Raw genomic sequence first — 41,726 nt, forward strand, 5'->3', positions numbered from 1 at the left:
CGTTGCCAGGCACGGAAAAGGACAGCTAAATGTAGCTGCCCTTTTTTGTCTTTTAAAAAAGCTTTAAAAGGGGTCTATACCATTCTTTTTTATAATGCTCGAGGGCTTGAGCTACATCTTTTCTTTTTGAGGAAAATTCCAACAAACTCATGTTTCTTTATTACGATTTCCAGAAGGATTGTTTGATTGAAAAATAAACCTTTGCCCATGAACCGTTGATATACATACGATTTTTGATCATTATCACGACGAAAGACAGTCAGATGATTGTCTACTTTTTTCCTAGGGAAAATCTGGAGAGTAATCTGCTCCATTGTTTCTAATTTAAATAAGAGCACCTTGTTAGATTTATATTCCTCACGGGTGCAGAGCTTTTCTCAGTCGACGCGCTCCAGTCCTGTCGTGCGCTAAACGGACGCTTCCGCTTTGGAAAAATAAAATAGTAAAGGACGTTAACTTTAGTAACCGTCTAGCTCCAGCGTCCAGCGGCTAGTGGACTTCGCACTTCTCCCTACGATAAGTCAACATCGGATCGCTGGCGCTCTCCGTGTTTCCTTTATCTCAGTCGACGCGCTCCAGTCCATACGCCGCTAAACGGACGCTTCCGCTTTTGTGTGAAATTCATATCCATTTTCAATATATTTCTTATAATACTTTTCTCCATTGCGGTAAAACATAAGATCTTTTAGGGTAAAGCCTGCCATGAGGGTGAGCTTCTCAATCCCACTTGATTTCTTTTCATGGGCACAGCCGACCTTCCATTGCATCCCAAGATCTTTGTCCATGGCAAATCGCAGAAATTGGCTGTTAAAATCGCCAAAGTAATACTTTTCTTCATAACGGTTCGTTTGGGTGTAGTTGAACACTTCAATATGGATGGACGAACTTTCGTCCAATCGACGATATAACTTTTGAAACAATTCCTCTTTAGAGAGAATCTCCCTGTTCTCATAATCAGTTATCACATTAGCTCTTTCTAGCAGTTCATCTTCAAAGGTGCGGTGGAATTCTTCATGGGTTAGGATCTCCCGGTCGCAGACAACCAACAGCCGCTCCAAAAGGATTTCAGGTTGATCGTCTTCTAGATAACCATAAAGGTTTTTAAAAAACCGTTCATTCAAAAAGAAATGAGGCCCTCGTTTTTCCTTTAGCTTTATGCTAATCAAATCATTCACTCTTGAATAATATTGGGCAATATTCTTGTCTAAATCATCATCGGAATCAAACAAACTATCCGCCGCGGTCTTTTTCAGGAAGGTATCTACCTTGTTCATCAGTCTAATCTTAGGCTGCAATGTGCGGTGCAGTCCTTTGAGGACCGTTCGGTATTGATTTAAAATCTCCAATTTCACGTCAAGCCTTAACAGTTCGTATTTGGTCCCATAGATTTCCTCGAAAAAGTATTCCAGGAAACTGGTCAGGTTTTTCTTGCTTGAAAATGGCAGAAGGCTTTTTTTAAACTCACAATGATCCACAATTTGCTGATAAGTAAGTTCCAAATGTTCTTTAAGTCTAAGCTGTTCTTCTTTTGTTTCTTCTAAAATATGGCTAATCGCAGCCATAACATTTGACTCAGAGTGAACATTGTCCGCTGTCCAACTATAGGCGCAATAAATTCCGTACTGTTCATGATTAATGATATTTTCATAAAAGCACCATTCAATTTGCTCCCTTAGGTCCAAAACCTGTAAAAACTCATGTACGGGTTCTTCGAAGTTCTGGTAAAAGAACGTCTCCGTGCCACCTTCGTAAAGGAATTCTTCTGTTTCGTTCAGTGACAGTTTACGTACGGCCCGATAGGAATTGCAGACCCTCATTAATTCATGCATATCATAAAGCCGGTCTGCTGGAGGAAGGAAGTGCTCATAATATTTTTGAAAAGAAGACTCAGATAAATCGAAGAGCTGTAGGACTTTCTCTCTAGGTTGTTTGCTTTGTTTTTTTAGGGTCTTTAAAAACTCTTGGAAAAATTGACTCGCAACGTGCAGTAAAATGGCTTTATTGGGCCTTGTTACCTTCGCAAATCCGGCAGATGCATAAACAGGATCGCCTGCATTCCCCTTCATTGCCCGCTTAAAGGATTGGTGGGAATAACTATTCATTTTTTCATGATGCTCGGTCCATATTTTGCGATTCTTTAACAGGTTCAGATGACTGATTAGTTCATAGTTTTGTTGAAGGGTTTCATCCCCTATTAAGCCATTCTCATTTTTATCACTTAATAAATAGACCATGTCAAAGAGCGGGGAGGGGGGATGGCAAACAGGCAATCTTAAATGATCCTCTGTCAGCTGAAGGTCCTTTTCGAAATGATAATCATTCTTTTGGTAATCATCTACCTCTTTTAGGAGGCTGATTCCAAGCGAAGTGGTTAGGGCAAAGTTTTCGCCGTCCTGTTTTTCCATTAACAGCCCATATAAATCCACCTCCACGATTCGAAACGATTCTTGCAGAATGCTTTTTAGAAGAAGGGTGAATTCTTGGATTAGGATATTTGCCGGGTCATGAATGGCTGTTACCACGCAAAGGTTTACTTTCTGGAGCGAAGAAAAGGCCCTTCCATAGTCAGCTAGCTTTGATGTAAGCTTCCGAAAGGTTTTATTCAATTCGATCAGCATCGTTTCATCCTGGTAAAAAGTCTCTGCCAGCTCTTTCCGTTGTGATTGGCGATCGAACCCATTAGTGGCCAGCTGGATTGAAAAAAGATTATCAGCGAGGATGGTTTCGGTTTGATAGGCATGAAAATATAAGATTCCATTACTGTTATGCCATTTTTCCTTATTCATCTTTTTGATCGCTAATAAGGCATCCTTAACGAGGTCGCCCAAAAATAAAAAGACAATCGGATAATTAACACTGCGCTGTACATTTTCGGATTGACTGATTCTCTCGAGTTTGATAGAGAAGGAATCGGCATATTTTTGTAATAGATCTCGCACAGGTGTATCCCTCCTTGAAAACATGAAATGAGGCGGGGCCACATACATCGAAATGCGTGCGGCCTTCTAAAATTACTTTGAGAATTGTCTAGCTCCGCGCCTAGGGGCTCTTAGGTCTAAGCCAATCCGTCAAGAAGGCTAAAGGGCAGCCTTCTCGCCGGCTCGTCTGTAGCCTCGCGCCCCTGGTCAAGGCGCTTCCGCTTTTCTTACGACTTAAGCTGTCTAAGCATTTCCTGCACCTTTATCATCATCTCTTTATAGAAGCTGTACACTTCCTCGCCATTGACCAAATCCTTGTATTCATAATCAAGATCTTCTTTTTCTCTTTGAAAGGTGTCTGCCATTTGTTCGAAGGCAAAGATTAACTGTGCCGCGCTTTCTTGTTCGATTAACTCATGGCTCCGCTGATCCGATCTTTTTTCAAGCTGGGCTATTTCTTTTGGGGTTAATGCCTTGAATACCTGAAAGATCTCATAGTCGACGAATTTTGTGGTCTTCATTAGATTCACCAGCGGCTCCCACGCATCTTCTTCCAATCCATGATCGTAAACGTAAAGGGCCCCGCGTTTTTTAATCGTATGGGTGTAAATGGCCTGAATATACAAGTTTTTAAGCTTTTCATTCTCTTTTTGTAAGGAGATGAATTTTTCAATTTCCGTGATCATGTCTTGTATAAATTGGTATTTTCGAACCTCTAGTTTTATTTTTTCAATCAACTTAGGGGAACGAATAAAGTTTTCTTTTGCCATTTCTAAGTTTGTGCTTCCAAAAATGTCGCAGCTGCCATCAGGATCCATGCCGCCTGCAGACCATTCTTTTAGCTTTCTTAACACTTGATTTAAGTTTCCAAGACTGGCTCTATCCAGCTTGTTTAGGTCAATCTCATACTTGGTAAAAAATGCTCTTCTGTTTAACTCCTTTGTAAAATGGCAACGGTATTTGGCGCTGGTATTCCGTTTGTCTTCTTTTACCGTGATACAGCCGAATACCAATGCTTGATCGAATAAAGCCCGTATCCCGGCATTGTATTCTTCCACACGAAGGTTTTGATACGTATCTCCCCAGGATTTTTCCGGGATGGGTGAGGGAAGGTAGAGCCAGTTTTCTTTCTCTGTCTGCACCAGGTGCCGGCCCACTCCCTCTTTTTCTAATATCGTCTTTTCATAGGATGCCTCGTAAATTTTTAAAGGCGAGTAGGCAAATAGGGGAATCCCATTTTTTGTATTTAACCAGAAAATTCGATTTCTTAGCTCGCTTTCTTTAATAGTGAAGCGGGAATGGCTTAACGAGTGTTTTTCAAAATTTTTAATCCCGTTATAAATATTTGGAGCTTTTACTGGCACGCTCACAAACCCCCATTGCGGGAAGTGGAGCTGGCCATTGCTATTAGCAAGGTGGAAGACTGGCAGGGCATCGCGGTCCAAGCGGGCAGCGATTTTTTCTTCAATAATTTTATCAATTGGTTTATCCTCGCCGTACTTCAGACGCAGAAAGTCTTCCATCGATTTCGTGATTAAATCTCCGAACTGGTCGGTGAGAAACTCAGACACAGTGCCGACCACATCAACATCTTGTTCTTTAATCCAGTAGGCTGATTTTTCAAGGAGCATTTCTGACCATTTCTGAAGCAGTAATTCGCCATCCTTCGAATCAAACATTCGCTGAATCTCTGGGGAGGTATCAGGAATACTGACCAAATGCCAATAATAGGTGAGGGGGGCATCCTGATTGATTTCCTCTTTTTCTATTAATATACCGGCATTTTTTTCAAAGATATTTTTCAAGGTTAATAAGATTTCTTGATAGACTTCATATATTTTGTTGTTCTGGTTGTAAAGTAGCTGGTACAGCTCCTCATAAAATTCCATCATTTCTTCGAGTCTTGCTTTTTCTGCCCTAGCAGCGAATTCGTTTAATTTTGCTTCGATATAGGCATTCTTCTTGCGGTCTTTGGAGAGGAATGCACTCCTTGCCTCCTCGAGCTTGCTATAGGCGTAATCTTGTTCCGATTGAATGGCACGCGGGAGGTGTTCCAACCGATCCCGCAATCGCACGATATAGGTCTTTAAGGTTTTTAACAAACTGGTACTGTCATTGGCGTAGATTAACCTCGATGCATAGATCGGACCCTTTTCAGGACTCAGAAAGATTCGCTCCATATGGCGCCGGAATTCCTCAAGGCTCTCATTTGGCAGCTGCTTTTTACATTTCCGGTATTGTTCTTTCGCCTTTCCTAAATAGTCTCTCTCTAGCTCTTCATCAAGATTAATCACGGCTGATTTAATAACGTTGTTATAGGAAAAACGTTCACTGTGCTCGTGCCCTGAGAGGGGCTCCGGTACACGTTCATTGAACCGCTGATGGATGGAGTCAGGGTCAATCCGCAGCTTTTCCGCAAACCTTTCCACATCATTTTGGTCCGGTTCCGCCTCAAACATCTTTTTCATTTTTTCAAATAGTTTAAAGCCGATATACGTGGTCATTTCTTCAACTGGTATTTCAGCCATTGAGGCACCGATAATATTGTATTGGTAGTTGGCAGCATAGGGCTTTGGCATTTGGGCGATATTGGTGCGGATATTGCTGATATAGTCATGGATTGCAAATTCTTCACTTGATTTCTTATCTTCGTTGGCCATGAAGTTGGTAATATTTTCAGCGGTGACATTCATGCAGTAATCATAGGCATTTTCCAGCCATTTCCCCTCCAGATTCGTTCCTGAGATGAAATGGCAAAGATTAAACGGCGGCATAGGGGAGTTGACGTCTAAAATGCTGCCATATTTCATTTTGAAACGTTCATTTCGTTCATCACAATTCATCCAGTAATCAAGTTCTTTTAGGGCTGCATAGCCATTTTTCTCGATATATTCGACTGTGTGGGAACTAAGGCCGCGTTTGGACAGATTTACATCCGGCATGAATAGATAGCCAAGCATGCTGACTTTATCGATACCGGTCGGACCAAACTTTCGCTCCATGATCCCGCGCGTGATGTAGGCAATATCAAGAAAACATCCGCTGCCAGTGCCTCCTGAGACACCGGTCAAAATGAACACATATAGCCGTTTATTGGTTCCTTCGAGGACCGACTCGATTTTTCGTTCCATCGTTTGGACCACTTGGTTGATCTTTGTAAATAGAAGCAGCCGGCCGGCCTGGCGGACACCAGAGGCTCCGCTGATTCCATCGGTGATCGATAATTCCGGTGACAGCCACTCCTTAATGCAGGGCTCGAGTGTGCTGCGGTTTTGGAGCAGGCCGCCAATCTCAGGGTTAGAGAGTAGGACGAACTCCTTATTGGGATCAAGACCAATCCCTTTGTATGTTTTGTAGCGGTCGTATTCATTGGTTTCAAAGGCCAGGAACTCAATATTGTTGGGTTTTTCCTTCTTCTTCTTCGATAAAGGATCCTGAGGCAGCTTAAAGCGGCGGTTCACCTGATATTTGAGCCTGAGTAAGGCATCAATCCCTGTTCCCCCAAGACCGATGACAAGCATGGGATTCTCGATCGTAGCGACACGGATCTTCTCCGAAATAATCCCTCCGCCTAACGAAACATCCAACTGCTGAATATGCTCTCTTACACTAGCTTTCATCATTATTCCTCCCTCGGTGTTAGAAACGGTGCCTGTCACCTTATGAAATATACTCAATGTAGATAGATTTATTGACTTTCTTTGGTATGATGCGCAGGCGGTCGTTTCGTTTGATCGTGAGGCCTTTTTGGGCATTGATCGCCCGGCCGTTTTTTTCTATGGTGCAATTAGAGTGATTGATCAGTAATAAAGAGTCATTGGCGAGTGGTTTAAAGCTGATTTTTTCCGTTTCCGCAAACTCCGGTGTTAGGGATAAGAGTTGATGGAGACGGAACTTCCCCTTAAAGAATTTCAATTTTTTATATTGCGGGCTGATCCGTTCCCCGGTTTCTTCGTCCTTGACTTCAATGACCATCTGCCCGCTGAACCTGCGGTTTCTGCTCTTTAATTTTGACCAAAGGAGGGAAGCGAGTCCAGCAAGCACGAGGACACCCGCGGCAACTCCGCCGATTGGAAGCCAGGGGAAGGATTTGCCATCATCGCCCGAAACGCTGCTCGGTTTCTCATTTACAGGGGCCTCGGGTGCTGTTTTCAACGTAATTTTCTGCGGGATCGTCTGCCGGAAGAAGCTGTTATCTTCAGCTTTCACGGTCACTTCATAGGCAGAAGCACTGCCAAGCTTAAACGCACCCGAAAATCCGCTAGTTCCAGGTTCTAACGAAAACTCCTCTGTTTTTCCTTTATCGAGATCCCTGACTAACAATGTACCTTTCATCGAGTGATAAAAAGCTTGATCCTTAAGGACTTCACTGTCGTCCTCAAAGAAGGCCTGAACTTGAACGGTGTCACCAGCTTTGTAGCTCTCCTTGGCAAGGGCCGCCAATTTCAACTGTAAATCATAGTTGAAGATAAGATTGATATCGATTTTATCGTGTGGGACGCCCTTGACCTTCAAGATCCAATCCCCCTGAACGGGTTTCAGCAGCTTGACCATCGAATAGGTTCTTGATTTCGTTAGCACGACCTGATCAGATGGAATCTCCACTACTTTTCCCGAAGGATTCATCAGTTGAATCTCCACAGTCTGATCAGACATAAGGGAGATATTGGCTTCCCGGACATTTTCATTTGGCACGGTAATCTTGATATCCTGATAGGCGCCAGTACCAATTAGTTGTGAAACCGGAACAATCTTTAATTTAAAATGCCGGGCAAAGATTTCACTTAAGATCTTAGGAAGCTGCTCCGCTGATGTGGCCTCAAAGAATTTCCCATTTGTACTGACCGCCACGTTCGTCAGGACTTCCTTATTGAGCTTCCCATCCGCGTTCAAGCCAATCGTATAAATGGGGAAGCCTTTGGCTTTAGCCTGACTGACCGCTGATTGGAGGTCTTGATCCGCCTGCGAAATCGTTTTGGACTTTCTCGGATTCAGTTCGTTATTTCCGTCCGCCAGCAGGACAATCAATGGGGTAAAATCCTTTTCATAGCTGGATTCCAGCATCTTAATCGCCTCAGAAACCCCAGTGGATAAGTCAGTGTAGGAGTATTTCTCAAGTGAATCGATGAACGACTTCAATTCTTTTTTATCTTGTTCCGAGCCGATTTTTACGAGCGACTTTTCTCGCATTACCTCGTCCGAGTAGGCAACGACCCCGATGTTATCTCCTTCGAGCGATGACATATCGATAAACATCTTCATCGCTTCCTTACTGATATTATTCGGATCGCTGTCTCTCATGGAATTACTTACGTCCACAACTAGCATTCCTTCCATTCGTGAGGTGGAATGTAACGGACTTGCCGCGCGTACATTAAGATAACTAATGCTGCAGACAATAACCGCCAGTATGATGAAACTACTAATTGTCTTTCTAAACATGTGGTAGCACCTCCATTAGCAGTATCGATCTCTAAAATGGAACAACCTCCAAGCCCATCCCAATTGTTGTCATTATATTCCCAAGCTGTACTCCCTAGAATGATAAAGTTGGACGTTTAGAAAGAAGTCTACAAGAGAGAAGTGCCCAGGGTTACGATTGGTAAATAAGGGGGAAATCCATGTATAGGCTGAAGTTACCACTATGCCAGTTCTCATCCTGATTTATTAAACCCAAAAATATGGGGAAGGGGTATGTATTAAGAAGAAGAGGCAAGAGGCAATGAAGGTGCTTGAATCATAAAACAATAGGATAACGAATGTAAGCTTGAACTACATCCAACTAAGACAGGAATTGTATATTGTAAAGATGAGCTAGGAAAGATAACCACGAAAATAAGCTGTGGGAGTTGATGGGTCGAGAAGTTCACGTTCGCTTCTGAGAGGGACTACTAGGAAGGTTCTAGTGGTCTATTTGCCATAAGATCTATGCCAAATTAAACTAAAATTAATTACTGTAGATAAGCAATTATTGGTAGGCTAAAAATGTAAGTTTCTCCCTAATGTTATATTTTTTCTGGTACAATTGAACTAAGCGTACTTAAATGTTAATGACTTTATATAATCTTTTGGGAGTGGGACAGCATAATGAAAAAACCTTTTTTGCCTATTTTAATGTATTTACCAGCTCTATTGTTATTTATTTATTATGTAAGTGGAGGGGTTTCAAAACTTGGCTCTAATGAATTTATAGTTCTGGCAGTCTATATTATACTTGGAACGATTGCTACCTTCTCCATCAACAGCAATAATTTCATATATGCCTATTTAAGAAATCAGGATCAATATTTAACTAAAGATCCAGAGTCAAATCAGTTAGCGTCAACGATTTGGAATACCTATATTGCTAAGAAAGATAAAACGAAAGCACAGCTAAGTATATCTTCTTTTATTGAAATGTTTATGTCCGAGCATCAAATAGGTGAAAATATTAATATAGTAAAAAGAATGAAATTAATCCATACGTATGCCTCTATCTCTATACTCGTAGGGGTTCTTGGAACATTTGTAGGTCTTGTTTTCTCTTTATCTGGTTTAAAACCGGATAACATTGACAGTTCTATCTTAGAAATATTAGCAGGGGTTCATACCGCCTTTTTCACTAGTATCGGAGGTATTCTATTCTCTATTGTAATAAATCTGCATTCAAAATATAGAAATTCAGAACAATTGTTTTTACAAGTCATCCTCAAAATAGAAAACTATATGCAGCAAAAGGACCAAAAGACGTCTGATTACTATGTTGTAGAAGCCCTTGGGGAAGTTAAAAATGCGGTCCATAACACAGGAAGGGCCTTTTTGGATGTGGCTCATTTTTCGAAAGATTTTAAAACAGCCACCGATAATTTAATTCAATTTAACAAAGATTTTCATGAAAATACGCTTGCTGTCAGCAGCATGTTTAAAGATATGAAAGCCATTACTGAAATGTTTAATCAAAAGGCAGCCCTTATACATGATGATTTTACTAATTTATTTACCTATTTTAATAATCAAACAGATTTATATAATGGAATGAAAGAGTCCTTTGAACAAACAGCTAATGAGATTCGAACCTTTGCAGGGTACCAATCAAGAAATATGGACGGTATTGTCAAAAACAATGAAAAGGTACAAAAGTCTTTTGAAACCTTATTTGCTAATGTTCAAAAAGAAGTTCAAAAGGGCTTTAATGATATGAATGATTTCCTCGAGACTACTTCAGCACAGATCTCTCTTATCGTAAGTCAGGGTGATTTACAAGTCGATGTAAACAAGGAACTTGCAGAATCCATTGATAAGCAAGTGAAAAAAAGCCATTCCAGCTTTTTAAAACAGCTGAAAGAGCTAAACGGACAAACTAATGAGGTTAAAGATTCTTTTGGTGCTATTTTAAAACAGATGGAAACCTATTTTACTACTAATCAAAAGCTCACTGAAATCACAGAGAAAATTGAAAAACTAATCGGTGCGAATGGCGAGACATACAAAAACCAAACGAAAGTACTAACTCAAGCCATCCAGCAATATGCCAAGGGTTCAGATAATGCATTACAAAAAAGTCTGGGGGAACTTACAGATCTGCTTAGAGGTACAAATGAATTGATCGGTAAATTAAATCCATCTGATTTTCCAACGGCTCAAAAGGACCTTCTCGTTAAAAGTTAATGGTTAAGACCTTCCCAATACACTATAAGACGATTAAACTATTAGGAAAAGGATTTGAAGGTTATGAAGGACAATTATAAAAGACTCATAAATGGCCGTGACGAGGAATCAAATTTCTGGCCTACTTTTACCGATTTGCTTTCAACCATCCTGTTGGTAATCTTAATTATATTTGTGGCTGTTATTATAAGTATTAATAAAGATACGAAGGCTATGCAGGAAAAGGTAAAGGAAAGTCAGTTGGAAATTAACAAGCAGGCTGAACAAATTGCTGAAAAAGAAAAGCAGATTGAGATGTTATCGTATATTCAAAAAGATATTGTAGATGACCTTGAAACAAAGTTTAAAGAAAAAAATCTTGGGATCTCGATTGATAAGGATACAGGTGCAATTAAATTTAAGGATGACTTGTTATTTGAAGAGGGAAAAGACGTTATAAAGCCTGAATTTCAGCAAAGACTACATGCGTTTATTCCTATCTATTTTAGTACTCTGTACGGTAAATACAAGGATAATATTGCAGAGGTTGTTGTTGAGGGTCATACAGACGATAAAGGCGATTATATGTATAATTTGGATTTATCTCAGCGTAGAGCATTTAGCGTGGTGAAATACATTTTAAGCGATGAATTCGGCGACTTTCCTTATAAATCACAGGTGACAAAGGATATAACCGCAAATGGCCGTTCAGAAAGCCAGCTTAAGTACGTTAATGGTAAGGTTGATCGTGAGCAGTCTAGACGGGTTGAATTTAAATTTAGATTGAAAAATAGTCAGACTGGGAAGTAATGCCCTTTTAAGTAAATAGGGAGCAGTGAAGATGGCTAATATTAAACAATATGAAATTATAAAAGATATTCAAACTGGCGGGGATTTAACTGTCCATTTTGTTGAAAATAAGGAAACAACAGAGACTGGAATCCTACGATTAATGAATTATGTCGAGTATCGAGATTCATGGAATGAGTTATATCGTAAGTATGGTACAACTATTACGAATTACAAGTATCTTCCTGCTTTAAAGCAGATAGATATTCTGGATGATAAACCCTTTGTCGTCATGGAAGGAATCGAAGGAAGTTTATTAGAAAAAGGACAAATTCTAATTGGCAGACAAATTGATCAGTTAATCGAGGCGATTGTTCATCTGCATCATCATAAGATTTATTTCGGGAAAATTACAAGGTTTAATATCTGGATAAAGGAAAGTGGAGATATTAGGCTTTATGGTGCGGGAGAGAGGTCAGTTTTTCATCCAGAAAAAAAGATGACCATTCAGGAAGAAATAAAGAGTGTTTTAACCATTTTAAAAAACCACTCGGAGATTCCTGCCGATTATTTTGACGGCTTAAGCTTTGATAGTATCGAAGAACTTAAGGAGTGGGTACTCTCTAGACTGGCCATACCTAAGCCGGGATTAGTTGATAATGGTGAATCCTCCAAGACTGTTTTTGGGGAACAGGTTAAAGAAAGTCAAGAGGAAGAAAATGTGGCTGCACCGATACCTGCCTCCGGAATTACTAAAGTTGTTCAAAACAGTGGCACTTTGAAGAAATGGTTTGTAGGAACTGCAATTCTGATGATCATTTTAACCCTAGGATGGATGTGGGGAGGATCTAAAGAATCTTCAAAAGAAATTAGCAAGACCGATAAGAAAGCTGTTGCTGTGGTAACTGATAAGGCAGCAGATAAAAAAGATCCTTTAAATAAAAAAGCTCACTTAAGCCAATTCGCACCTTTATTTTCTGGATGGGTGATAATTAAACAAGCTCCAATTAAGCTGTCAGGTACTGAATATACACTCATTGCTACAGCACAAAAACGAGACGAGTCTTCTGGCGCCGTAAAAATTGAAGTTATGTCCAAAGGCAAAACTGGTGAATGGACAAATGTTTGGGAATCTCCAGAATATAAAAGTAGTTTAACAGAAATAGACTCATATATTGATTCATTCTTTACGATTACATCGAATGATGGGCTACTCGCTCTGCTTGTTTTTAATTTGCCCGATGATGGAGCTCTAGGTATCTCAGAGGTTAAAGCGATATCCATCCAGCCAAATGGAAGTGCTAAAGAAGAATGGAGCGGCTATGGCAAAGGTGTCGAACAAAAAAATAATGTCATCAATGTGAAGGGTGTCCCTGAAACAAAACTTTCGATTATCAATGGAAAATTTACTCAGGAAGAACTACCGGCAAGTTAAGGGACTTCTAAAAATAAGGTGCTCCATCAAATAGCTGTATAGAAAAAAAAGCAACAATTAGCTGCTTTTTTTTTGCCTAGATGATATAAAAGCCCGTTAGGAGAGGAAAAAAACTGCCATCGTGAGTACCAAAGAATGCCGCCAAGGGCAAATAAAAGCATACCGCGCTAATTGCGGAAGTCTAAAGTAATCGTTACTAGGATAACAAAACGTAAAAAAGAGCATCCATATGGAATGCTCTCTTTCTTCTTATTATCTTCCTTAGAAGTGGTCTTACCAGCAGTATCTTTTCTATCGGTGCTGTTAACCACCTTAAACTTCCCATCCTTACTTAAAAAAGAAATCAATCCCGAACCAGGTTCCTCCGCCGGCTCCGCCAAGAATTACCACAGCAATCATTAGTTTCAAACCATTTTTCCTTAGGAATTTGACAACCGGACTAGCTGTTTCCATCTCAATTTCCTTTAGGAAATTTTTAAAACCGCTGTGTCGGATTCCTTCCAATTCTTTTCGATAGGCTTTATTTTTCCATGTGTTTTTTTGATTTGATATAATATAATCTTTTAGTGTATCTCGATAGCAGCTTTTCGTTCCTATTAAGTTCGGATTCAACTTAATATAGGACAATACCGTTTTGTCATCACTGTAGCGAATAAGATGTTTCAATATCTCATCATACTCAACATCACCATTATCAACTCCAAATGCAATGGACAGAAGGGGAAAATATACAGTTGAAAGGTCACTTTGCATTTTCTTCTGAAGGATATCCTTTACCAGATTACGACTAGACTTTGATAATGAATTCATATTAAAGAGTTCAGCCTGAGACGGATTGCTGAGTAATTGGTAAAGGGCATCTGAAATCAGATAATTCTCTTTTGCCTTACCGTCTTTCATATCTTTCACGTTTATAGGCTTAATAAAAATCTTACCAAAGTTCTTGATATCTTGGGTAGTAAGTTCATTCGGACGAATCGTATTTAACAAAGCTATAACAGACCGGTTAAACATCTTTTGTTTGAAATCAATATATCCCTGGCTGCCCAAATCCATCTTAAATTCCCTAACCGCGAGAACTTCCTTGAAAGAATTACTTTCACGTTTTATAGAATCTTCCACTTTTTTGAGTACAACAGATCTAAACTTTTCCATTTCTAATAAGTATTGTGACCCAAGCAGGACTTTTAGTTCTCGTAGGATATCTTCCGTGCGAACCACTTGTCTGAATCTTTCATCTAGATAAAGCTCTAGGAGTCTGTCATAAACGGCATGCTGATTAATAAAGTTTAAAATATCTTCATGGCAGCGCTTGTCCTGCTCAATATTTTTCCAAAGTTGATGAAAAAGCGGTTTGTTACTATGATACTCAAGCGTCCTTAGGATAAAAGAAAGCGCCTCTTCGCGTTTTACCATTTTGTTGATGGACAAGACTGCAAGAATATAATCCAGTGCAGAAGCCGAATCAGAAGCCACTTTTTCTTCGTTTAAAAGCTTTAGAAAAAGTTCAACCATCGTAGGTTTCTCATCTGTATTTACCTGCAAAAACTTTACCAATCCAGACAAAAATCCGATTTTGTTTTTACTGTAAATAGAAGTATCAATGCATTTCAGCGTTAAATAAAGATCGGTTAATTGATAGTAGCTAGTTATTTCCAGCTTCTGCTCTTCGGGTAATCCCGATAATGCCGCTTCCGCGAACTCAAAGAAATCATCGATTCTCTTAGATTGTGAAAAGTTGCTTACAGCAAAATCCAAATACTCATGCTTCTGACCTGTGATATCAACGCCTGAAATTCTGCTGTTTGTAAAATCGAAAATAAATTGCTTTTCAATCGAACGATCATCGGTATTTAAGGTACCTGGCTCATAAAATATTACATTGATGTAATTTTTGCTCTCTGGCTCGCTGGTAAATGTCAAAGCGCCTATTTTCCGTCGATGGGCGTATGGCAAGTAAAGTAATAGCATTTCTAACAGTTGAAGAGCATATTTTGTATAATCCTTTACTGGTACATTAAGAGAAATAAAGACCTTTTTCTTTCCTGCAATCGATGACATGACAGCAAATAACAACTGTATGAAAGATTCCTCGGAGAGTCCTAATTTTTCAAGGAGCTCATCTTTAATTGAAAGAATGTCCTTTTTATCATGAGTTACTGTATCCTTGTCGGGAAGAACCTTACCAAGTTCCGTATTATAGGAAGTAGAGAAGTCTGAAATTTGAAAAAGCTGCGACGGGGCTTTTATCCACTCTTCCTTCCGGCTCGGCGGAACGATATAGTTATGCATAAAATAGGCACTGCGCTGCCCGGTAAAATCAGCGGGTACAAATATGGCTTGACCAATGACCAGGTCGCCGGTTTCCGGTTGAAAGAGTGTCACAGCCTCTGGATAAAGGGACGCGTCTTTTTCCCCGCGAGTGGCTAAAGCTTTGGGTGAATGATAAATACAAAAGGGATGTAAGTACTTTTTCACATAGTCTTTTTCGACACCTTTTGAAATCGCAACAGTATCATACCCATCGGTAGAAAGAAAAATCCCACCACGTTCACGTGTATATATTTGTTGCTGTATGGCCTTTCCGCTCACTACTCATGTCTCCCTTCAATAACTCCCAATTTGTAAAGAAGCCAAATGAACGGTTCATCTACGCGAATCGGACTAATAATACCGCTAACCTGTTGTTCAATAGGATTGCTTCCAAGAGCCGAAACGGCAAAATAGGAAGTTTCTCTAAAATAGACATCAATTGCATTAACGAAAGGAATGTCAACTTTTGATAGAAATCTCTTCATTTCCCCGTTGATATTTTCAAATTCATCGAGGTTAAGGAATTCGCGGTGAACCACGTTATTGAACACATTACTATTGGTGCGGATGTATTCACCATCGTCAGACTTTAGCGCATTTAAAAGGTCACTCTTTGTCAAAACAATAGCAGTTGGTATATCAGTTTTGCTGTTTTCCTGATGAGCAATGAATTCATCATATAACGCTAGAACAATTTCGCGTGGCTCATCTGCTGTGTTCGTAATATCACCTGGATTATCACCTAGTTGATGAAGGAGCTTTTCGCGAATCGTACGGATTTGCATAGGATCTACTAAAAATAAAATACCAGCTGAATTTTTAATATGGCCTGCTTGCTTCTTAATATATTCTTTACTAGTCATGCCATCTCCAGCTACATCAAAAAAGACTAAGGTAAGTGGAGAGCGATTTTCGTCTTTAAATACAAATTGAAATATTAACGGCTCTTGACGTTTCGTAATTGCCGTAGCTTGTAGTAAATGATTGTTTTCAAACAATGGTGCTTCGTATTCCTGCCTGAATCTCCTGCTAATTCCATTATCAAGTGGAATACAGGCTGCATCAAAATTGTTCGCTGTTACATGCTGAAGAATATGAATGAGAGATGTTATATATACAGATTTACCAACAGCTGTAGCCCCAACTATAGAGATAATGTTACTTGGATACTTTCCTGCCGTTATTGGAAGATCATTGTGACATTCAGGGCAAAGTCGATTTTTGGTCACCTCTGAGTATTTATCAGATAGTCCGACGATTACACGGCCTGAGTATATTTTATTTTCTTCAGGAATTGAAGAAAGATCAATAACCGCTTCAAGTTCATCGATTGGGGCAAGGTCAAATTTCCCTCGGTATATATTCAATTTTTCATCTTCTTGGAGGGCGTAGGCCTCATCATCATCGCGATGGTGTGTCGCACGGAAAACAACATCCTCATGATGAAATTTTGCAAAACAATAAGGACAGACAATATCGTAATAAGGCAATTTTTCATTTTCTGGCGGTGCTTTTTCAAATATTTTTTTTAGTATTCCGAACATGTCAAGGTCTCTCCTTATTCTGGAATCAGCTCATAGATTTCTGCTGAATGTTTTCCTTTGCTAAAAAAAATTCGAATATATTCATCTTTCCCTATTTCCTGTTCCAGCAGCTCCGTCCTCCCAGCTGGGAAGTCGCGAATAAAAGGATACTTGATTCCATCTTCTATGGAACTGGGGACTCCACCATGTTTCCTGACATAAACCAAAAGGTCCTTATCAAGTGGAAGTTCAGTTTGTATTGACATTTTCAGTATCTTTTTTGCTTTTAAGAACTTATTTTTATAGTTTATCGAAAAATAGATCTTGGCTTTTGTTCCTGTGATGGTAATAAGGTTTTTATCGTTTTCCTGATTGAAGACGATAATTTTACCCTTACGTTTCTGGCAGGGGAATATCCGAAATAAATATCGGCCAACCCCATTCACGATCGTTTTATAGCCTTGGTTTGCTTTATATTCTTCACGAGTGTAGAACCGTAGTTCGTTCTCTTTTATTTCACTAACAGCATCAAGTGTGTCAGCCGATGTCTGATAAATGTAGACAAAATCGATTGCATTTGGCCAAAACCATGATAAATGAAGCTCCGAGTCCCTTATTGTACTTCTCATATCCCTTATTTCGTGATTAGGGGAAGGTATGGTCTCCCAGTTCACCAGTGTCACCCTCAATCTTATTATTGACTTTGATTACTTACCAAATTTGAAGCAGGTTAGTTCTGATATACTTGCAAGTTGTTATTCTTATACTAGTTTGTTTGTACTAATTTCGCATGAAACTCATAGCCATTTTGAATAAACGTATTGTAGTATTTCTCACCATTACGATAGTACATTAAATCTTTTAGGTGAAAACCACCCATAAGGGAAAGTTTTTCAATGCCACTTGATTTCTTTTCATGGGCACAGCCAACCTTAAAGAGCCTGGTCTCATTTTCCTTTTCTAGGGCAAAATTCATGAATTTGCTGTAAAAGTCGCCAAAGAAATATTTCTCATCATGGCGATGCTCCTGTGTATAGTTAAATACTTCAATGTGTATGGCAGAGTTTTGATGCAGGCGATTATATAATTGCTTGAACATATCCTCTTTGGTTAGAATGGCTTGATCTTCGTATCTTGTACGGATATTGGCCCTTTTTAAGAGTTCGTCTTCAAAGCTATGATGGAATTCTTCTTGGGTTAGAACCTCACGATTGCATATTTCGAGGAACCGCTCAATTAAGGGTTTGGGACCGTTTTCTAGCAAGGAAAGTAGGTTTCCGAAAAACCGCTCGCTTGATAAAAAATATAGTCCGTGTTTCTCTTTTAGTTTTTCTGTAATTGTACGGATGATTTCTCCATAGAATTCAGAAATATTTTTATCTAAATAATCATCGGAATCGTACAAACTCTCAGCTGCAGTTTGAGTAAACATCGACATTGCTTGTTCAATGTATTCCATTTTTGTTTGGAGAAACTGGTGATTTTCCTTAAGAACTTTTTGATATTCCTTCAAAACCGCTTCTCTTACTTCAAGTTTAAGTAATTCATACTTTGTTCCATAGATAGCTTCGAAAAAGTATTTTAAAAAACTTGTTAGGTTTTTCTTATCAGTAAAAGGGAGGAAAATTTTTTTGAAATCGCAATTATCAACCGTAATCTGATAATATTGTTCAAGTTTCGCCTCGGCCTCTAATCGTTCATTTTTCGTTTCACGGAGCATATTATGAATTTCATCCATCATACTTATTTCCGAATCAGTGGAATCCTTGGTCCATAAATAGGCACAGTGTAACCCATACTTTTCATTATTGATAATATTTTCATAGAGACAGTTTTCAATATGGTCTTTCATATTTAATTGCTGTAAATGTTCTTGAATGGGTTCTTCAAAGTTGCTAGCAAAGAAACGGGTCGCAGCACCTTCAAATAAATGCTCTTCAGCTTCTCGAACAGTCATTTTTTTCACCTGTTGATAGGAATTGGCTGCAACCATTATTCCGTTCATATCTTGAAGTTTATCAGGGGATGGTAGACTTTTATAAAAATATTTTTGAAATGCAGCCTCAGACAGATCGAATAAATGAAGGATTTTTTCACGTGAATGGGTACGTGAGGTTTCCTTTAAATTAGTTAACAGACCATTGAAAAAATGACTGGCAGCATGCAAGGCAATCGCCTTATTTGGACGGTTAACTTTTGCAAATCCGGCGGAAGCATAAAAGGGTACATTTGAGTTTCCTCTGATCGCCCGTTTAAAATCCTGATGATTGTAACTATCCATCCTTTCATGGTAATCCGTAATCATTTTTCGGTTTTTTAGTAAATTGAGATTACTGATAATTTCGTAGTTTTTCTGGTCTACATCATTTGAAATGATTCCATATTCATTTTTATCACTTAATAAATACACCAAATCAAATAGCGGGGAAGAGATATGTCTGACTGGCAAACTCATACCCTCTTCTATAAGATGGAGATTCTTTTCAAAAGTGTAATCATCCTGTTGAAATGAATCTAGTTCATTCAAAAAACTAATACCAAGTGAGGTGGATAGGGAATGAGTGTCTTCGTCCGGTTTTTCCTTTAACAATCCGTATAAATCCACTTCAATTGTTTTGCAGGACTCCTGCAGAATGCTCTTCAATAATAAGGTAAACTCTTGAATGAGGATATTTGCCGGGTCATGGGCGGCAGTGACTACACAAAGGTTTATTCTCTGCAGGGAGGAATAAACTTTCCCGTATTCTGCAATTTTCGTTAACAGCCTGCGGTAGGTTTTATTTAACCCAATTAGTATCCTTTCATCCCGATAAAAGGCCTCATAAATACCTCGTCGAATGTTCTTCCGGTCAAGACCATGTCCTGGAATCTGAATGGATAATACGTTTTCATTCGTAATAGTGTCTGTTTGATAAGCGTGAAAATAGAGGACTCCTGAACTGTTATGCCATTTTTCCTCATTTATATTAATAATGGACTTCAATGCATTTTTAACAGAGTCACCTAAGAATAAAAAGACTATTGGATGATTGACACTTCGCTGCTCGTTTTCTTCAAGCGTCATTTTTTCCAGCTGATTTGCAAATGTATTGGCGAACTTTTGTAAAAGTTCTTTCAAGCTGTTTCCCTCCCAAAAAGCATTGCTCAGGATGATAAGAGGCGGCCACAGGCATAGCTGCTTGTGGCCATCTTAGAAAGCATTAGTTGGACCTTTTAGTCCTGAGAAAAAACTTTTTCTTATGATTTTAATTGTCGCAGCATAGCTTGAACCTTAATCATGATTTCTTTATAGAAACCGTACAATTCTTCACCATTGACGAAATCCTTGTAGTCATAATCAAGGCTCTCCTTTTCCTTTTGATAGGTAGCAGCCATTTCCTCAAGTGCAGCAATTAACTCTGTGGCATTTTCCTGGCTGATTAGGTTATTGTTGCGAAGTTCGGATTTTCGTAGAAGCTGATCCTTGTGTTTTGAGCCTAGAGACTGAAAGGCTAGATAGATTTCATAATCTACAAACATGGTTGTGCGCATTAAATTGACAAATGGCTCCCAGGCATCCTCTTCAATCTCTTTATCGTAAACATAAAGAGCACCACGCTTACGAATTGTTTTCGTATACATCGCTTGAATGAAGGCATTCAAGGATTCTTCTTTATCTTTTTGCCCTGCTAAATAATTTTCAACTTCCTCAATTTTTTCTTTAATTAAGCTATATTTTTTAACCTCTTCCTTCACTTTGTCAATCAGCTTAGGTGAGCGAATAAAGTTTTCTTTAGCATGCTCAAGGTCTGTGCTGCTAAAAATATCGCTAGACTCAACCACTTCCATGCCACCGTTGAATAATTCCTTTAGCTCCCGAACAAGTGGTTTTAAATTACCTGGTGCTGCTTTATCTAAATTCTTGGTATCCACCTCGTAACGGGCAAAAAGCTCGGAAATATTGATTTCCTTTGTAAAATGGCAATTAAAATTTGAGTTAGTATTTTTGTCAGATTCTTTTTCTGTAATAATACTGAATTCCCGCGCTTGATCAAATAATGCTCGGATTTGATCGTTATATTTTTTGACACGATCATTAAAGTACGTTTGTCCCCATGATTTTTCTGGAATTGGAGATGGGAGATAGGTCCAGTTTACTTTATCCGTTTGGACAAGGTGGCGTCCAACCCCTTCTTTTTCAGAAATCGTTTTTTCATAGGATTTTTCGTAGTTCTTTAGCTGTCCATAGGCATATAACGGAATACCGTTTTTCGTGTTTAACCAGAAAATCCGGTTTTTCAATTCGCTTCGTTTAATTGTGAAATTCTCATGATGCAGGGCATGTTTTCTAAAATTGTCAATTCCGTTATAAATATGCGGAGCCTGAACCGGTACAGACACAAAACCCCAATTCGGGAAATTCAGTTGTCCTGCTGGGTTTTTCAAATCAAATACCGGGAGGGCATCTTTGTCCAACTTTCCAGCAATCTTTTGTTCAATAATCTGGTCGATGGCCATGTCCTCACCATGTTTCAACCTTAAGAAGTCTTCCATGGATTTTGTAATAAGGTCGCCAAACTGATCTGTCAAAAATTCAGAAATATTGCCAACAATATCTACATCGGTTTCATTAATCCAATTAACTGATTTATCAACTAGCATATTTGCCCATTGCTGAATTAATAAGTCACCATCTTTTGAGTCAAATATTTTTTGAATTTCTTTTTTTACATCTGGTACACTTACAAGATTCCAGTAATAAGAGGTATTGTTTCCTTTTTTAACTTCCTCGCCTTTGATGAGGATATCCCCATTCTTTTGGAAAATTCCTTTAAGTGTTTCTAAAATCTCCCGATAAACCTCATACATTTTAGAATTCTCATTGTTTAAGAGGTTTTTCAATTCCTCGTAGAAGTCGATCATTTCTTCTATTCTAGCCTTTTCGGCTTTTGCATAGTATTCATTTAACTTTGCTTCGATGTAGGCATTTTTTTTGCGGTCCTTTGAAAGGATTGCGCTTTTCGCTTCCGCATGCTTGCTGTAGGCATGCTCATTTTCCGATTTAATCTGTCTAGGTAATCGTTCTAGCTTAGCGTTGAGAGAATTAATATAAGAATCCAACGTTTTTAATAGGCAGAATCCATCCTTCGAAAAAATCAATCGAGAAGTATAAATGGGGCCTTTCTGCGGGTGAAGGAAAAGATGTTTCACTTGTTTTTTAAATTCTTCAAGCATTTCCTCAGGCAGCTTTATTTTGGCCCTGCGGTATTGCTCCTTTGCTTTTGCTAAATATTCGCGCTCTAATTCATCTTCGATGTTAATAATTGAATTTTTTATGACGTTGTTATAAGATAAACGGTCACTATTTTCATAGCCAGGTAAGGCATCTGGGACGCGTTCATTGAAGCGAAGGTGAATGGAATCTGGGTCCATTCCCAGTTTTTCAGTAAATCTTTCTACATCATTATGATCCGGAGCAGAATTAAACATCTTGTTCATTTTATCAAATAGTTTATAACCCACATACATGGTTATCTCTTCAATTGGAATTTCTGCCATTGAAGCCCCAATAATATTGTATTGGTAGTTGGCTGGGAATGGCTTATCCATTTGCGCAATATTAGTGTGGATATTGCTAATATAATCGTGGATGGCAAACTCTTCACCGGAACCTCTTTCTTCATTCGCCATAAAATTCGTTATATTTTCAGCTGTTACATTCATGCAATAATCATAGGCGTTTTCCAGCAGCTTTCCTTCTGTATTGGTAGAAGAAATTAAATGACATAAATTAAATGGCGGTGCAGGTGAGTTTACTGTGAGATGGCTGCCATATTGCATTTGGAACCTCTCTTTTCTTTCATCACAGTTCATCCAGTAATCGAGTTCTTTTAAGGCAGCAAAACCATTTTTTTGGATGTATTCCTCCGTGTGGGTGCTAAGTCCTCTTCTTGATAGATTCACATCAGGTGTGAAAAGATAGCCAAGCATGTTGACTCTATCGACCCCGTCTGGACCGAACCTGCGTTCAAGAATTCCTCTTGTGATATAGGCAATATCAAGGAAACAGCCGCTTCCGGTTCCGCCAGAAAGACCTGTCAAAATAAATACATTCAACTTTTTATTGGTTCCTTCAAGCAAACCGCCGATTTTTCTCTCAATGGTGCGAACTACATCAGTGATTTTCGTGAACAGCAATAATCTTCCTGCCTGGCGCACACCGGATGCTCCGTTGATTCCATCGGTAATTGAAAGCTCTGGTGATAACCAATCTGTAATATATGGCTCTAGTTTACTTCGATCTGACAATAATCCGCCAATTTCAGCATTTGAAAGAAGGACGAATTCTTTAAAAGGATCAAGTCCAATTCCATTCTCGGCTGGGTATTTTTTATTTTGTTCCGCCTCATTGGTTTCGAAAGCTAAAAATTCGATGTTCTTCGGCTTTTCTGCTTTTCTTTTCGTAACCGGATCCTCAGAAAGCTTAAACCGGCGGTTTACTTGGTACTTTAGCCTTAAAAGGGCATCGATACCAGTACCACCTAAACCAATGACCAGCATCGGATTATCTATTGTGTCAACACGGATTTTCTCTGAAACAATCCCTCCGCCTAAGGATACATCTAGTTGTTGAATATGCTCTCTTACACTTGCTCTCATGCAACATTTCCTCCCAGTATTTGAGTGTCAAACACACTGAACTTTAACTGATATATTCAATATAAATAGACTTACTTACCTGTTTTAAAACGATGCGCAGTCGGTCATTTCGTTTAACCTGGTGGCCTTTTTTTGCATCTATGGCCCTACCGCCTTTTTCAATGGTGCAGTTTGAATTATTGATGATAAGGAGTGAATCTCCTGCAATCGGCTTAATGATGATTTGATTTGTCTCTGCTAGTTCTTGCTGGAGACCTAATAGCTGATGAAGCTGAAATTTTCCTTTAAATACATTTAATTTTTTGAATTGCGGATTTGTCCGCTCACCTGTATCTTCATTTTTAATTTCAACAACGAATTGTCCGCTAAAGCGTTGTTTTGGTCTTTTCTTAATTAGGAAGAAAACAAGTGCTGCAAGAGCAGCAACAACAGCGGCGATTAAAACATAAAGCCATGTTGATGACTTTTCATCGGCTCTTTTATCCGGTTTAGAAGGTACAGGAGCCTTTTCTTCTTTTTGAATGGTTATTTTTTGCGGCTGCGTCTCACGGAAAAAGCTGTTGTCCTCTGCTTTTACCACTACTTCATAACCGCTGTCCTTTCCGACCTTGAACTGACCTATGAAGCTTTTATTACCAGTAGTTAAGGGGATGTTCTCTGTTTTTCCATTATCAAGGTCTTTAACAGAAAGAGTCGCCTTCATGGATTTATAAATCGATGTGTCGGTAATCGCTTTGCCATCATCCTCAAAATAGGAATTAATCTTAACCGTATCCCCGGACTTGTAGGTCTGTTTAGAAAATGGAGCCATCTTCAACTGCAGGTCATAGTTGAAAACAAGATTGATATCAATCTTATCTTGCGGAACCCCTTTTACTTTCAATGTCCAATCACCCTGAACAGGTTTAATCAGCTTTACCATCGAATAGGTCCTGGACTTGGAAAGTGTGACTTGGTCTGATGGGATGGCCAGTTCTTTACCAGAAGGGTCGACAAGCTTAACCTCGACTGGCTTACTTGAAATTAAGGAAATATTAGCTTCAAGGACATTTTCATTTGGTACATTTATTTTTATGTCTTGAAATTGACCGTTAGCAACTACTTGGCTGACAGGAACAATTTTTAATTTTAAATGGTTGGCAAAAATTTGACTTAGGATCCCTGGCAATTGATCGGCTGAACTTGCTTCAAAGAATTTTCCGTTCGTGCTTTTGGCAACATTTGATAGAACAGTCTTGTTCAGCTTGCCATTTGCATTTAAGCCAATCGTATAGATTGGATATCCTTTTTCCTTTGCAGCTGACACAGCCTTATTAAGGTCATCGTCTGCTTGTTTTACGGTTTTAGTACCTTTTGGATCCAGTTCGTTATTCCCATCGGCCAAAAGTACTATTAATGGGAAGTAACCTTGCTCATGACTACTGTCTAACACTTTAACAGCTTCCTGAACACCGGCAGATAAATCAGTATATGTGTATTTTTCAACTGAGTCGATGAAGTCCTTGAGATCCTTTTTATCCTGTTCCGACTGGATCTTAACAAGAGCTTTTTCTCGCATGACTTTATCGGCGTAGGCAATCGCACCGATTTTATCTCCTTTAAGGGATGCCATATCGATAAACATCTTCATCGCTTCATTACTGATATTATTGGGATCGCTGCTCTTCATGGAATTGCTAACGTCTTCTACCAGCATTCCTTCAATACGGGACGTGGTATTTAATGAACTTGCGGCATATGCATGATACAAGTTCATGCTGCTGCAGAAAAGAAAAGTGAAGACTATAAAACTACTAATACATTTTTTTAACATCTGTGAACCTCCACTGGCAGTATCCTATTTTCGAGAAATAACTACAAATTGCGCCATACAACTATTTTACCACCGCTGCCATTATATTCCCAAACAAATATGTCCTAGATATATTATAATGGTACTATTATAATACAAGGTAATGTATTTTCTGGTAAAAATTCGGCTTTTTTGTCTGAATATGTTATTGGGAGATTTTTTAAAAGGGGAAATAGTATGTATATCATTGGGTTTACTAGTCTACTAATCTTAATCTTCATAGGGAAGATTTATATACTACTTAAAAATAAAAGGAATAGTGGCGATTTTGAAAGTATCGATGATGAATTAGTCACTATGTTAAATGAAGGTGATTCCATTGGGTAAACATGCCGTCCAATTTTCTAAAAAGAAACGAACAAAATATCGTTTTCAAAAACTAAAAATGTGTAAAAAATGCAATCGTTATTCGATTCTTAAAGATGAGAACTGTCCAACATGCGGTGCTGCTTTTGTGGGGATAGAAAGCCTCGTTAAATCGATTTTCAAAAACCGTTTATTCACGGAGGCGATCTGGATTTTAATCATTGTCAGTATTGGCATAGTTTTTGCTCCAACTGTCAATACACTCTATTATTCGTTGATTGCTGGTGTTATTTTTTGCATTAGTTATGTGATACTGACATTTATCTTTATGAAAAGTGAATATTTCAACCAGTTAAAAAAGATGCTGCGGGTGGATTTGAAAAAAATCTCTGCCGGACTCCAGTTTGATAGTGAGCTTGCTAATGAAGATGTGAGGGAAGGGCGCCTAGGACAGGCGTATGAAAAGCTCCGAGAAATTGGTGACTTGATTTCTAAGGATAAGATGAAATTGCGCCAAGTCAAGGTACTGAACGATATTATGCTGCGGAGTGATATGGAACTCGAGCTTGAACAGCTTATTCCTACAGTTTATGATAAGGACTTTGTGAAATATGCGCTTGAGGTTTTGAAGATAAATCGTTCCATGATTACGAAAAAGTGTCTTGCCTACTTTATTCAGAATCGGGAATCTATTGTCATGGATTTTGGATTGGACTCACTCATTTCTGTTGCTGGAACAGCTCTCCGAATGAAGCTTTATATCCAAGAATTTCACGAGTTTATTGAAGAATTCCTTGATTATTTTCCTAAAGAACGTGTACTCAGATTGTGCAGTATTCTCCAATCAAATCCGGAAGTTGATTGGGGAAGCCTCGGTGAAAAAACAAAACATTTGGTTGCAATGAAATATCATTATGATCCTGATTTTAAACAGTTTGTTTCGTAGAAAGGGTACTATTCATGTTTAAATTTACTGTATACCGAAAAGTGAATATGTCACGGAATTTTTTCTTGATCATCTTATTGGTTTGCTTCATTGCAGTTGGAGGCAAAATGGTCCTGGCAAATGAAAAAATTACAACCTATGAAGAGGCAATGAGATTATTTCAAAAAGGTGATTTAGTTGCGGCGGAAAAAAAGTTCCAAGCAGCCAGACTCAATGTGTCTGTCTCAGACCATAATCAAGACATTGATCTCAAGCTATCGATTTTATCCCCGATTAAAGAAGTGATGGAAGATTTGGATGAAAAATCCTCCAATTATTACGACGGAAATAAACTCCAAAGTCTTGTGAATATGTATGACCGCTGGCAGGACAGTCAAAATAAGTGGGGGTTAGGCACAGCGGTTCAAAAAGATATGTATGGAGAGATGCTCGCTATAACCAAGCTAGATAAAGATATGGAGGGTTACTTTTCCAACATAAAGAATACACAGTTAGCTAAGTTAGCTAATAATACAGCTAACGACAGTACGAAAGAAGAGGGAATTTATAAAAGTTTACAACTGATTCCTGTTTCCTATTACGGGGGCGACTCATCAAAAATAGATGAAATAAAATCAGCATTCCTAAACTATTACAACAATAAACTAAATAAATTAACAGAGGCTAATGCCGATGTCTCCACCATTGTTACAGAAGGAAATAGACAGTTTGGCATGAGTTCCCAATTTTCGATTCCGACGGACTGGCTCGAAGAAACCCTTAACAGCCATTTTGTAAAAGTCCTTACAGAAGCACTTGAAAATAAGGATTATGCGGCCTTTGCGGGACAGGCAAGCAGCGTCAAAAACCTATCATCGAAAATGGCTGATGCCAAAGTATTTCCATTTATTGAAAAATCAAAGAATGGTTTATTGAATAAAGCAAACAATTTTGTAGCCATCAATAAGTATGAGGATGCAATCAAGATCTTTGAAGCACTAACGCCTCTAGAGGACACGGCAGAACTGATTGCAAATACTAATCTTGCTTGGGATAAATATGAACCAATTCGTGTGCTAAAGCGTAAATATACCGATAAAGTATTTTCAAACTTTGCGAACGTGCGAAATAAGTGGGGAGTAGATAGTGCTGTGGCAGCCATCTCAGCGGATGGCGGTGTTTATTATGGCCAGCTTAAAGGGGAAGAAGAGATGGCGGTAATTGATGGAAGACTTGATGGTGCCACAGATAGCTCAATATCTACTTCTAACGAGGTTGTCCCTGACATTATCAAAATTTCATTACAAGGCAGCATGAGTTCTTCCGATAATCCGGTCATTTTTATGGAGGCTAAAGCAACAGAACGTAAACATCGATATATAGCATTTGAGGTTGATACCCAATTAAGCTCCATGAAAAAAATACTTGATGAAGAGGCCGACAATTTAACGGTCGATTCAAAAGGTGTTTTATTATTGGATAATCCAGTTGGCACGGGAGCCGGAGAGCTGGCTTACTATGAGCCTGACTATAATGGCGAGTATCGTTTCACTGAAATCAAGGTGGACTATGTGGATATTCAACCAGAGGACATTGAACAATACAATGGACAAAAAGTTCGTTTTAGTGCATATGTAGATTCTCTTCAAAATGACGGGGCATTGGTGAAACTATCAGAAACGTACAATTATAATACGAGTCAATACGAAAGAACTTACCTACTATTAAAAGGGCAGTCAGAATTCGTAACGTATTATAATTATACTGTCATTGGAACGTTCAATAGCTATCAGACGATTACCGATGAAGATGGGCAATCTGTTCGGGTACCAGTCGTTCAAGTGGAAAAGGTGGAATAGGCATAAAAGGTCGAATGGGTTTCCCACTCGACCTTTACTTTTGCTCTTGAGTACTTGAAAACGGGATAAATTTATTAAATATACCGATTGATTTCACTTTACCCATTCCAACTTTGGTAAAATCAGTTTCATAAATAGAGAAAATAAAATAGTCTGATTGAGTTGTTCCTGCATCAAAAATCGACTTGCCTGCAAAGGAAAGAATCCCTTTTTGCAGTATGTTAGATGATTCATCCATTGTTTTGTGGTTAATCCAGTCAACATAGGCTGCTCGTCCAGGATTGGTGAAAGACATGACAAAAATCAGCACAGCTAAAAAAATAATAGAAGCAAAACGTTTCATATTATAAACCCCTATTCGTAAAAAAAATTGTAAAATAAAAAAATATGTTGTGATGAACTCTATCTGCTAGTACATTCATATGATAGAAGGGACGAAAAAATCACTTAGAAACTAAAATAAATGGTAGGGAACTTTCGGTACCAAATGATGAGAACAATATTTTACTGATATTTGCTTATCATTATGTTAAATTATAACTATTATTATCTATTCAAAGAATCCTTAAACACTGGATAAGGGAATTTTCTAAATTAACAAAAAATATGAAGGAGATTAATTAGTGAAGAGAACCTATAAGTGGCTCATAGGCTGTTTACTATTCCTGCTATTACTAAATGGATTCGGAATATTGGCTGTAACGATATTAAAATAAGCACGAAGGCAGGGAGGGACACCGATGACAACAAACTTAACAAAACCAATTTCAATCAAGTTACTCTTTGCCATGCTGGTAGTCACGATAGGGGCTGAAGTCCTCCTCTATTTAACCCGCTACAGCTATTTGGCCAGTACCCTCTATGATGCCATGATGGTATCTTCCTTGTTTGTCGGCTTAAAACTGCATCGGCGGATTAGCAGTTCCGAACGAATTCAGGTAACAAAACGGCAGCTGACCTTGAAGTTTACAGGTGCCTTCTTAATTTTCTTTATTGGCAGTACGATCATTAATATCTATTCGTCGAACACTTTTAATGATTTTAACGTGGATTATGATCAATATGTTCAAGACTATACAGACATGCAAATGGATGTGGATCAGCATTCTAGTGTTGCTGATTCAGAGACAAAAACCAAACCGGATTCCAGCTTTTTTGAAAAAGTCGATACCATTGGCCCAGATTTATATACAGACGCACTTGCCGGATTAGAAGAGGTGTGGCGCCTAGCCTACATCATCCTCCTGCTCGTAGTATGTAAAAAGCTTTTTCCAAACAGATGGGCGAGCGGGAGAAGAGATATTTTTCTGATGTGTGCCTTATTTCTCACTTCGATCCTATTTGGAGTAGACCACACCTTAGATGCAGTGGAACCATGGGCCGTTAAGATTGGGGCCATCGTTACCTTTGCGAATATGGGGTTATTATTTGGGTTAATCTTATTGTGGACACGAAACCTTTGGGTGACTGTCCTTGTTCATTCCCTTTACGACATTACTGCGACGCTTTCATGGTACTACCTGGATTCGGCGGTCGAACTCATGACCTTGGTTGTTTTAATCGTCCATGTCATTCTTCAAACGATAGAAAAATTACAGCAAAAACGCTCGCTGCACCAGCTGGAAACAGTGGACAAGGTGCAGGCGGCCGAATAACTAAGAGGTTCCGCATTTATTGTGGAACCTCTTTTAATATGTATAGACCTTCGAATCCACCCAATAATGAACTGTCCCATCCTCGAGCAGCTCATAATTAATCTTTTCGCGCTCAAGTGCACTTCGTAAACTCTCCATAGCCAGCCCTTGCTTGATTTGAAGTTCGATTATTTTATGGTTTAATGCAGCCGTATTGGTATCCTTGGATAGCTGTAAATAGGTAAGAATCTCTTGTTGCTGCTCCATGACATGGAGCAAATCAAGTTTGTGTGCTTGTAAGCGTGATGGTGGATCTAAAGCGGAAAGTTTTTTCCATAAGTGAATTTGTTCTGCCTTAACGTCACGATAGTCAACCGTCCCCCCAGAAAGAGTTTGATTGAGCAGCTGTTCACTTTGCCGATATAAAAGCTGTTCTTTCGTTAAATAGGCAGCCAGATTGGATTGATTAGAATGAAATAAATACAGAACAGCCATTAACAAGCCGAGTAGAAATACGGCTGCTAGTATGATCCATTTTTTCATGGAAGATGGTTGTGGAGTAAGGGATCTCGTTTCTTCCACGTGGTAAAATCTCCCCGCCGCCTGTAATTCTTCCAACTCTTGTTTCATTTTTTGTTGGGCAGGAGTCAGCAACTTTTAGCCCTCCATTAGAATAAGATAGATAAAACTACTACTATCCTACTATAAAAACTACAAAAAAATCCATTTATTATCCAAATCTATAGATAAATAATCTTAACTTCCTCCATTTCTATCATTTTAAAATTACCTTATCCTAATGATTTGGGATAAAGAGATGCAAAAAAGTAAATAAAGCCTGTCCAAATCCTTTAGTTATCCATAAATAGAAAGGAAAGGAGAGGTTGTTTATGAACATTATTCAGCAATTTATTCCGGCTTCCAATAAAGACACCCGCCCAGGGATCAAGATGGTCCCCGCCTACATCACCATCCATGAAACAGATAATCCAAGCCCGGGTGCAGGTGCTCGGGCACATGCCAGACTGCAGGAACGGGGAAATGACCGCTTGGCCTCCTGGCACCTCCAAATAGACGACCGTGAAGCGATTCAATCCATTCCCTTTCATGAGACAGCCTGGGCAGCTGGAGATGGCAGAAGTGGTACGGGCAATTCTTCCTCGATTCATATTGAAATATGCGTAAACAGTGATGGGGATTTTAAAATGGCCGTTAACCATGCAGCGGAGGTAACAAAACAATTGATGGCGACCTATCAAATCCCCCAAGCTAATGTGGTCCAGCATCACCAGTGGAGCGGGAAAAACTGTCCGAGATTTCTCCGCAGCGGGGAAAAGGGAATCAACTGGAATGACTTTATTCGATTGGTCAGCAGCGAGTATAATCACAAAAGTTCACAAGAGAACATGCCCTTTCCCGGCCATTTAATAAAAAGAGGCTCTGAAGGAAAAGACGTCGAGCGAATTCAAAGAGCTGTACATGTAACAGTTGATGGAGTTTTTGGTCCAAGGACTGAAAAAGCTGTCAAAGCCTTGCAAAAACGCAACGGATTAGTCGCAGACGGCATGGTGGGCATAAAAACCTGGGCAGTGTTATTTTAACTATTCATTTTATCAAAAGTTGCTGGAATCTTGCCCTACATATTCCAATATAGGAAATATTACTTATTTTTCTCCAATTAATAGATCTTTTGACAGGAAACTATTTAAAAATTCGCCATAATAAGCGATAATAAACTATATTTCGGAATATTTTTCTAGTTTTCGAGGGTAGACAATCAAATTTATTGTCATTTTTTAATATAAGTAGATTTATATAGATACAGGAGTGGATGAATTGAAAAAAATGGGGAAAGTGATGGTCCTTTCTGCCGGTTTGTTGCTGGGAAGCGGTGCAGTTATCCCTTATGCATCTAACAGTTTGGGTCACGTTTATGCCGACACGATTATTAAAACCTCTTACCAAGCGACTGCAAATCTAAATGTTCGTATAGGAGCAGGAACGAGCTATAAAACTATTATTACCATCCCTAAAGGGAAAATTATTACATCGATAGAGAGAAAAGGGGCATGGTATAAAGTATCCTATACTTATGCGCTCAAAGGGAAAAATGTTAGTATAACCGGCTGGGTAACGGGAAGTTTCCTAAAGGAATACTATATTTATAGCAATACAGGTGGAACTTATTATTTTACTAATAAAACTAGTAGTCTTTATCCTACACCAGATAAAAAGAATAAAGCAGTATCCACTCTTGTGGCAGGAAACGGTCTATTATCTACTCAAAAAGTTGTCAACAGTATTGGACAAACCTGGTATCGGGTCTCCTATAATGGAAAAACCTTGTATGTGATCAGCAGCGATGTTTCAGCAGGCCCTGTTAAATCCTTTACTAAAGCCAATTATCAGCTTACAAGGAATTCTTATTTATATTCCTCTTATGGAAATAGTTATCCCAAATTGATGGCGATTCCTAAAGATACGATAATCTCGTCTGTAAAGACTGTTGGGAATTGGTATCAAGTAACCTATCAAGGGAAAACAGGATACATTCCAGGAACGGACCTTAAATCGGTGTCGCAAACTCCTGTGAAGCCAGTAGTACCAGTGGTACCCACAACTGTAGTGAAAACGACTTATCAAACAACTGCAAATTTAAATATGCGTTCCGGAGCAGGCGCAAGTTATAAATCGATTATGACAATTCCTATAGGCAAACTTGTTACTTCTTCAGAGAAGAGTGGCTCTTGGTACAAAGTTTCCTATACGTATACGAGCAATGGAAAAACTGTTACCGCAACCGGTTGGGTAAGCGGGGAATTTTTAAAGGAATACTATATTTATAGCAATACAACTGGAACCTATTATTTTACTAATAAACCGGTGAGCTTATTTCCTACTCCTGATAGTAAGAATAAAGCAGTAGCTACTCTTGCTGCAGGAAATGGTCTTTTATCTACACAAAAGGTTGTTAACAGTGTTGGACAAACCTATTATCGAGTTACTTTTAATGGAAAGACCTTGTATGTGATCAGTAGTGATGTAACGGCCGCTTCTGTTAAATCTTTTGTAAAAGCCAATTATCAAACAAATAAGGATTCTTATTTGTACTCGTCCTATGGAACGAGTTTTGGGAAATTAATCAATCTACCTAAAGGTACGATTATCTCCTCTGCAAAGACCATTGGCAGTTGGTATGAAGTAACCTATCAAGGGAAAACAGGATATGTTCCCGGAACCGATCTTCAATTGGCTCCGCAAAACACAGAAAATCCGTCGCTATTAACGGAAAAAACGTATTTAGTGACAGATGATTTAAATTTAAGGCAAGCTGATAATACTTCAGCAACTGTTCTTACTGTAATTCCAAATGGATCGACCGTTACATCTGCGGAGCAAACAAGCAATGGCTGGTTTAAAGTTACGTATAACAGTAGCACAGGGTATGTCTCAGGTACTTACTTAAAAGAATATGTAAAAGAAGATAATTATAAATTTATTGATTTGCGGACGACTTCTCCCGTAACCGCTAGTCAAATTAATTCATACATCGCTGCGAATGTAAATGGCAAGCCAAGTGTGTTACTGAATAAAGGTCAAGCCTTTATCGATGCAGGGAGAACGTATGGGGTAAATGCTCTTTACTTGGCAGCACATGCTATTCACGAAAGTGGTTTTGGGACCTCCAACATTTCTTTAGGTAAATTTAACCTATTTGGATATGGAGCTTTTGATATCACTCCATTTGTAGGAGCCTATCGTTTTTCAACTATTGATGACTGTATCAATTATATTGCCCAAAAAATAAAGTCAGATTATTTAAATCCAGAAGGAACACATTTTGAAGGTGCCTTCCTTGGCTATCGGACGAATGGAACAACCGGGATTCGAGATGCTAGCAAAAGTATCGGCATGAATTATTGGTATGCGTCCGATCCAAATTGGGCCAATGCCATTGCACAGCACATGCAAAAGATTTTACCGTTTGATAAAAATTATTATGCGAATGCCGCCATTAACACCACGATTCCGGCTGCTCCTGGTATTCCGGCAGGAAGCGATCAATTTCCAGCTAACATCCAAGCAGTAGCGAAAGTGGATATCATTGCGAATACGATTACGATTAAAGCAGGATCAACGTTTGCTCTTCTTGAAAAGTCCAATGATTATAAGTTAAAGGTACAAGTTAATGATACGGTCAATTGGACAAACAGGATTGACTTTTCTAGCTATAAAAATTCATTCACTGTTCTGAATTTAGGAAGAGTTTCGGGCGCCAGCACCGTGAATGTTCGTTCTACACCAGAACTTCCAGATAATAATATTAATCTTATTGGAAGCTTAGCTTTGAATAGTTATGTTTCGCTGGCTTTGGATGCGAACAAAAAAGTGATAATGGACCCATCTCTAAAGTGGTATAAAATCAAATTGCCGAACGGAAATGACGGCTGGATTAGTTCACAATATATTGTGAAAGAGCTTCAGTAATTTCATGAGAGTGCCATTTACTTGCAAACTGCTAAGTAAATGGCCTTTTTTTATTGTTCAACTCCGAACATATTTCACTAGAATGACTAGATTTTACGGGCTGAAAATTGGTATTATTGATGTCGGTAAAGGATTGTGTCGAAATTTGCTCTTTTATCGTCGGATTACTTAAAATGGAGGGTAGGAGTGACTGGTTTTACTTTTCCCTAGGATAGGAGCGAAACTACAATTGGAATCTGAACGAAAAAATAAGTTTTTTAAAGGAACATTATATGTTTTTATCATTAAATTAGTAGGAGCAGGATTAGCATTTTTAACCCAAGTGATTTTGAGTAAAGCATTAGGGATTGAATCCTATGGTTCCCTGAGTATATTTTTATCATTAGCGAATATATTAATGGTTCTGCCTGTGATAGGAATGGATACGGGGATCATTCGCAGTGTTGCGGGTACAGATGAAAAAAGCCAGCGCAAATGGTTTCTCACCATCTCTTTAAAAATAACAACCTTATTATTAGTCTTTGTTTTATTGGTTGTCTGGGTAGCTAAAAAGAATATATTTGCGTCGTTTAAGTTAGATCCGGAGCTAGGAATTTATCTATTGGTTTATGTGATTTTTTTAACGTATGCCAAAATTTTGGATGGTTTTTTTCAAGGAGAGAAAAAAACAGTCTTGGCGAATATCTTTTCCCCGTTTTTAACTAATGTGCTGAAATTCATTTTACTAGCTGCTATGTTTACCATTACACATAGTCTAAAGGCAGCGGTTATCGTCATGCTGGCAGTTGAAATGGTGTTAGTGGTGATCCGGTTCATTTATATTGCAAAGGACTATCTAAAGGTCCATTCACAGCCTAAGGGTCAGGTGAAAGACTATGTTAAATATTCAATCCCGTTATTTTTTGTTGCTTCTATTTCGATTGTACTAATTTCACTAGATAAATTTGTCTTAAGTTATATGACGGGAAATTTTGAGGTAGGGATTTTACGTATTTTTGAAAACTATTCAGCCATCTTGGGATTATTTGTCGCACCTTTTGTTACAATGTGGCCTATCATGTCTGAATACTATAAGAAAAATAAAATGAGTGAGCTAAGTGAATTATTTAAGCAATCTACATTAGTGATTGCAGCGTTAATATTACCTGCCTGGGTGACGTTGACTGTTTGTACAGAAGAGATGCTTAGCATATTTGGCGTTAATGCCTCACAGGTTGAGAACATTAAGTTAATTATGTTTTTGTTTTTCCTTGGAACAGTTTATGATGCCATCATTGGCCCGGCGGGAGCCCTGCTAAGCATGACCAAGTATTCAAAAACAAACTTGCTGAATAACATATTGTTATTTGTTTTGAACCTAGGGCTTAGTATCATTTTGATTGCTAAAATTGGCTTGCTTGGATCGGCTATATCCTTTTCTGTCTCTAAGGTATTTATTAATACCCTTAACGTCATTCAAAATAAAAGACTGTTTAATTTATTTCCCTATGGAAAACTGCATTTCCTTTTAATTGGTGCGGGGATTCCCATTTACTATGTTGGTTATCTAGCAAAAGAAATGATCCATTCAGGAACGATTATTAACTTAATCGCTGTAGGTGTCATATCCTACTTATTATATTTAGGGTTATTTCTCATAATGAACAAAGAAAGTGCTAAAAAATTATTACTCCAGTTCAAGAAGAAAAACGCTTAGAGATACAAATCTGAACTTCAGAACCATTCGACTTTGTTCTTCATCATTTGTTGAAAATACCGTATTTATGATAAAATTCTTGAATAGTGAACAAGTATTGGTTTAGTATTGTTTAGGTAAGCTAAAAATAAAGCTTTGAAAAAAATCTTACTAAAAAATATAAGAGGGTAAAAAATGCGAAAAGTAATTACTTACGGTACGTTTGATTTATTACATTACGGTCATATTAACCTTTTAAGAAGAGCAAAATCATTAGGCGATTATTTAATCGTGGCACTTTCTACAGATGATTTTAATGAAATAAAAGGGAAAAAATCTTATTTTTCATATGAGCAAAGAAAATTACTGTTAGACGCCATTGTCTACGTAGATGAAGTCATTCCAGAAAGAACATGGGAACAGAAAAAAGAGGATGTCATCAATCACGATGTCCATACTTTTGTCATCGGAGATGATTGGAAGGGAAAATTTGATTTTCTTTCTGAATTCTGCGAGGTGGTTTATTTACCTAGAACGGAAGGTATTTCGACAACAAAGGTTAAAACCGATTTGAATAAACAATAGTAAAATACGTTCTTTTTTATCTATAGAAGCAGATAAGAATGGGTTTCAATATTTGGGGGACTTCTAATGACAGACTTAAAAAATAAAGTAAAGCAGTTCATTAATTTTTTCTTCTATCTCATCAGTTGTCTGGTTATTAAGAAGAAAAATCGAATTGTCTTTGGAGCATGGTTAGGTGACAGGTTTGGTGATAATCCCCGGTTTCTGTTTGAGTGGCTTGCAGAGAAACATCCTAATGAGTTTGAATTAATTTGGATTGGGAAGCCGCATATATATGATCAAATAAAAAAGATCGATAACATTAAATTCTATGAAAAGAATTCACTGCAGGGGCTTTTCAAGTCGATGACAGCTAAGTATGCTTTCTTTTCCCACTCCCATCATGATATTTCAAATTTAAATGTTTTCGGAAACTGCATAACCGTCCAGCTTTGGCACGGAGTCCCGTTAAAACGAATTGGGGACGACTCAATTGGCTATGAAAGCCCGAATGACTTCTTTAGTAACTTTAATAGAAATAAAATGACTAATTATTGTTTTTATATCTCTTCTTCACAAGAAAATTCAAATAAGCTGTTAACTGCTTTTCGACAATTTAGTATAACGGCAGATAAAATTCTTTCAATTGGACAGCCTCGAAACGATTTTTTAATCAATCAAAAGGATTTTACGTTTACGTATAAAAAGAAACTGTACGACCTTTTTCCTGAAATTAAGGATAAAAATATTATTACGTATATGCCGACTTTTCGTGATAAAACGGCGAACAATTTTTCATTCAAATTATTAACAGGAAAAGAGAAAGAAAAGTTGACAGAGCTGCTTACTAAACATAATGCAATTATCTTAGAGAAAAATCATTATGCAGAAACGGGGTCTTCCCGAGCCACTTTAGCTCCATCGCCATATATTAAATCTCTTACGGATGTTCCTTTTGACTCACAAGAACTGCTACTTGCTTCGGATATGCTGATTACGGACTATTCGAGCTGCTATTTTGACTTTTTATTACTTGATCGGCCCATTATCCATTACGCCTACGACTATCAATCCTATGGCAGTATTGATAGAGGTTTTTATTATGACTTAGAAGATGTTTCAGGAGGATCCATTGTGAAAACAGAGGACGGACTCCTTGAATCGATAGACAAAAATCTAACTGAACCTAATTTACACAAAAGTAATCGTAAAAGTACTATTGCTTTTCTGTTGAATAATGAAAAGGGAATCAGTAATGAGGAAATTTATCAGCGTATTTTAAGGGGTAAGTAAAACTAAATAAACATTCTAACTCGGTGGTGAGAAACCTGTTCTCTGCAGGTCTCTTACCACCGGGTTTTTTTAATAAGGATAGATAACTATATAAGAGTTAAAACCGTAAATGGTAGAATTAATGAACAAACTCCAACAAAAAAATGAAAATATGATTAATTATTTTTATATGAATTACAAACCCTTTAAAAAATTATATAATGGATTTTGGCAGATCAACTACTGAAAAGGATGGAAATGATGAATAGACAAATCCACAGAAAAAAGAAGAAGAAATTTAAATTTAGGAAAGTTCTTTATTGGATGTTTGCACTTTTAATAGGGCTTTCAGGATATATATATTTTCAATACTCACAAGGGATTAAACAAGCTCAGGGTAAATCTATTTCCAATGAAATCGCAAAGAAAGAGTTTAATGGATCTAAAAGAGGAAACATGGATAAAGTGAATATTCTTTTGCTTGGGATTGATACCAGAGGAGAGGAAAAGTCACGCACGGATACGATTATGATTGCCCAATATGACCCTAAAAAGCAAACGGCAAAAATCGTCTCTCTGATGCGGGACATTTATGTTGATATTCCTGATCATAAAAACTATAAACTAAATACGGCTTACTTTCTTGGTGGACCAGAGCTGCTAAGACAAACCATTGAGCAAAACTTTGGTATCAATATTCATTATTATGCAGTTGTTGATTTTAAAGGCTTCGAATCGGTCGTAAATACGTTAGCGCCAAATGGAATTGAGATGAATGTTCAAAAGAGAATGTCCAAAAATATTGGTGTGGTATTACACCCAGGCTTACAATATTTAAACGGGAAAGAATTACTTGGATACGCACGTTTTAGACATGATGCTCAAGGTGACTTTGGCCGAGTTGAACGTCAACAAGAAGTATTGAATGCCCTAAAGGATAAAATTTTAAGTGTAAATGGTGTGACGAAACTCCCAAAACTAGTTGGGACGATTATGCCATATATTGATACCAATTTAGAGGGTGTTGATCGCTTAGAGATATTAAAGGACTTTTTCCTAAACCCTCCAGGTGAGATTGAATCATTACGTATTCCTGTCGATAATTCCTATACAACGGCAAATTATGATGGGGTCGGCTCCGTTCTTGACATCGATTTTGATAAAAATAAACAAGCCATTGATGAGTTCCTTAATGGAAATGAAAGTCAGAATATTTCAAGCAAATAAGACTATCTAAAAGTATAAAACGCAGACTACTATCTTATAGACTATAAAAATGGTCTCTGAGAAGTAGTCCTTTTTATGGAAAGATTTATAGAGAAGTAGAATCTGGTTACATCTAACCAATTACTAGTTAAAAGTTGAAGTAAATGAATAGGTTATGTATATTAGTACATGTCATGTCTTGAATTCAGAATGATAAAATTCTTGTATAGGTTTGACACGGCATCTTAAAACTATAAAGGTAAAATGGGGAAAGAGTTTATTATAATACTCGAACAGAGTAATGAGGGGTAATAAGATGAAAAAAAATATAATTCTGATTTTAAGCTCACTGCTAATCTTATCTATGTTTCTTAGCATTTTTTATGCTGCCTTTTTTCACAGGAATACAAATGTGTTGAATCAAAGCGATGACAATGTTCAACAAGATCTTCGGATTAACATTGGTTCAGAACCAAAGTCCTTACATCCTGGTCTTGCGGATGATTCTACATCAGGATCAGTCCTTTCACAAGCTTTTGAAGGGTTAACACGAAAAAATGTATGGGGGATAACGGTAAATGCAGCTGCTAAGGTAATAAAAATATCTGATGATTTAAAAACCTATACCTTTACACTTCGGGATGCAAAATGGACAAACGGTGATCCGGTTACGGCACAAGATTTCGAATATGCTTGGAAATGGGTTTTGGACCCGGCCAATAAGTCAGAAAATGCGTATCAACTTTATGATATTAAAGGGGCAAAAGCTTATCACGATGGAAAAGGCGATAAAAATGACGTTGGGATAAGGGCGCTAAATGACAATACATTAGAAATTGAACTTAATCAACCAAATTCGCATTTCCTAGATTTGATTACATTAAGTACTTACTTCCCAGTCAATAGTAAAGTTGCAATGGCACATCCTTCTTGGGCAAATGATGTGGGTAAATATTATATAACAAATGGACCATACATCATAACAAAATGGGATCATAATAAAGAAATTGCCTTCGAAAAAAATATGAATTACTGGGATGCCGCAAGAGTTAAAATAGAAAACATCTCCATGCAAATGGTGAATGATTCGACTAAAGCGTTATCCATGTATGAAAATGGCGATCTCGGTGTTATGGGGACTTCCACTACTAAAACAAAAGAAGACGATCAGGATTTATATGCACACTCCCTTACTGGGCTATACAAACTTGTAATCAATACAGAAGCAAAACCCTTCACTAACAAGAATATCCGAAAAGCTTTAGCTTCTGCAATCAATCGCCAGGAATTGGCTGATCATAGTGGGCTTGATGAAGTCGAACCTGCCATGGCTGTCATTCCTCCAGTCTTATTCTCTGAAAATAAAAATGGGTATTTCCATGATCATGATATAAAAAGGGCAAAACAATACTTGCAAACAGGTTTGAAAGAGTTAGGTTATAACGATGCTTCTGAGCTTCCAGTTATCACACTCTCTTATAATGGAAGTGAATCAGACGAAAGAATGGCCCAAACGATTGTGGATATGTGGAAAGAAAATCTAGGTGTTAAGGTAAAATTGGATAGTTCAGCTTTGAATACACAAAATAAACAAGAAACCAATAAAAGTTTTGACGTTTCATTAATTATGTCTTTATACGATTATACGGACCCACTTCATATCCTTGAACAGAATACTAATTCTTTATTCAATGGGACAGGTTGGGATAACAAACAATTTCAATTATTGGTAAATCAGTCTAAATATAATATGGATAAAGACCAACATTTGAAATTAATCCAAAGAGCGGAAGCAGAGCTATTAGATGAAATGCCGATAATTCCCGTTAATTTTACTACAAACGAAATTATCCAAGATTCAAACCTACACAATATTGCTATTAATAATCAAGGGAATTTACAGTTCAAGTGGGCTTGGTTTGAATAGACTTTTCCTACTGGGATTTTTAAAAAAAATGACGAAATATGTTACAATACAACTTAGACTGAATCCGTTTCTAGGGTATTGGAATGTTTAACAGGGGGAGTTTGTTATAAAGAATCATCGTTATTTTCAATCTGCTTTATCTTTACTTTCAATCTTGTCTTATTTTTTGTGTGTGTTTGCTTTAACTAGACAATTTCCATTTTACCAATTGTCGAAATTAATAAGCATTAGTCTCATTTTGGTGTTTGTTTTTTCCGTGCCCTTTTTGTTAAAAAATTTCTGGAAAAGTGAAAAATCAATCAAATACTTGTTTATACTCAATATCGTTTTTTTGACTATTTTGCTGGTGTATTCCATTGTAGTTAAACATAATAGTCTATCGTTAGCGCTTCGATTTTACTCTGTGCTTGTCTTAATACTGGCTGCCTTCTTTTTACCGCCAAAGAAAATTTATGTGAATATATTTATTATATTAGCAGTGGTGCAGAGTGTTTTGTTAATCGGATTTGAAATCTATATCGTATTAAAGGGAGATCCGGGATTTGCTGGATATATACGATCAAAGGTACTTAGTTTAAAGTTAGGGGACATTTATACCTTTAATAATTATTTTTATCGTGTACAAATAAAAGGTAACCCTGTACTACCGATTGCATTTTTAGTTAGCTTATTTGCAATTCAATCTAAACGAATCAAAATTTCTGCCGCTGCCCTTTTATTTACAGGAACAATTGTCGCGGGGAATTTTGCTTTTATATTAGCGATTTTATTCTTT

The 41,726-nt window shown here is 37.9% G+C and carries 25 protein-coding genes and 1 pseudogene; 14 read left to right on the forward strand and 12 right to left on the reverse strand.

Annotation, left to right across the window (positions count from 1 at the left end; genetic code table 11):
• Positions 1-590: 590 nt before the first annotated feature.
• The 3 genes from V7077_RS08520 to V7077_RS08530 form a co-directional block, all read right to left on the reverse strand.
• Entirely contained in the window at positions 591-2,939 is a 2,349-nt protein-coding gene (locus V7077_RS08520) for a hypothetical protein (protein WP_335500390.1), read from the reverse strand.
• Positions 2,940-3,145: 206 nt separating this feature from the next.
• The gene (locus V7077_RS08525) at positions 3,146-6,538 is read right to left on the reverse strand and encodes a tubulin-like doman-containing protein (RefSeq protein ID WP_335500436.1); all 3,393 of its coding nucleotides are present in this window, start codon (positions 6,536-6,538) and stop codon (positions 3,146-3,148) included.
• A 40-nt stretch (positions 6,539-6,578) separates the two neighbouring features.
• Positions 6,579-8,360, reverse strand: a complete 1,782-nt coding sequence (locus V7077_RS08530) for a vWA domain-containing protein (RefSeq protein WP_335500392.1) — start codon at positions 8,358-8,360, stop codon at positions 6,579-6,581.
• Between the two features lie 645 nt (positions 8,361-9,005).
• Here V7077_RS08530 and V7077_RS08535 point away from each other — a divergent pair.
• From V7077_RS08535 to V7077_RS08545, 3 genes are all read left to right on the forward strand, one after another.
• Positions 9,006-10,565: a MotA/TolQ/ExbB proton channel family protein gene (locus tag V7077_RS08535; RefSeq protein ID WP_335500394.1), complete on the forward strand. Its 1,560-nt coding sequence runs from the start codon at positions 9,006-9,008 to the stop codon at positions 10,563-10,565.
• Positions 10,566-10,628: 63 nt separating this feature from the next.
• A complete protein-coding gene (locus tag V7077_RS08540; protein WP_335500396.1) occupies positions 10,629-11,354 on the forward strand; it encodes an OmpA family protein in 726 nt (241 codons plus the stop codon).
• Between the two features lie 31 nt (positions 11,355-11,385).
• Entirely contained in the window at positions 11,386-12,768 is a 1,383-nt protein-coding gene (locus tag V7077_RS08545; RefSeq protein WP_335500398.1) for a hypothetical protein, read from the forward strand.
• Between the two features lie 167 nt (positions 12,769-12,935).
• On the opposite strand, the gene V7077_RS08550 is transcribed toward V7077_RS08545, so the two are convergent.
• The 7 genes from V7077_RS08550 to V7077_RS08580 all read right to left on the reverse strand — a co-directional run bounded on the left by V7077_RS08550 (position 12,936) and on the right by V7077_RS08580 (position 25,056).
• Entirely contained in the window at positions 12,936-13,079 is a 144-nt protein-coding gene (locus V7077_RS08550) for a hypothetical protein (protein ID WP_335500400.1), read from the reverse strand.
• A gap of 16 nt (positions 13,080-13,095) precedes the next feature.
• A complete protein-coding gene (locus V7077_RS08555) occupies positions 13,096-15,360 on the reverse strand; it encodes a hypothetical protein (RefSeq protein WP_335500402.1) in 2,265 nt (754 codons plus the stop codon).
• Positions 15,360-16,625 (reverse strand): TRAFAC clade GTPase domain-containing protein, encoded by a 1,266-nt coding sequence (locus tag V7077_RS08560; RefSeq protein WP_335500404.1) that lies wholly within the window; start codon positions 16,623-16,625, stop codon positions 15,360-15,362. Before V7077_RS08560 ends, V7077_RS08555 begins: the two co-directional genes overlap by 1 nt.
• Before the next feature lie 14 nt (positions 16,626-16,639).
• The gene (locus V7077_RS08565) at positions 16,640-17,233 is read right to left on the reverse strand and encodes a beta-mannanase (RefSeq protein ID WP_335500406.1); all 594 of its coding nucleotides are present in this window, start codon (positions 17,231-17,233) and stop codon (positions 16,640-16,642) included.
• Positions 17,234-17,370: 137 nt separating this feature from the next.
• Complete coding sequence (locus tag V7077_RS08570; RefSeq protein ID WP_335500408.1) at positions 17,371-19,722, reverse strand: hypothetical protein; 2,352 nt, start codon at positions 19,720-19,722, stop codon at positions 17,371-17,373.
• Between the two features lie 119 nt (positions 19,723-19,841).
• Positions 19,842-23,243, reverse strand: coding sequence for a tubulin-like doman-containing protein (locus V7077_RS08575; protein ID WP_335500410.1), 3,402 nt, complete (start codon positions 23,241-23,243; stop codon positions 19,842-19,844).
• 43 nt (positions 23,244-23,286) lie between these two features.
• Positions 23,287-25,056 carry a vWA domain-containing protein gene (locus V7077_RS08580; RefSeq protein ID WP_335500412.1) on the reverse strand — a complete coding sequence of 590 codons (1,770 nt, stop codon included), beginning with the start codon at positions 25,054-25,056 and terminating at the stop codon, positions 23,287-23,289.
• 358 nt (positions 25,057-25,414) lie between these two features.
• Here V7077_RS08580 and V7077_RS08585 point away from each other — a divergent pair, with 358 nt between their 5' ends.
• The gene (locus V7077_RS08585; RefSeq protein ID WP_335500414.1) at positions 25,415-26,347 is read left to right on the forward strand and encodes a hypothetical protein; all 933 of its coding nucleotides are present in this window, start codon (positions 25,415-25,417) and stop codon (positions 26,345-26,347) included.
• A gap of 14 nt (positions 26,348-26,361) precedes the next feature.
• Positions 26,362-28,185 carry a hypothetical protein gene (locus V7077_RS08590; RefSeq protein ID WP_335500416.1) on the forward strand — a complete coding sequence of 608 codons (1,824 nt, stop codon included), beginning with the start codon at positions 26,362-26,364 and terminating at the stop codon, positions 28,183-28,185.
• Between the two features lie 34 nt (positions 28,186-28,219).
• Here V7077_RS08590 and V7077_RS08595 read toward each other — a convergent pair whose 3' ends face one another.
• Positions 28,220-28,528, reverse strand: coding sequence for a DUF4359 domain-containing protein (locus tag V7077_RS08595; RefSeq protein WP_335500417.1), 309 nt, complete (start codon positions 28,526-28,528; stop codon positions 28,220-28,222).
• 397 nt (positions 28,529-28,925) lie between these two features.
• Between V7077_RS08595 and V7077_RS08600 the strand changes: the two genes are divergently transcribed.
• Positions 28,926-29,840 (forward strand): CPBP family intramembrane glutamic endopeptidase, encoded by a 915-nt coding sequence (locus V7077_RS08600; RefSeq protein WP_335500420.1) that lies wholly within the window; start codon positions 28,926-28,928, stop codon positions 29,838-29,840.
• 33 nt (positions 29,841-29,873) lie between these two features.
• On the opposite strand, the gene V7077_RS08605 is transcribed toward V7077_RS08600, so the two are convergent.
• The gene (locus V7077_RS08605; protein WP_335500422.1) at positions 29,874-30,473 is read right to left on the reverse strand and encodes a hypothetical protein; all 600 of its coding nucleotides are present in this window, start codon (positions 30,471-30,473) and stop codon (positions 29,874-29,876) included.
• A 236-nt stretch (positions 30,474-30,709) separates the two neighbouring features.
• On the opposite strand from V7077_RS08605, the gene V7077_RS08610 reads away from it, so the two are divergent.
• The 8 genes and pseudogenes from V7077_RS08610 to V7077_RS08645 form a co-directional block, all read left to right on the forward strand.
• On the forward strand, positions 30,710-31,420 hold the full coding sequence (locus tag V7077_RS08610) for a peptidoglycan recognition protein family protein (protein ID WP_335500424.1): 711 nt from the start codon (positions 30,710-30,712) through the stop codon (positions 31,418-31,420).
• 244 nt (positions 31,421-31,664) lie between these two features.
• Positions 31,665-34,307 (forward strand): SH3 domain-containing protein, encoded by a 2,643-nt coding sequence (locus V7077_RS08615; protein WP_335500438.1) that lies wholly within the window; start codon positions 31,665-31,667, stop codon positions 34,305-34,307.
• A gap of 229 nt (positions 34,308-34,536) precedes the next feature.
• A complete protein-coding gene (locus V7077_RS08620) occupies positions 34,537-36,003 on the forward strand; it encodes an oligosaccharide flippase family protein (RefSeq protein WP_335500426.1) in 1,467 nt (488 codons plus the stop codon).
• Positions 36,004-36,177: 174 nt separating this feature from the next.
• Entirely contained in the window at positions 36,178-36,567 is a 390-nt protein-coding gene (tagD, locus tag V7077_RS08625) for a glycerol-3-phosphate cytidylyltransferase (RefSeq protein WP_335500428.1), read from the forward strand.
• A 66-nt stretch (positions 36,568-36,633) separates the two neighbouring features.
• Positions 36,634-37,839, forward strand: a complete 1,206-nt coding sequence (locus V7077_RS08630) for a CDP-glycerol glycerophosphotransferase family protein (RefSeq protein WP_335500430.1) — start codon at positions 36,634-36,636, stop codon at positions 37,837-37,839.
• A 240-nt stretch (positions 37,840-38,079) separates the two neighbouring features.
• Positions 38,080-39,045 (forward strand): LCP family protein, encoded by a 966-nt coding sequence (locus V7077_RS08635; RefSeq protein WP_335500432.1) that lies wholly within the window; start codon positions 38,080-38,082, stop codon positions 39,043-39,045.
• A 295-nt stretch (positions 39,046-39,340) separates the two neighbouring features.
• A complete protein-coding gene (locus V7077_RS08640; protein ID WP_335500434.1) occupies positions 39,341-40,951 on the forward strand; it encodes a peptide ABC transporter substrate-binding protein in 1,611 nt (536 codons plus the stop codon).
• Positions 40,952-41,444: 493 nt separating this feature from the next.
• Positions 41,445-41,726: pseudogene (locus V7077_RS08645) on the forward strand (hypothetical protein); the annotation flags it as partial.

The sequence above is a fragment of the Neobacillus vireti genome, from assembly GCF_036962465.1.
Classification (GTDB): domain Bacteria; phylum Bacillota; class Bacilli; order Bacillales; family Cytobacillaceae; genus Neobacillus; species Neobacillus vireti_B.

What these genes read in the sequence shown, in the direction of transcription:
- V7077_RS08525 (WP_335500436.1), bottom strand. Translation starts at nt 6,538, where the DNA reads ATGAAAGCTAGTGTAAGAGAGCATATTCAGCAGTTGGATGTTTCGTTA.
- V7077_RS08530 (WP_335500392.1), bottom strand. Translation starts at nt 8,360, where the DNA reads ATGTTTAGAAAGACAATTAGTAGTTTCATCATACTGGCGGTTATTGTC.
- V7077_RS08535 (WP_335500394.1), top strand. Translation starts at nt 9,006, where the DNA reads ATGAAAAAACCTTTTTTGCCTATTTTAATGTATTTACCAGCTCTATTG.
- V7077_RS08540 (WP_335500396.1), top strand. Translation starts at nt 10,629, where the DNA reads ATGAAGGACAATTATAAAAGACTCATAAATGGCCGTGACGAGGAATCA.
- V7077_RS08545 (WP_335500398.1), top strand. Translation starts at nt 11,386, where the DNA reads ATGGCTAATATTAAACAATATGAAATTATAAAAGATATTCAAACTGGC.
- V7077_RS08560 (WP_335500404.1), bottom strand. Translation starts at nt 16,625, where the DNA reads ATGTTCGGAATACTAAAAAAAATATTTGAAAAAGCACCGCCAGAAAAT.
- V7077_RS08565 (WP_335500406.1), bottom strand. Translation starts at nt 17,233, where the DNA reads ATGAGAAGTACAATAAGGGACTCGGAGCTTCATTTATCATGGTTTTGG.
- V7077_RS08575 (WP_335500410.1), bottom strand. Translation starts at nt 23,243, where the DNA reads ATGAGAGCAAGTGTAAGAGAGCATATTCAACAACTAGATGTATCCTTA.
- V7077_RS08580 (WP_335500412.1), bottom strand. Translation starts at nt 25,056, where the DNA reads ATGTTAAAAAAATGTATTAGTAGTTTTATAGTCTTCACTTTTCTTTTC.
- V7077_RS08590 (WP_335500416.1), top strand. Translation starts at nt 26,362, where the DNA reads ATGTTTAAATTTACTGTATACCGAAAAGTGAATATGTCACGGAATTTT.
- V7077_RS08595 (WP_335500417.1), bottom strand. Translation starts at nt 28,528, where the DNA reads ATGAAACGTTTTGCTTCTATTATTTTTTTAGCTGTGCTGATTTTTGTC.
- V7077_RS08600 (WP_335500420.1), top strand. Translation starts at nt 28,926, where the DNA reads ATGACAACAAACTTAACAAAACCAATTTCAATCAAGTTACTCTTTGCC.
- V7077_RS08610 (WP_335500424.1), top strand. Translation starts at nt 30,710, where the DNA reads ATGAACATTATTCAGCAATTTATTCCGGCTTCCAATAAAGACACCCGC.
- V7077_RS08615 (WP_335500438.1), top strand. Translation starts at nt 31,665, where the DNA reads ATGGGGAAAGTGATGGTCCTTTCTGCCGGTTTGTTGCTGGGAAGCGGT.
- tagD (WP_335500428.1), top strand. Translation starts at nt 36,178, where the DNA reads ATGCGAAAAGTAATTACTTACGGTACGTTTGATTTATTACATTACGGT.
- V7077_RS08630 (WP_335500430.1), top strand. Translation starts at nt 36,634, where the DNA reads ATGACAGACTTAAAAAATAAAGTAAAGCAGTTCATTAATTTTTTCTTC.
- V7077_RS08635 (WP_335500432.1), top strand. Translation starts at nt 38,080, where the DNA reads ATGAATAGACAAATCCACAGAAAAAAGAAGAAGAAATTTAAATTTAGG.
- V7077_RS08640 (WP_335500434.1), top strand. Translation starts at nt 39,341, where the DNA reads ATGAAAAAAAATATAATTCTGATTTTAAGCTCACTGCTAATCTTATCT.